Origin of the sequence: Actinomadura sp. NPDC048394, from assembly GCF_040651755.1 — a bacterium.
In the GTDB taxonomy this organism is placed as follows: domain Bacteria; phylum Actinomycetota; class Actinomycetes; order Streptosporangiales; family Streptosporangiaceae; genus Spirillospora; species Spirillospora montaniterrae.
Map to the genome: position 1 here is coordinate 56,242 of NZ_JBEZJL010000016.1, position 57,671 is coordinate 113,912.

The 57,671-nt window shown below is 69.7% G+C and carries 48 protein-coding genes and 2 pseudogenes; 15 read left to right on the forward strand and 35 right to left on the reverse strand.

Annotated features, from left to right (window positions below):
- Positions 1 to 593: 593 nt before the first annotated feature.
- Positions 594 to 1,754, reverse strand: a complete 1,161-nt coding sequence (locus AB0C78_RS13565; RefSeq protein WP_360746518.1) for a steroid 3-ketoacyl-CoA thiolase — start codon at positions 1,752 to 1,754, stop codon at positions 594 to 596.
- Positions 1,755 to 2,385: 631 nt separating this feature from the next.
- On the opposite strand from AB0C78_RS13565, the gene AB0C78_RS13570 reads away from it, so the two are divergent.
- Positions 2,386 to 4,203, forward strand: coding sequence for a phosphoenolpyruvate carboxykinase (GTP) (locus AB0C78_RS13570; protein WP_360746521.1), 1,818 nt, complete (start codon positions 2,386 to 2,388; stop codon positions 4,201 to 4,203).
- A 267-nt stretch (positions 4,204 to 4,470) separates the two neighbouring features.
- On the opposite strand, the pseudogene AB0C78_RS13575 reads toward AB0C78_RS13570, so the two are convergent.
- Positions 4,471 to 4,549 (reverse strand): annotated as a pseudogene (locus AB0C78_RS13575) (IS5/IS1182 family transposase); the annotation flags it as partial.
- A 152-nt stretch (positions 4,550 to 4,701) separates the two neighbouring features.
- Positions 4,702 to 5,328, reverse strand: a complete 627-nt coding sequence (locus AB0C78_RS13580; protein ID WP_360746524.1) for a transposase family protein — start codon at positions 5,326 to 5,328, stop codon at positions 4,702 to 4,704.
- A 515-nt stretch (positions 5,329 to 5,843) separates the two neighbouring features.
- Here AB0C78_RS13580 and AB0C78_RS13585 point away from each other — a divergent pair.
- The 3 genes and pseudogenes from AB0C78_RS13585 to AB0C78_RS13595 all read left to right on the forward strand — a co-directional run bounded on the left by AB0C78_RS13585 (position 5,844) and on the right by AB0C78_RS13595 (position 8,672).
- Positions 5,844 to 6,182 carry an Lsr2 family protein gene (locus AB0C78_RS13585; protein WP_360746527.1) on the forward strand — a complete coding sequence of 113 codons (339 nt, stop codon included), beginning with the start codon at positions 5,844 to 5,846 and terminating at the stop codon, positions 6,180 to 6,182.
- A 420-nt stretch (positions 6,183 to 6,602) separates the two neighbouring features.
- On the forward strand, positions 6,603 to 7,772 hold the full coding sequence (locus AB0C78_RS13590; protein ID WP_360746755.1) for an IS110 family transposase: 1,170 nt from the start codon (positions 6,603 to 6,605) through the stop codon (positions 7,770 to 7,772).
- Positions 7,709 to 8,672 (forward strand): annotated as a pseudogene (locus AB0C78_RS13595) (ADP-ribosylglycohydrolase family protein). Before AB0C78_RS13590 ends, AB0C78_RS13595 begins: the two are co-directional and overlap by 64 nt.
- A gap of 939 nt (positions 8,673 to 9,611) precedes the next feature.
- Here the strand turns inward: AB0C78_RS13595 and AB0C78_RS13600 are convergent.
- The 8 genes from AB0C78_RS13600 to AB0C78_RS13635 all read right to left on the reverse strand — a co-directional run bounded on the left by AB0C78_RS13600 (position 9,612) and on the right by AB0C78_RS13635 (position 19,315).
- A complete protein-coding gene (locus tag AB0C78_RS13600) occupies positions 9,612 to 9,980 on the reverse strand; it encodes a hypothetical protein (protein ID WP_360746530.1) in 369 nt (122 codons plus the stop codon).
- A 415-nt stretch (positions 9,981 to 10,395) separates the two neighbouring features.
- On the reverse strand, positions 10,396 to 10,935 hold the full coding sequence (locus AB0C78_RS13605; protein WP_360746533.1) for a DUF6879 family protein: 540 nt from the start codon (positions 10,933 to 10,935) through the stop codon (positions 10,396 to 10,398).
- 119 nt (positions 10,936 to 11,054) lie between these two features.
- Positions 11,055 to 12,176 carry a hypothetical protein gene (locus tag AB0C78_RS13610; protein ID WP_360746536.1) on the reverse strand — a complete coding sequence of 374 codons (1,122 nt, stop codon included), beginning with the start codon at positions 12,174 to 12,176 and terminating at the stop codon, positions 11,055 to 11,057.
- A gap of 4 nt (positions 12,177 to 12,180) precedes the next feature.
- Positions 12,181 to 14,268: a methyltransferase, FxLD system gene (fxlM, locus tag AB0C78_RS13615; RefSeq protein ID WP_360746539.1), complete on the reverse strand. Its 2,088-nt coding sequence runs from the start codon at positions 14,266 to 14,268 to the stop codon at positions 12,181 to 12,183.
- Positions 14,269 to 14,298: 30 nt separating this feature from the next.
- Positions 14,299 to 15,546, reverse strand: coding sequence for a lanthionine synthetase C family protein (locus AB0C78_RS13620; RefSeq protein WP_360746542.1), 1,248 nt, complete (start codon positions 15,544 to 15,546; stop codon positions 14,299 to 14,301).
- A complete protein-coding gene (locus AB0C78_RS13625) occupies positions 15,543 to 18,689 on the reverse strand; it encodes a lantibiotic dehydratase (RefSeq protein WP_360746545.1) in 3,147 nt (1,048 codons plus the stop codon). The genes AB0C78_RS13620 and AB0C78_RS13625 overlap by 4 nt, the downstream gene beginning before the upstream one ends.
- Positions 18,690 to 18,753: 64 nt before the next feature.
- Entirely contained in the window at positions 18,754 to 18,918 is a 165-nt protein-coding gene (locus AB0C78_RS13630; protein ID WP_360746548.1) for an FxLD family lanthipeptide, read from the reverse strand.
- A 52-nt stretch (positions 18,919 to 18,970) separates the two neighbouring features.
- The gene (locus tag AB0C78_RS13635) at positions 18,971 to 19,315 is read right to left on the reverse strand and encodes a hypothetical protein (RefSeq protein WP_360746551.1); all 345 of its coding nucleotides are present in this window, start codon (positions 19,313 to 19,315) and stop codon (positions 18,971 to 18,973) included.
- Positions 19,316 to 19,518: 203 nt separating this feature from the next.
- Here AB0C78_RS13635 and AB0C78_RS13640 point away from each other — a divergent pair, with 203 nt between their 5' ends.
- Positions 19,519 to 20,856: a helix-turn-helix transcriptional regulator gene (locus AB0C78_RS13640; protein ID WP_360746554.1), complete on the forward strand. Its 1,338-nt coding sequence runs from the start codon at positions 19,519 to 19,521 to the stop codon at positions 20,854 to 20,856.
- A 109-nt stretch (positions 20,857 to 20,965) separates the two neighbouring features.
- Here AB0C78_RS13640 and AB0C78_RS13645 read toward each other — a convergent pair whose 3' ends face one another.
- From AB0C78_RS13645 to AB0C78_RS13720, 16 genes are all read right to left on the reverse strand, one after another.
- Positions 20,966 to 21,796: an alpha/beta fold hydrolase gene (locus tag AB0C78_RS13645; protein WP_360746557.1), complete on the reverse strand. Its 831-nt coding sequence runs from the start codon at positions 21,794 to 21,796 to the stop codon at positions 20,966 to 20,968.
- A 63-nt stretch (positions 21,797 to 21,859) separates the two neighbouring features.
- Positions 21,860 to 24,643: a BTAD domain-containing putative transcriptional regulator gene (locus tag AB0C78_RS13650; RefSeq protein ID WP_360746560.1), complete on the reverse strand. Its 2,784-nt coding sequence runs from the start codon at positions 24,641 to 24,643 to the stop codon at positions 21,860 to 21,862.
- Positions 24,640 to 25,104: a pilus assembly protein TadG-related protein gene (locus AB0C78_RS13655; protein ID WP_360746563.1), complete on the reverse strand. Its 465-nt coding sequence runs from the start codon at positions 25,102 to 25,104 to the stop codon at positions 24,640 to 24,642. Before AB0C78_RS13655 ends, AB0C78_RS13650 begins: the two co-directional genes overlap by 4 nt.
- Positions 25,101 to 25,490, reverse strand: a complete 390-nt coding sequence (locus tag AB0C78_RS13660; RefSeq protein ID WP_360746566.1) for a TadE/TadG family type IV pilus assembly protein — start codon at positions 25,488 to 25,490, stop codon at positions 25,101 to 25,103. Before AB0C78_RS13660 ends, AB0C78_RS13655 begins: the two co-directional genes overlap by 4 nt.
- Positions 25,491 to 25,555: 65 nt before the next feature.
- Complete coding sequence (locus tag AB0C78_RS13665; RefSeq protein WP_360746568.1) at positions 25,556 to 25,951, reverse strand: TadE family protein; 396 nt, start codon at positions 25,949 to 25,951, stop codon at positions 25,556 to 25,558.
- Positions 25,948 to 26,172, reverse strand: coding sequence for a hypothetical protein (locus AB0C78_RS13670; RefSeq protein ID WP_360746571.1), 225 nt, complete (start codon positions 26,170 to 26,172; stop codon positions 25,948 to 25,950). The genes AB0C78_RS13665 and AB0C78_RS13670 overlap by 4 nt, the downstream gene beginning before the upstream one ends.
- 54 nt (positions 26,173 to 26,226) lie before the next feature.
- A complete protein-coding gene (locus AB0C78_RS13675) occupies positions 26,227 to 27,117 on the reverse strand; it encodes a type II secretion system F family protein (RefSeq protein WP_360746574.1) in 891 nt (296 codons plus the stop codon).
- A complete protein-coding gene (locus AB0C78_RS13680) occupies positions 27,114 to 28,001 on the reverse strand; it encodes a type II secretion system F family protein (RefSeq protein ID WP_360746577.1) in 888 nt (295 codons plus the stop codon). The genes AB0C78_RS13675 and AB0C78_RS13680 overlap by 4 nt, the downstream gene beginning before the upstream one ends.
- Positions 27,998 to 29,212: an ATPase, T2SS/T4P/T4SS family gene (locus AB0C78_RS13685; protein WP_360746580.1), complete on the reverse strand. Its 1,215-nt coding sequence runs from the start codon at positions 29,210 to 29,212 to the stop codon at positions 27,998 to 28,000. Before AB0C78_RS13685 ends, AB0C78_RS13680 begins: the two co-directional genes overlap by 4 nt.
- Before the next feature lie 170 nt (positions 29,213 to 29,382).
- Positions 29,383 to 30,159 carry a hypothetical protein gene (locus AB0C78_RS13690; protein WP_360746583.1) on the reverse strand — a complete coding sequence of 259 codons (777 nt, stop codon included), beginning with the start codon at positions 30,157 to 30,159 and terminating at the stop codon, positions 29,383 to 29,385.
- 1 nt (position 30,160) lies between these two features.
- A complete protein-coding gene (locus AB0C78_RS13695) occupies positions 30,161 to 30,745 on the reverse strand; it encodes an SAF domain-containing protein (protein WP_360746586.1) in 585 nt (194 codons plus the stop codon).
- Between the two features lie 116 nt (positions 30,746 to 30,861).
- A complete protein-coding gene (locus tag AB0C78_RS13700) occupies positions 30,862 to 31,641 on the reverse strand; it encodes a hypothetical protein (protein ID WP_360746589.1) in 780 nt (259 codons plus the stop codon).
- Positions 31,635 to 32,183 (reverse strand): hypothetical protein, encoded by a 549-nt coding sequence (locus tag AB0C78_RS13705; protein ID WP_360746592.1) that lies wholly within the window; start codon positions 32,181 to 32,183, stop codon positions 31,635 to 31,637. The genes AB0C78_RS13700 and AB0C78_RS13705 overlap by 7 nt, the downstream gene beginning before the upstream one ends.
- A 229-nt stretch (positions 32,184 to 32,412) precedes the next feature.
- Positions 32,413 to 33,207, reverse strand: a complete 795-nt coding sequence (locus AB0C78_RS13710) for a hypothetical protein (RefSeq protein WP_360746595.1) — start codon at positions 33,205 to 33,207, stop codon at positions 32,413 to 32,415.
- A 617-nt stretch (positions 33,208 to 33,824) separates the two neighbouring features.
- The gene (locus tag AB0C78_RS13715; RefSeq protein ID WP_360746598.1) at positions 33,825 to 34,730 is read right to left on the reverse strand and encodes a phosphotransferase; all 906 of its coding nucleotides are present in this window, start codon (positions 34,728 to 34,730) and stop codon (positions 33,825 to 33,827) included.
- A 19-nt stretch (positions 34,731 to 34,749) separates the two neighbouring features.
- Positions 34,750 to 35,961 (reverse strand): hypothetical protein, encoded by a 1,212-nt coding sequence (locus tag AB0C78_RS13720; RefSeq protein WP_360746601.1) that lies wholly within the window; start codon positions 35,959 to 35,961, stop codon positions 34,750 to 34,752.
- Between the two features lie 313 nt (positions 35,962 to 36,274).
- Here AB0C78_RS13720 and AB0C78_RS13725 point away from each other — a divergent pair, with 313 nt between their 5' ends.
- From AB0C78_RS13725 to AB0C78_RS13760, 8 genes are all read left to right on the forward strand, one after another.
- Positions 36,275 to 36,670, forward strand: coding sequence for an ATP-binding protein (locus AB0C78_RS13725; RefSeq protein WP_360746604.1), 396 nt, complete (start codon positions 36,275 to 36,277; stop codon positions 36,668 to 36,670).
- Between the two features lie 288 nt (positions 36,671 to 36,958).
- Complete coding sequence (locus tag AB0C78_RS13730; protein ID WP_360746758.1) at positions 36,959 to 37,390, forward strand: ATP-binding protein; 432 nt, start codon at positions 36,959 to 36,961, stop codon at positions 37,388 to 37,390.
- 1,037 nt (positions 37,391 to 38,427) lie between these two features.
- Positions 38,428 to 39,234: a hypothetical protein gene (locus AB0C78_RS13735; protein WP_360746607.1), complete on the forward strand. Its 807-nt coding sequence runs from the start codon at positions 38,428 to 38,430 to the stop codon at positions 39,232 to 39,234.
- 98 nt (positions 39,235 to 39,332) lie between these two features.
- Entirely contained in the window at positions 39,333 to 40,637 is a 1,305-nt protein-coding gene (locus AB0C78_RS13740) for an AAA family ATPase (RefSeq protein WP_360746610.1), read from the forward strand.
- 67 nt (positions 40,638 to 40,704) lie between these two features.
- Positions 40,705 to 42,624: a VWA domain-containing protein gene (locus tag AB0C78_RS13745; RefSeq protein WP_360746613.1), complete on the forward strand. Its 1,920-nt coding sequence runs from the start codon at positions 40,705 to 40,707 to the stop codon at positions 42,622 to 42,624.
- 416 nt (positions 42,625 to 43,040) lie between these two features.
- Positions 43,041 to 43,457 carry a helix-turn-helix domain-containing protein gene (locus AB0C78_RS13750; protein ID WP_360746616.1) on the forward strand — a complete coding sequence of 139 codons (417 nt, stop codon included), beginning with the start codon at positions 43,041 to 43,043 and terminating at the stop codon, positions 43,455 to 43,457.
- 107 nt (positions 43,458 to 43,564) lie between these two features.
- Positions 43,565 to 43,834, forward strand: coding sequence for a hypothetical protein (locus tag AB0C78_RS13755; RefSeq protein ID WP_360746619.1), 270 nt, complete (start codon positions 43,565 to 43,567; stop codon positions 43,832 to 43,834).
- A gap of 532 nt (positions 43,835 to 44,366) precedes the next feature.
- Positions 44,367 to 44,783, forward strand: coding sequence for a hypothetical protein (locus tag AB0C78_RS13760; protein ID WP_360746622.1), 417 nt, complete (start codon positions 44,367 to 44,369; stop codon positions 44,781 to 44,783).
- A 68-nt stretch (positions 44,784 to 44,851) separates the two neighbouring features.
- Here AB0C78_RS13760 and AB0C78_RS13765 read toward each other — a convergent pair whose 3' ends face one another.
- The 8 genes from AB0C78_RS13765 to AB0C78_RS13800 form a co-directional block, all read right to left on the reverse strand.
- Positions 44,852 to 45,472: a DUF2637 domain-containing protein gene (locus AB0C78_RS13765; RefSeq protein ID WP_360746625.1), complete on the reverse strand. Its 621-nt coding sequence runs from the start codon at positions 45,470 to 45,472 to the stop codon at positions 44,852 to 44,854.
- A 53-nt stretch (positions 45,473 to 45,525) separates the two neighbouring features.
- Positions 45,526 to 46,482, reverse strand: a complete 957-nt coding sequence (locus tag AB0C78_RS13770) for a bifunctional lytic transglycosylase/C40 family peptidase (protein WP_360746628.1) — start codon at positions 46,480 to 46,482, stop codon at positions 45,526 to 45,528.
- Positions 46,482 to 47,414 carry a replication-relaxation family protein gene (locus AB0C78_RS13775; protein ID WP_360746631.1) on the reverse strand — a complete coding sequence of 311 codons (933 nt, stop codon included), beginning with the start codon at positions 47,412 to 47,414 and terminating at the stop codon, positions 46,482 to 46,484. The genes AB0C78_RS13770 and AB0C78_RS13775 overlap by 1 nt, the downstream gene beginning before the upstream one ends.
- The gene (locus AB0C78_RS13780; RefSeq protein WP_360746634.1) at positions 47,411 to 49,930 is read right to left on the reverse strand and encodes a DUF87 domain-containing protein; all 2,520 of its coding nucleotides are present in this window, start codon (positions 49,928 to 49,930) and stop codon (positions 47,411 to 47,413) included. The genes AB0C78_RS13775 and AB0C78_RS13780 overlap by 4 nt, the downstream gene beginning before the upstream one ends.
- Entirely contained in the window at positions 49,927 to 51,786 is a 1,860-nt protein-coding gene (locus AB0C78_RS13785; protein ID WP_360746637.1) for an ATP-binding protein, read from the reverse strand. The genes AB0C78_RS13780 and AB0C78_RS13785 overlap by 4 nt, the downstream gene beginning before the upstream one ends.
- The gene (locus AB0C78_RS13790) at positions 51,786 to 52,781 is read right to left on the reverse strand and encodes a PrgI family protein (protein WP_360746640.1); all 996 of its coding nucleotides are present in this window, start codon (positions 52,779 to 52,781) and stop codon (positions 51,786 to 51,788) included. The genes AB0C78_RS13785 and AB0C78_RS13790 overlap by 1 nt, the downstream gene beginning before the upstream one ends.
- Positions 52,778 to 54,235, reverse strand: coding sequence for a hypothetical protein (locus tag AB0C78_RS13795; protein ID WP_360746643.1), 1,458 nt, complete (start codon positions 54,233 to 54,235; stop codon positions 52,778 to 52,780). The genes AB0C78_RS13790 and AB0C78_RS13795 overlap by 4 nt, the downstream gene beginning before the upstream one ends.
- A 365-nt stretch (positions 54,236 to 54,600) precedes the next feature.
- Positions 54,601 to 55,065, reverse strand: a complete 465-nt coding sequence (locus AB0C78_RS13800) for a pilin (RefSeq protein ID WP_360746646.1) — start codon at positions 55,063 to 55,065, stop codon at positions 54,601 to 54,603.
- A gap of 539 nt (positions 55,066 to 55,604) precedes the next feature.
- Here AB0C78_RS13800 and AB0C78_RS13805 point away from each other — a divergent pair.
- Together AB0C78_RS13805 and AB0C78_RS13810 are read left to right on the forward strand one after the other, a co-directional pair.
- Positions 55,605 to 56,471 (forward strand): hypothetical protein, encoded by an 867-nt coding sequence (locus AB0C78_RS13805; protein ID WP_360746649.1) that lies wholly within the window; start codon positions 55,605 to 55,607, stop codon positions 56,469 to 56,471.
- Positions 56,468 to 57,352 (forward strand): DNA methyltransferase, encoded by an 885-nt coding sequence (locus AB0C78_RS13810; RefSeq protein WP_360746652.1) that lies wholly within the window; start codon positions 56,468 to 56,470, stop codon positions 57,350 to 57,352. Before AB0C78_RS13805 ends, AB0C78_RS13810 begins: the two co-directional genes overlap by 4 nt.
- Positions 57,353 to 57,671: the final 319 nt, after the last annotated feature.

The window sequence follows — 57,671 nt, forward strand, 5'->3', positions numbered from 1 at the left end:
CGGCCGGCCCGGCACCGTCGAAGTTCCGGCGGACAGCCGGCGGCGGCTGCAGGAAGTTGCGCAACCCACCGGCGATGCCCTCCCCGCGCGTCGGGGAGGGGGGGTCCCATCCGCGCGGAGAGGGCATGCGGTGCCTCAAACGACCAGCGACCTGTAGAAGCGACCCACTGGGCGCGCCTCATGGTGATCACCAGAGCCCCGGCCGCGCTCGTCGGCTCGAACTCGCCGGGGCGGATGTGAAGCGCGTGGTTCGCTCCTCAGAGACACTAGACGTGTGGGCAATTGCTAATATTAGCAAGTTGTTAGCTCTTGTGTCTGGAAGGGATGCCAATGCCTTGGATGCCTGGCAGCCTGCACGGCCTGACCGACGCGACGCCGCTGCTGTGCCTGGGCTGCCGGACCGTGGGCCCGGTGTCCGGGCTGCGCGCTCGGGTGGCCTGTCCGGTGTGCGGCAGCACTCGCTTTCTGCGTCATCGGCGGACCCGCGCGATCTTCAGTGTGATCGACTTGGCCGCTCACCGGTCGGGCAGCCCGAGCCCGAGACGGAGCAACGAGCGAGGCTGACCGCGACCGGCAGGACAGTGCAGCCAGCTTCAGATGCGCTCGATGATGGAGGCCGTCGACAGCGCGCCGCCGCAGCACATCGTGATCAGCGCGGTCTGGGCGTCGCGGCGCTCCAGCTCGTGCAGCGCCGTGGTGATCAGCCGGGCGCCGGTGGCGCCGACCGGGTGGCCGATCGCGATCGCGCCGCCGTTGACGTTGACGGTGTCCATGTCCGGCTCGTGCACCGACGCCCAGGACAGGACCACGGCGGCGAACGCCTCGTTGATTTCGGTGATGTCGATGTCGCCCATCGTCATCCCGGCCCGCGCGAGGACCCGCTCGGTCGACTGGACCGGCCCGTCCAGGTGGTAGTACGGCTCGCCGCCGACCAGCGCCTGCGCCCGGATCCGGGCGCGCGGCCGCAGGCCCAGCTCGAACGCCTTCTCCTCGGACATGACGACCACCGCGGCGGCGCCGTCGGAGATCTGCGACGAGGTGCCGGCGGTGTGCAGCGTCCCCTCGCCGAGCACGGGCCTGAGCTTGCCCAGGCCCTCGGCGGTCGTCTCGCGCAGGCCCTGGTCCCGGGTGACGGTACGGGTCTCGCCGGTCGGGTTGCCGTCGGCGTCCAGCACCGGCGCCTCGATCGGGACGACCTCCCGCTCGAACCGGCCGTCCGCCCACGCCTTGGCGGCCAGCTGCTGCGACCGCGCGCCGAACGCGTCCAGGTCGGCGCGGGTGAGGCCGCGCCGCTGCGCGATCCGCTCGGCCGCCTCGAACTGGTTCGGCAGGTCCAGCGACCAGTCGTCCGGGCGCGGGTTGTGCGGCAGCACGTTGGTGCCGAGGGGCGCGCGGCTCATCACCTCGACGCCGCAGCCGATCGCGACGTCCACGACGCCGGCGGCGACCTGCGAGGCGGCCAGGTGGACGGCCTGCTGCGCCGACCCGCACTGCGCGTCGATCGTGGTGACCCCGGTCTGCCAGGGCAGGCCCGCGTACAGCCAGGCGTAGCGGCCGATGTGCGAGCCCTGCTCGCCGGCCTGCGTCACGCAGCCCGCGAAGACCTGCTCCACCTGCGCGGCGTCGATGCCGGCGCGCTCGACGGCGGCGATCAGCGTGTGGGAGAGGACGGCCATCGGCTTCAGTCCCGCCAGCCAGCCGTTGCGCTTCCCGAGCGGCGTGCGCACCGCCTCAACGATCACCGGATTCGCCATGACACTCCCATCACGTACTCAAACTGTGAAACAAGTTCTATGAACATGACCAAGACAATAAACGAGAACAAGAACATGTTCTAAAGCAGGGTGCCTGGTCGTCGGAGCCGGTCAGTGTGCGGCGGACGCACACCGCAACCATCGCTGGCCAACAGCGAAGCCGCCCGCGCCCGCCCCCGGGCGTACCGGCTCGCGAGCAGTCATCGGCGAACGCTCTCGGCGCACCCTCAACCGCGCATCTGGCGACCGCCCCGCGCCGAGCGAGTTCCTGCCGGCGCGAGGCGGCCGCTTTCCGCCACCGCGACCACCCGGGCCTGCCGTCGCTCGACGAAGAAGAGTCCGGCGACGGCCGGTTTCGGCTCCGGTAGCGGCCTGCCCATCCTCGCCGAAGCGGGACGGGTAGCGGGGTGGCCGCGACCGCACCAGGTCGGACCGCCCGCCCGAGGAATGCGCGCGCCGCACAACCAGGGCGAGAACGCCGACTCGGCGGGGTAGCCACTTTGGCAATTGCTAAGATTAGCAAGTCCCTATGCCTCAGTGCGGCGTGAGAAGTGAGTCCCCAGTCGATCGGGCCGACCACCTTCGGCCTCACCCGTCTCGAGCCTGTGGTCAGCTACGTCCGAGGAGAGCCATGTCCCACTTGATCCCTTCCCGCCACCACGCACCGACCAGCAACTTCGAGCTGGTCAAGTGGGTCCGCGAGATCGCCGAGCTGACCCAGCCCGACCGCGTCGAGTGGTGTGACGGCTCGGACGAGGAGTGGGAGCGCCTGACCGGCCTGCTCGTCGAGCAGGGCACCCTCACACGTCTCGACCCGGCGAAACGGCCGAACAGCTTCCACGCCGCCTCCGACCCGACCGACGTCGCCCGGGTCGAGGACCGGACCTTCATCTGCTCCGAGAAGGAGGAGGACGCCGGCCCGACCAACAACTGGATCGCACCCGGCGAGATGCGCCGCACGCTCGCCGACCTGTTCGCCGGCTGCATGCGCGGCCGCACCATGTACGTCGTCCCGTTCTCCATGGGACCGATCGGCAGCGCAATAGCCCAGCTCGGCGTCCAACTCACCGACTCGGGCTACGTAGCCGCCTCCATGCGCATCATGACCCGCATGGGAAATCCCGCTCTGCGCGAGATCGAACGGCAACGCTCCTTCGTCAAGGCCGTCCACTCGGTGGGCGCGCCGCTGGAGCCGGGGCAGGCCGACGCCGCGTGGCCGTGCAACTCCACCAAGTACATCACCCACTTCCCCGAGACCCGCGAGATCTGGTCCTTCGGGTCCGGCTACGGCGGCAACGCCCTGCTGGGCAAGAAGTGCTACGCGCTGCGCATCGCCTCGACGATGGCGCGCGACGAGGGCTGGATGGCCGAGCACATGCTCGTCCTCAAGCTCACCCCGCCGGAGGGCGAGACCCGCTACGTCGCCGCCGCGTTCCCGTCGGCGTGCGGCAAGACCAACCTCGCCATGCTCGAGCCGACCATCCCGGGCTGGAAGGTCGAGACGATCGGCGACGACATCGCCTGGATGCGGTTCGGTGACGACGGCCGGCTCTACGCCATCAACCCCGAGGCCGGCTTCTTCGGCGTCGCGCCCGGCACCGGCGAGAGCACCAACGCCAACGCGGTGAAGACGCTGTGGGGCAACAGCATCTTCACCAACGTCGCGCTCACCGACGACGGCGACGTCTGGTGGGAGGGCCTCACCGACGAGCCGCCCGCGCACCTGACCGACTGGAAGGGCAACGACTGGACGCCCGCGTCCGACACGCCCGCCGCGCACCCGAACGCCCGCTTCACCACCCCGGCCGGGCAGTGCCCGATCATCGCCGACGAGTGGGAGGACCCGAAGGGCGTGCCGATCTCGGCGATCCTGTTCGGCGGCCGCCGCGCGTCCGCGGTGCCGCTGGTCACCGAGTCCTTCGACTGGCAGCAGGGCGTGTTCCTCGGCGCCAACATCGCGTCCGAGAAGACCGCCGCGGCCGAGGGCACGGTCGGCGAGCTGCGCCGCGACCCGTTCGCGATGCTGCCGTTCTGCGGCTACAACATGGGCGACTACTTCGGCCACTGGCTGGAGATCGGCAAGGCCACCGACGCCGAGAAGCTCCCGCGGATCTACTACGTCAACTGGTTCCGCAAGAACGCCGACGGCAAATTCATCTGGCCCGGCTTCGGCGAGAACAGCCGCGTCCTGAAGTGGATCGTCGAGCGCCTCAACGGCAAAGCCGACGCCACCAAGTCCCCGATCGGGCACCTGCCGACCAAGGAGGCCCTGGACACCGACGGCCTCGACCTCGACGACGCCGACCTGGAGACGCTGCTGTCGGTCGACACCGAGGTGTGGAAGCAGGAGGCCGCCCTCGTGCCGGAGTTCTTCGAGAAGTTCGGCGACCACACGCCGAAGGCCCTGTGGGACGAGTACCACGACCTGGTCCGCCGCCTTAGCCGCTGAGCCTCTCCTGTTTCGCCCTGAGATAGGGCGAGGATGGCTCGGTCGATGGCCGTCAGGCGACTGGGTAAGCAGCAGACTTTGCCCAGGCTCTGCCAGATTTGAGGGTGGCAGCCCCCGCTCGCCGACCGCGCGAACCCGGGCGCGCTACCAATTAAACAGCTAAGTTATTTGTTCGCTGAACATGCGGCCCTTCTTCCACTTGTACGGGCTGCCAGTCGAGCCGTCGGCGCCAGCACAGGGCTCGTACGCGTAGCAGGCGATCGTGCGGCGGATGAGCGCGATCGATGATGCCGTGCCTGCGGGCCGCGGCGAGATCGTGCGTCGAACCGGGAAGCGTTGGCGAAGCCCGATCGGCCGGCTGTGCAGGTCGGTCAGAAAAGCACCGGCCGACCGACGAAGCCCGCGCTTAGCGACGCCAACCGACGGCCAACCACCACCCGGCTTGGCCGACAGGCCAGCAGAACCTCATGCCTCGGTAACAATGAGCTGATTCCAACCTCATCTCGCCTGGTGGTGGAGGGTGAGAATGGCTCGGACGATGTCGCTCAGTCGGCTGGGTGAGCAGCGGGCCTTCCGTAGGATGTGCCAGTTTTTGAGTGTTGCTGCGCCACGTTCGCCCAGGGCGCGGATTCGGGCATGGTGCCGGTTGAACAGCTTCTTGCGTTTGCCCAGCTTGCGCCCCTTCTTGCGCTTGTAAGGGGTGCCGATCGCTCCGCCGGCGCCGACGTAGCTTTTGTCAGCGAAGCAGGCGATCGCTCGGCTGGTCAGGCCGTCGATGATGCCGTGGACGCGGGCAGCGGTCAGATCATGGGTCGAGCCCGGCAACGCCGGTGACGCCCAGATCAGCTCACCATGCGGGTCGGTCATGAACTGCACGTTCACCCCGTGCCGACGGTGCTTTCCCGAGTAGTGCAGCCGGTCGGCCGCCCCCGAGAGCCGGTCGGTCGCGATCAGCGAGCCGTCCAGGATCACAAACGCCTTGCGTGCCGCGCTCCGCAGCGCCTGCCGCCCCTCAGGCACCGAGCGCCACCGCGAACCGATCCGCCGGCGGTGGCGCCGGATGAGACCGGCCACAAAGTCGCGAGTCGGGTGCGACAGATCCAGCGCAGCACGATAGAACAACACAGAAGCTCCTGTGCAGATGGTTGATCTTGGTCGACAACTCATCTACCAGGAGCTTCTCTACGTAACGATCAAGACTGGCGACCCGCAACCGGTTCGTGACCGGCAGCCTCAGGTTGGAATGGGCTCAATTATGGCTTCTCCTCAAGGAGCCGCCGAAAAGCTCACCGGCCGAGCCCCATCTCTCGAAGATATGGCGTTTGACTTCGATGGCTAGAGAATGCTTGGTGGATCGCACGTAATGCCGGTGGGCCTTCTATGAGCTATCGGTCTGAGGAAGCTGTTTACGGGGTTTGCTGTTGATGGCATCGAGAAACACTACGCTCTGTTTTTGCCGCACCAGTTTCACTTGATGGTGTGTCAATCAAACAAAAAGGCAATGCATGGCATCGCCGTCATTTGGCCTGGTTTGATCGCGCGGCTGCGGTCGGTGGTTCGATTCGATATTTTCGGTCGACCGGTTAGCGAGATCGGGTATCGTTGTGGTTGACCGGTAGGGTGACCAGAAGGAGTTCGGTATGGCGCAGAAAGTGCAGATTATTCTGACCGACGACGTTGATGGCGGCGAGGCTGCCGAGACGGTGTCGTTCGCCATCGACGGCGCGGCCTACGAAATCGACCTCAGTGAGGCCAACGCTGCCAAGCTCCGCTCGGCCCTGCACCCGTTCATGGGCGGTGGCCGGCGCCTCAAGGCGGTCAAAAGCGGGAAGGTGACCGGCCGCGGCGGCGCCGGCACTTCCGCCGGCGGGGGTCGGTCAGGCGACATCCGCGCGTGGGCCAGGGAGCAGGGCATCGCGGTCAGCGACCGCGGCCGTATCCCGGCCAACGTGATCGAGAAGTACCAGGCCGCTCACTGAGCAGCCCGCTCCCACTCGCACAGGGTCTCTGTGACCGCGGTCAGGCGGTACGGCGCAAAGCCGCACAGAGACACTTCCCCGCGCAGCCAGCGACAACGGTAAAGCGGGCCTCAGTAGGCTGCACCGATGAAGCGGAGCGAACGGGCGGCCGGCGCAGTCGTCGGCTCAGCGGTCCCTACCGTTGATGCATCCAGCCCGTCGTAGGGTGCGGATGCCCCGGCAGGGGCGGGTGTGGCTTTCAGCGGTCTGCCGTTCACGTGTGGCTTCCTCCGACTCGCCGCCCGCCCCTGCGTGACGGACTCGGCCTCTGATTGAGAGTTGCGAGCGCATCGCTGTGTAGGGACCTGATGGCGAGGTCGTCTGCGGGCTGGATCGAGAACCCTCAGGTGGGAGGCATGGTTGGAACGCGCGTGGGCCGGGATGGACATTGGCCGCCAGCATCACCACGTCGGCGTGGTCGACATCGATGGCCGGCGGCTGCTGTCGCGGCGGGTGGCCAACGACGAGGCGGCGCTGCTGGAGGTGATCGGCCAGGTCATGGACCTGGCCGGGCAGGTGACCTGGGCGATCGACCTGCACAGCAGCGAGTCGGCGCTGCTGCTGACCTTGCTGCTCGATCACGACCAGAAGGTCGTCTACGTGCCCGGGATAACCGTCAACCGGGCGGCCGAGGGCTACAAGGGCGCAGGCAAGTCCGACGCCAAGGACGCTCTGATCATCGCCGACCAGGCCCGGATGCGCCGCGACCTGACCGTCCTGGACGGCGATGACGAGCTGGTCGTCGAGCTGCGGCTGCTGGTCGCCCGCCGCCGTGACCTGGCCGCCGACCGCACCCGCGCGGTCAACCGGCTGCACGACCAGCTGCTGGCCATCTGCCCCGCGCTGGAGCGGGCCCTGGAGCTGACCAACCAGGGGCCGCTGGTGCTGCTGACCGGCTTCCAAACCCCTGCCGCGCTGCGCGAGATCGGCATCGAGGGCCTGACCGACTGGCTACGGGCCCGCAAGGTCCGCAGCGCCGCCGCGCTGGCGGCCACGGCCGTCGCCGCGGCCGCCACTCAGCACACCACACTGCCCGGCCAGCAGATAGCCGCCCGCCTGGTGGCGCAGCTCGCGGAGGGGGTGATCACCCTCAACGAGCAGCTCAAGGACGTCGACCAGCTCATCGAGGACCGGTTTCGCCGCCATCCGTGCGCCGAGGTGATCATCAGCATGCCCGGCATCGGAGTCCTGCTGGGCGCCGAGTTCCTCGCCGCCACCGGCGGCGACATGGACCGGTTCGCCTCGGCCGACCAACTGGCCAGCTTCGCCGGCGTCACCCCCGTGCCCCGCGACTCCGGCCGCGTCCAGGGGAACCTGCACCGGCCCCAGCGCTACAACCGCGCGCTGCAACGCGTCTTCTACACCTCCGCTCTGATCAGCATCCAGTCCTGCCCCGACTCGCGACGCTTCTACGACCGCAAACGCACCGTGGGCAAACGCCACACCCAAGCCGTGCTCGCACTGGCCCGACGACGCGTCAACGTGCTGTGGGCCCTGCTGCGCGACGGACGCGTCTACCAACCCACGCCCCCCTTGCCCGCTGCGGCTTGACAACGTCATTGAAAGTCGGCGACGCGCTGGGCGCCCCCTTCGAGTTCGGCCCGCCAGATGCGTTCTCCGCTCGCTTCCCGCAGCCCGGTGCGGGCGGTGAGATGTGCGGGGGCAGAGGCTGGGACCCGGGTGAGGCGACGGACGACACGCAGATGGCGGTCCTGGTCGCCGACTCCCTGATCGAGCGCGGCGGCCTTGACCTGCCGGACATCTTCGCCCGCTTCCAGCGGTGGGCCGCGTCCGAACCGGAGGACATGGGGCTGCAGACCGCGGACGTGCTCACCAACGGCATGCCATGGGACCTGGCCGCCGCCGTCCACTTCCAAGTCAACCGGCGGGCGGCGGGCAACGGGCTCGCTGATGCGGGCCGCCACCTCGGCGGTCTACTCCGCCCGCGCCGGGCAACAGGCCATCATGGACGCGGCCCGCCGCATCGCCGCCCTCACCCACGGCGACCGCGTGGCCTGGGAGGGCACCGCTGTCTTCCACGAACTCATCCGCCGCGCCCTTGACGACGCCGACCCACTCGCCGCGATCCCCGACATCCTGGCCGCGGTGTCTCCTGGACACCGTGAACGGTACGCAGCCATCCTGGCGCCCGGCTGGCATCCCGACCAGGCCACCGAGGCCAATGGTGCCGTGTGGCCGTGCTTGGGCTCCGCGGTTTGGGCGCTGCGCACCAGGGGCGGCTACGGGGAGGCGGTGCGGGCGGCGATCGACCTCGGCGGTGACACCGACACCGTCGCCGCGGTCACCGGCGGCCTCGCCGGCGCCCGCTACGGCCTGGACGCGATCCCGGCCCGCTGGACCGAACCACTCCACGTCCCCCTGCCGGGCTACGGCGACCGCGCGCTGCGGCTCGCCGAACTCCTTGACCTCGCCCACCGCCTTGTGACCTGACCGGGCCCTGTGGACGGATTCGCGCACAGGTGAACGCTGACCGGTCGCCGGTGAGGCGGTTGGACTGTCACCGGTCCGCGCGGTGTGGAAGGCTGCCGGTTCAAAGCCGGCGGATTGAATCGGATGTGTCGGTTGGCTAGATCATCTGCTGAAGTAGTTGTGGAGGGCGGCGTTGCAGGCGGCTTGGCGGGTGCTGTCATGTGGGAATCGGCGGCGGCATTCGGTGCCGACCCACTTCGGCGTCCGGTGCTTGCGCTTGGGCTGTCGAAGGTGAGTGCGCCGGCCGCTGTGATGGATGGCGTGGGTGGAGGTTTTGTGTGTTCTTGCTGCTCTGGGCCGGTTCGGCGTCCAGGGGTGACGGGATGCGGTATCGGTTCTTGGTGGCTTGACCGCTGGGACGGTGGCGGGCCGACCAGGGGCGTCCTTGCGGGAGAAGCGGTGCTGTTCAGGGATCTTACGATTCGGCGCGCTCGAGGGGCTGGGCGTCGCCGGCTCCGGTGCGGACACCTGAGGTGCCCACGCACGGGCGGCGGCGCTGGTAGGCCGCGCGTTCGCAGTCGACCATCTACCGAGTTCGAACGCTGTCACGGCGCCCGTGGCAATGAACGCGCCCGCGATGGTCGCAGCCATCCACTTGCGGTTGCGGACGGGAGACCGACGGTGCCTGTGGCGGGGCTTGATACGCCATGGCTCGTCGGGCTCGGGCGGGGTGCGCCTGCGGGAGGCCGGTGGCAGGTCGTTCAGCATTCTGCATGGGTACCGAAGCCCCTCGCCCGGATGCGATCGGACAGGCTCCGCCCTGTGCTTTGTTGACTCGATCGGTAGCCACCCGTAGGGGAGTGGCAGGCGGCAGGGTTCCTGTCTCGGGCGCCGAATGTGAGTCGGTGCGTGGACGCTTTGAGTCCGCACTCGCCCCTGGAGGTAATGGTCTGCCCTCTCTCACCCCATCGCGTGGCGCCCGACGTGCCCGTTGGGCAGGGAGCACAGGTGGCCCGAGGTGGATTCGCGGCTGCAATAGCCCGCAGCGAAGATGCGCGTGTGTTCCCCGGCCCAGGCGACCCACAGGGTGAGCTCGCGGCCCTCGGCAGCGAACGCGACGTGTTCGCCGGTGTGCCCGCGTTCGTGACTGCACTGCAAGATCGGTTCGGGGCCGAAGTCGAGCCGGAGCTGACCGTGGCGCCAGGGCAGGCGGACCAACTCGGCGAGATCGGCGTCAGCGAGCTCGATGGACACCTGGCATACGGGCGCTTCGACGTTCGGGACGTTGAGCGGGAACTCATCAGCGGTGAGATCTGCGAAGACCTTCATGGGCGCTGATGATTCCGGTTCTGTGGGCCGCACAGCTTGTCTAGCGGGTCGGCGGCGCGTCTGCCCATAACGTACAAATGCCGTGTCTCGCCCTCGCGCTGTAGCGCGACCTCGAATGCTTCCTGCTAGCGCCAATCGCCGTGTCTAGTGCTCTTGACCATGTTCGAGGTAGCGAGTGGTGCCGTCGTGGTGCGCGGCGTGGGCGTGCGGTCGTGGTCGTCAGGCCCTAATGTCGGCGACGGTGGGGCGCGCTGAGCGCGATCGATCTTGCCGACTTTCCAGCGGTCCCATCCGGCGGCTTCGGTGAGGTAGTCGGTCTTGATCTCGGAGTTCAGACGGATCTCGCGCAAGCGGTCGGCGAGCCGCCTGAACGGCCGGGTACTGGGGTGCTGGCACGGTGATCAGTATCGATCGGCTACTGCGGGCGGTAGTCCTTGTGTGGGGTGGCCCGCTCCCAGACCGCGTCGAATGCGCGACCGCACTGCTCGACCAGCGCCTGGTCGTCGGTCAGCTCCGCGCCCAGGTAGTCCCCGATGCCGGAGAAGTAGCCGAAACGAACGAGGCGGTCGTCCAGGAGCCAGAAGTCGTTGGCGGGCAAGCACAGGCCGGCGGCCTGCCGGCGAGGCAACCAGCGGACCTGTTCGCCGGCCGCCTCGTTGAGCGCGCCGGCGCCGTCGTACTCGAAGCGGATGAACGGGGCCAGCGGTTCGGAGACGACGCGGACGCGGCGCATGGTGACGCTGTGTCCCACTGTCGTCCGGACGATCTGCGCCCACTGGTGTTCGTGCTCGGCGATGTCGGCTGGGGTTACCTGTCCCTTCAGCCAGTGCAGGAAGAGCGGGTCGTCGGGCGTGTAGGCATCTCTGAGTTCGAGGTGAACTGCTGTCCGCTCCACCGTGGCGAACAGTGCGGCGAAGTCTTCTGGATCCAGATCCTCAGGTCGCGGTCTCGTCACGTAGTGCCTCCAAGATGGTCTTCCGCTTCCGGGCCGGGAAACTCACCACGCTCTCGTGAGGGGCGAGCGGACTGTTCTTCCCGGCCTCGACAAGCACCTCTGGATCGGAACACGCCCGGTCAGGACAGGGGCAGCTGGCCAGAGCTTGGTGCCGGGCGCCGGTTCTGGACCAGGACCGATTCGGCTGTGGCGACTGCTGCTCGCAGTCGCGCTTGAAGGTCCTGCGGCATCGATCCCTGGCCGAGACCGGATGCCTCTAGTACTTCGCGGAGCTGTAGCTGTTGCCGTGTCGGGAGGTGGCAGCCATGGCGAAGGATGTCGCGGGCGGCGGAGCCGTCTTCGGCGGCGACGGCCTGCTCGGCAAGGGCGACGGTGATCAAGCGGGTGGTGGAGGTCTCACGGCAGTCGGAGGCATCGATCAGAGCCAGGCCCAGGCGGGTATGGAAGGCGACCAGGTTCGGTGTCGGATGAAGCCGTTGCCAGCGGCGTACCGAATCGGCCGTGCTCGCCGCGAGCGGCTGGCCGGCGTGACGGCGATAGAGAACGGCCAGGCAACCTGTGACCGCTTCTTCGTGCGGGTCGCCTGCTTCTGTTTCCGCGAGGAGCCGGAGGGTTTCCTGGGTGGCGCCTGCTGTGAGGTGGGCTATTACGGCTACTTGGCGGCCGTCGAGCATGCGTTGGCCGACGCCTTTGTGGCGGCGGAGGTGGGCGAGGGCCTGTTGCCAGTTGCCGGTGCTGGTCAGCGCTCGGGTGCCGTCGGCGAGGTGGACGCTCCACAGCCATCGGCGCAGTTCTTGGTGTTCGTCCGGTGATCTGACGAGTACGGATAAGGGGACGGGCAGATCGTCGATGAGGACGTCAGCGTGTTGTTCGACGGCGTGGTGAAGGGCGTTCAGAAGGTCGAACGCGCTGGCGCCGTTGCCCTCCCGGATGCGTAGTCGCGCGAGGTTGATCAGCGGTTCGAGTGCCCGGCGGGCGGCCTTGGCGTCCAGTGGGCAGGCGCGCAAGTACAGGGTGGCGTGGCGGTGGCACAACTCGCGCGCGAGGTCCGGCATGCCGACATCGGATGCTAGGAGGGCGGCCTGGTTGTGGACGGTGGACGCGGCGGCCTGGTCCTCGGCTTGCGCCGCCGATTCGGCCAGGGCACAGAGCGCCGCCACGCGCGCGACGAGCGGTGCGCACGCGGGGCGGGCGCGTGCGACGAGCGGGAACCAGCGCAGTGCCGGTTCTGTGGCGTCCACGGAGTCACTCCCAGATGATCGTGATGGGGTGGTGTGGCCGGTCCAGGACGAAGCGGCCGGCCGCGGGGTCGGCCGGTGCGGGCGCGTCTTCGAGCTCGAAGTGGACAGTGCGGTGGCGGTAGCGGGTATCCCAGGTCCGGATCTCTTCGGCTACCTGGTGGGCCAGGTGGTGGCCGGTCGGGCCGTGGCCGATGACGCCGACCTCGTAGAGCTTGCGGTCGTCTGCGGCGGGCTCGGCGGGGCGGATGGTGAGGTAGGCCAGGTCCTGGTCGCGGACGGTTGCCATGGCGCCCCAGCCGAACATGGGCTCCAAGGTCAGACGCTGCTTGGCGTCGGGGTGGACGTTCATGCGCATCAGCGCGTTGTCCAGGCGCAGGCACAGCCACAGCTCCATCCACTCGAACGGGACGCCGGGCGGGAACAGCACGCCGGTCCAGGTCTCGTGCCGTTGGGTGTGCAGGACGTCGGCCATCGCCGTGGCGTCGACCGTTTGGTCTTTGTGGGTCTGGAGGGTGACGTCGTGTTGGGGGGTGAGGTGGATGTAGCGGCGTGCGTCGTCGCCGATGCCGCGTAGCGGCATGAAGACGGCCAGGCGGCTGTCGCGGCTGCGCCATCTGGTGTCGGCGCGTTCGAAGGTGATGCTGCGGGAGTTGGTGCCGCGTAGCCGCAGCGGGACGATCAGGCGTCCGTCGGGCGCGAGCTGGTCCATCCATGCGGTGGGGACTTCGTAGGCGCCGACGGTGGCGATGATGCGGTCGTAGGGGGCGTTGGCGGGGTGGCCGAGCGCGCCGTCGCCGAGGATGACCTCGACATTGGTGTTGCCGGCGACGGCGAGGTGGTCGCGGGCGCCGGTGACGAGGTCCTCGTCGACGTCGATGGTGGTGACGTGGCCGTCGTCGCCGACGATGGCGGCCATGATGGCGGCGTTGTAGCCGGTGCCGGCGCCGGCTTCCAGAATGCGTTGGCCGGGGTGCGCGTCGAGCTGGTCGAGCATCGCGGCGACCATCCACGGCTCTGAGGCGGCGCTGATGTTCACGCCGTTGTGGTCGGTCTTGGTGTAGACGGGCTGGTCGGCGTACGCCTGTTCGAGGGGGACGCCGGGGAGGAACAGGTGCCGTGGCGTCTGCCGGAAGGCTGCCTCGGTTCGCGCGTTGCACAGCACGTCGCGCTTGCGCAGCCGGTCGGTGAGTGCGTCCCGTAGCCGGTCGGCGGACAGCAGGGAGTTGTCGTCGCTGAGCGTAGTCATCAGGTGGACCTTAGTAGTTGAGGTGGTGGGAGCGAGCGATTCGCTGACGGGGTTGTCGAAGACGACGCCGGCCGCCAGATTCGCGAGGATGCCTTGGTCTGTGGTGGACACGGAGGCTCGGTTCCCGTGGAAGATGACATGGTGGGCGAGGACGGCGCGGAGCCCTCGTGACAGCCGTCCTTGAGAAGCGAGAACGGCCATGTCACGGCCCGCTTGTTCGAAGGCGGTGAACCAGCCGCATTGGTCGGTGAAGGGCTGGTCGCCGGCTGGAAGGCGAAGGCCGCGGGGCTCGGCGGTCATGAGGAGCCGCATGGAGTGCCTGAGCGGGGCGACACGTCCGGGATCGAGTACCGCGGAGTCCACCAGCCGGAGTTCGGCCACCTTCATCCAGACGTCGCCTTGCTCGTAGAAGTCCAGCCCGGCGGCGCGGAACATTGCGCTGCAGAGCAGGACCGTGGTTTCGCGCTGACCCACGGCCGGGTCGGTGCGTCGCGCAGCTCGCGTGAGGATGTGGCGGCTGTCGTGGTGGAAGAGCGTGTGCGCGACGTCCATCGCCGCCTCGCCGCCGAAGGCCCCTGTCTCCGGCTCGTAGATGCCGGATGTCCAGCCGTTGATCCGGCCGAGCGCTGTGAGCTTGGTCAGCAGGTCAGGGATCGGGCCGGGATCGGAGGTGTCGGTCCGGTAGCGCAGCCGCCACGACTTCTTGCGCAGGAACCACCAGTCCCGGAGACGACCGTCGTGTCGGGCTGCCTGCAGCGCCGGGCGCAGATCGTGGGCAGCGACGGTGACGGCTGTCGCGCGGTCGGGGAAGGCGATGTCGAACTGGTGCCAGCCAGGTGCGCGCATTTGGAGTGGTGTCCTCGCGAGTAGGGGTGATCAGGCGATGAGCAGGCATGTGTCCCAGGTCGTTCTGGGGATGGTGGCGGGGTTGGAAAGGACCAGAGCGATACCGGCCGCGCCTTCGAGGAGGGCGGGCTCGAGTTCGGCCTCCTCACCGCTAGGGAGGGCGGCGCAGGTGGAATGGAGGAGACCCGATAGCTGAGCGTGAAAGCGAGGTGCGCAATCCGGGGCGGCGTCGGCGGCGACCCAGGCAGCGATGTGGATGATGCCGACTTGGCCGTGGCACAGCGACGGGTCGCCGTGTTCGGGATGCTGAACGGAGTTGGCTAGGGCTTGCAGCAATGCCTGCTCGGCCATCGTCCGGCGGTCGCCGTCGCCGGTCACCAGGGCGGCGAGTTGCTGGGCGCGGGCCAGGCCCGCGGTGCCGTAGCACCAGCCAGGGCGCTGTGAGCCGGTGACGGCCCGGTGCCCGGCGCGCAGTTGCGGACGGTTGACCCAGTACGGCCAGACCGGGCCGGTCGGGGCGGTAACGCGCCAGCGATCGAGCCAGGCGCAGATCCGGTCCATCGCGTCCTGGTGGCCGTCCACGACGTTGCCGTGTTGAGCGGCCAGCGCGAGCAGGGCGAGGGGGCCGCCGATTCCGTGGGCGAGTCCGGAGTTGGCGTGGCCGTCCCTGAACCGGGCGTCGAGGCGCCCGTCGGGGCCGGTGTCGGTCCACCAGCCTGGCAGCGTCTCGTCGTCGACGGTGATCGGTTCGGTAAGGCGCACCAGGTATTCAAGGATGGCCCGTAGCGGCTTTCCGCATTGATCGCGGCGGAGGAGGTAGGAGCCGATGCCGGTCAGGCCCCTGATGACGTCGAACTCGGCCAGGGTGGGGAGCCGGCTGGCGTCGATGCGGGCATGGGCGGCGTCGACGCGGGCGCGGGCGTCGGCGCTGATCACACTGTCGAGGCGATCGAGGGCTTCCTGGTAAGTGCCGGGACGCTGCTCGGCGGCGCAGTTGAGGGCGTGGGCGACGGCGGGGGCGCCGTAGAACAGATGACTGTCGGCTCCGCTGGTGAGCGGAGCGTGGGTGGCGTAGGCGAGCCAGTCGTGGGCGCGCTGCCACGAGCCGAGTCCGGCAGCGGCACGCTCGATATGCAGTAGCGCGACGCCAGGCGCTCCGTGGGCGAGCGATTGACGCCACCATGGGCGCCGCACAAGGTGGCCCGGGACGGCATCAGGGTGTGCCAGGCGGTCGGCGATGGCGTCGGCGAGTTCGCGGATGGGATAGCGGCTGGTCATCGGCATCCCCCCGTGGTGCGGGCCGTCCACGACAGCGCGGCGGAGCGGGCGAGGTGGAGGCCGACGGCTTCGTCGTCGAAGTCGATGCCGCAGGCCCGTACGAAGGTCACGTGCATGAGGGACCGCAGGACCTCATCGGTCAGGATGCCGCGGGTGTGGGGGCCGGGCAGGTGGGCGCGGTACTCCGCAATGGCCTGGTGGCGCGGCTTCCACGCTTCGGCGATGGCTGCGCCACCGGGTGCGGAGCGCAGGGCGGCCCATTCATCACTGGGGTCGGCGATCCGGACGGCTTGGCTGAACACCGGGCGCGGAACCTTCGCCGGCGCGGCGGCCGGGACGTTGTCGACCAGCCACCGCATGCCCGTGGCGACGTCCCCTGCGAAGGCCACGGCGATCGCGACGATGTGGGCGGCCACCAGGGCTTGTCGGTGCGGTCGCTGCGGCAGGCCGAGTTGGATGAGCAACGCGCGTGAATCGGCGCCGAACACCTTCTGGGCCGCTGCCCACGCTGGGCCGGAGCCCCATCGGCCGGTCTCGGGACGCGAGGTCGGATACGTTACCTCGCGCAGCAACCCCTGAAGGCGGAGTTCGTCCGCCCAGGCGCTGACCACGCCGACGACATCACCGAAGGCGGCCCGGTCGGGCAGTGCGATGCGCAGCCGCAGATGGTGGTCCGGATCGCGGTAGCGGACGAACCACCAGTCCGGTGGTGCTTCGAAGCGCGAGAGCAGATCCGGCAGGTGCTCGGCGAGGATGACGTCTTGACGGTGGACGGCCCCATAGAGGCTGGCAAGGACCACTGGGGACGTGCCCGGCGTCTGGCTCTGGTCGTGTCGGCCGACGATCCGTTCACGCGAAGGCGTCGGCAGCCGCGGCCATCGCGGGGGTGTGTCGGCGACGACGGGCACGATGATCTCGTGCGCTCGGCCATCACACCAGCCGGTGGATTCCGGAGTGGGCGCCTCGGTCAGCAAGGCATGGGAGGTCGTCCTCAGGTGGGTCCGCAGGAGGACGCGGTGCCCGGGTTCGTCCATATCCAAAGGCAGCAGCCGGTCGCCCTCGGACAGATGCACCCGGCGGGGTAGGCGGCGGCCGGTTCGCCAAGCGGACAGGGCCTGGTCCCACACCTCCCACCGTTGCGAGTCGGCTGGAAGGTCGGCCGCTGCAAGCCGCCATCGTGCTGGCGAGAGGATCGTCCGTCCATGGCGGAGGCGAGGAAGGAACGGCAGGCGGGCGGCGGCGCCCCAGTCGAACGTCGTCACCTGAGCACATTGAGCGCGGCTCAACTCGGTCAGGAAACGCGCGAGCGGAGGTGTATGGGTCTTCAGGTTCAGCGCGTGCAGCCCGGACGCTTCCAGCCGCCGGCCTCGTGCCGGGTCTGCCAGGTACAACCTGCGGCCGTCGCAGCCGACCGCCAGGTCGTCGACGGTCAGGGCGGTATCGCCGGCCGGGCGTTGCTCGGCGAGACTGATCATGGTCGAGAGCGTCTGCGGTGTGCGGGTCACGTGCGCGGTCGCCGGATCCAGCGGCGGGAACGACAGTTGCGCCGGGACGGTGTTCTGGTCACTGGCCGGGAGATTCGACAGACCAGCGGTCAAGGCGGTGGCGTCCCCGGGAGTGAGGACGCTCAGAAAGCGGCCGGTCAAGACTCCGGCGGCACGTGACACCGACACCACCTCCAGCGTGAAGGCCCCTCGGCGCAAAGCGCTCTCGTCCACGGCATTCACCCGGACGCCGAGCTCCAAGTGCGGCGGTGGGCGACGCTGGTCAGGCCCCAACTCCAAGGCGGTGATGAGTTCATCGTCCATCGTCACCTCGTCACGGCCGTCGATCGCCGCGTTCTGGGCCAGGGTGAGGAGTAGCTGGTCGCGGTCCGACAGTGCAGGGGGCCGGGCAGGTGTCACCGTGCCCGGATAGCCGTCAGGCCAGCCGATACCGCTGTCGCTCACCACGTCCAAGACCGGTACCAGTGACCCGATACCGAAACGTTCGTAGAACCGCTGGTGGTAGGCACGCCATGTCGGCGAGCCAACGGGGAAGGGACTCACGCGCGTGAGCGCCCAAACGGCGTCTTCGATCTCCCGTGCGACCTCGCGGGGTAGGACCACCGACGCGTCCAGCCGCAGGTCAACCGCTAACGGATGCTTCTCCGACGCGGCCAGGTCGCTCATCCGTTCGGCAGCGGCGCCGCGGAGAGCCGGTCCCGCCTCCTGAGGGCTCCGATTGTGCTTCTGGAGGAGATCGTGGATCTCGGCGAGCCCGAAGACCAGATCGGCAATCGGCGCCACCGAAGAAGCGTCGGCTCCGTGTAGCTGGCCCAGCAGGTAGCCGAGTGCGTCCGGCTCGGTGCTCGGCGCCTGCAAGCTCGTGATCAGGGCCCCGCGCCTCACCAGCTCGGTCAGCATCGCGGTGATCCGCGGCATGCCGGCTGAAGGGAACTCTGCTTGCAGCTTGGCGCTCAGATCGTCGAAGCCGATCGGCGCGTCCGCCCATTGCACTGCGGCCCGTACCGCCGCGCTGTACCGCAGCGACACCTCCGCAGCACCCGTTCCCCGTCCCGTGACGAGGGGCTGGTAGGGGACGATCAATCGGTCACCGCGCACCATCAGCGTCGTGTTGGCGACGACCGGCAGACGGCCGAGGAGCTCCGCGCAGCTCTCCAACCGGACGATGACGCTGACCAACCACTCCGTGCCGGCGCGGACAACGGCCCGATGCCGAGCACCCCAGCGCACGCAAGAATCGTCGCCGAACGACGCGGACGCGACCCCGCCGAAGAACCCGAACGGCATCGCGCGTCCCACCAAGCGTTGCAGGTAACGGGCGACGGAGAGCACGGCTCGTCGAGTCGCCCGAACTCCCGGGTCCTGCGCAGCGCACAGAATGCCCACCTGACGCGCGAGCGCCGGACTGGCGTGCCCCAGTGCCTCGGCGACGTCGTCAATCTCCCAGACGGCCCGAAGCCAGGCGATCCACGCGGGCACGCTCGCGGACGTGGAGACGGTCAAGTCCGGCCAGGGCGGAAGAGCCGGCCCCTCGTAGGCGGCAGCACGGAGAAGCGCAGCATCCGACGCCCGGAAGACGGCCGGACGGGGGGAAGCACGCACGGGAACCTCCGAAGCGACGATGCGGATATCGGCCATGGCGCCGCCGCAAGGAGATCCTTACGGCGGCGCCGGCGCGCTGGCGCGAGTGTTGACGCGCTGGTCAGACGGCGCCGCTCACGCAGGCCCCGCAGGTGCTGGTGCATCCGTCGTCGGTCACGTTGACGAGGCCGGCGGGGTCGGCGATCTCCAGCAGGCGCACGTCCAGGTCGAACGCGCCATCGGCGTCGGCCGTGCGTGTCTCGGTCTCCACGGGCTGGGGGCTCATGCTTCCTCCGTTTTCCTTGCAGGGGTGATGGATCCTGAACTCGCGGGGTGGTTCATGGGTCGGACGGCGCCGCACGAATTGGGTGGTTCCGGCTGCGCAGTGGCTGAGGAGCCTCGCTGCGAGCCCGCATACGGTCGGCAAGCTTGCGTGCGGCCACTCCAGGAACGTCTGTCGGGACCACGGCGACTGGCAGCCCCAGGGCGTCATCGCTCATGAGGACGAAGACGAACCCGCCTTCGACACGCGGGCTGGCCACCACCTCGGCGGAGCGGCTTTGCCGCTGCGGTTCCCACACTCGCAGCGTGACCGGGCGCAGCGCCTCCTCGACTACGCGGGCGCGGAGGCCGAGACGCTCGAGTTCGACGGCCAACGCCAGAAGCAGGCCTCGTGCGCGCACCTGCGGCTCCTCCTGGTCCGTCGAAGCGGGCGAGAAGCTCGTGCTTCTGGGGCGAGCGGGAAACATTGACCGGTCCTCTCACCAAGGTCAGCCGCGCATGTGAACGTGGACGCAACAAACCTCTCTCCCTCCTCGATGTAGGGGGAGAGCCCGTTCGCAGGCCCTTACCTGGCCCCTGGCGGCCTAGACGGAGACCACAGGTCATGAGCATCGCTGCAGAACTTCCGGCGCTCCTGAAACAGCTCCGGGAGCAGGCCGGAATGTCGCAGTCGGATCTCGCCGCACGCCTGTGCGCCATCACCGGCACCGCGACCGTCACCCGAGCCGAGGTGTCCCGATGGGAACGGGGACGGCGCCGACCCGAAGCGTGGCTCGCCGCGCTGGGGGCGGCGCTCGGAGTCGACCGTGCTGTACTGGAGGCCGCGGCCGGACGCGATCGGCGGTGCGCCGTTCCCGATGCGCGAGGCGTGTGGGCTGATCAAGCCGCTGCCGAAGCCCCGACCGCTCCGCGAACCGGATCGGTCGAAACCGATAATGAGTGGACCCAGGTGAGCGAACTGCTACGCCGGACATTTCTCAAGCGCGGTGTCGCTGCGATCGCGCTGCCGACGGTCGGTGTCGGGGAGCTCCAGCACATTGCTGCCGCTCTTGAGGACTCCCGTCGATACGCGGACTCGGCGCTGGTCGAGCACTTTCGTCGCTGCATCGACGAGGCGGCCGGCCTCGACCGCACCGTCGGCGCCGCCGCCGGTATCCCAACCGTCCTCGGCCTGGTCACTGCTATCGACCAAACCGCTCGCGACGCCCGACCCGACGTCCGCCGCGAGCTCCTGCGCACCGCCGCACTCGCCGCCGAACTCCTCGGATGGTTCTACCGCGACCTCGGCGCCGGGCCACCAGCGGGATACTGGCGAGACCGGGCGATGGAGTGGGCCCAGACGGCCGCCGACTCGGCCATGCAAGGCTATGTCCTGCTGAAGAAGGCACAGGCGGCCTGGGACGAACGAGACGCCGCCGAAATGATGACCTTCGTCCAAGCGGTCAAAGAGGGACCGTGGCATCTGCCGCCACACGTGCTGGCAGAAGCCGCACAACAGGCGGCGCGGGCTCACGCCATGCTCGGCCAGGACGTCAACGCCATGGAAACCGAGATCGAGCGAGCTCGCGAGCTTCTCACCGGGGCCGCCTCTCCAGGAGGGATCGGATCCCACTTCAACGAGGCCCTCTTCGAGTTGCAGGTGGCTATCTGTCACACCGAGGCAGGGCAACCGGGCCGTGCCCTCGAACTCTATGAGGCCAACCTGACCAAGGCGGCATTCCCCAAGCGCGACTTCGGGTACTTCCTGTCCCTCAAAGGCGCGGCATACGCCGCCGCCAAGGATCCCGACAACGCCGCCATGTCAGCGCTATCCGCGTTGAAGATCGCAAGGGCGACCAACTCTGCTCGAACTCACCGAGAGGTACTGCGTGTCGTCGGCCAACTTCATGCCTGGCCGCAGCGTCCTGCGGTCCTGGAACTCCGGGAAGCCGTCCTGGCATGACCCGAGTCCGGAAACGCGACGCTGCCGGAGGAGCACCGGTTGAGCCGGTCTTGCTGCCGGGATGAGTGATGACGTCTCGACGTCGATCAAGGCTGATCAGAGCCATTGCTCACAAGCTCGGCGCGGACCGTAGCCAGTCGGCGATGGTGGTGATGCTTTCGGCCTGCCACTTCTGGGTTTGAGGGTCCTGGTACCGGGGGTCATCGTGTACGGCTATCCCGTGCTGGGCTCCCTCGATCTCGCTCAGGCGAGCCTCGCCGCCGAAGCGTCCGACCGCGTCTCGTGATGAATCGATCGAGATGAACGTGTCCGCGGTGCCGTGCAGGATCAGCGTCGGTGCCGTCACCTCACCGAGCACCGCGTAGGGCCGGAGGTAGAACAGCTCGTTCAGGAGCGGTCGGCCCAGCTTGAACGTCGGCGAGTGCGCTAGGACGCCTTGCGTGGCCAACTGCTGAGCCGCCTCGTCGTCGAGGTGGTCGTCGTGCCAGTAGGTCTTCTCGTCGATGAGACGGCGCTTGTGGTGCAGCAGCGGATTGATCAGGACGAGCCTGTTGACGAGGTCGGGGTGATGGGCCGCGAGGAAAGCGGCAAGACCGCCGCTGAAGCTCGCGGCGAGCAGGTTCACGGGCTTCCCGGCGTTGACTTTCTGCGCTTCTTCGACGGCTGCGCGGATGTCGTTCACGACGCCGGAAAGGGTGAGGGACTGCATCTCGCCTTCGCTTTGCCCGTGGGCGCGCAGATCGAACCGGAGCGAAGGCAGCCCCGCCGCTGCCAGCCCTGAGGCCAGTCGGGCGAAGAAGCCGCCCTCCTCACGTGTCACACCGCCGCCGTGGACGAGCACCGTCGCGGCTCCTTGGACGCTGTCGGGCTCGACTAGCGTGCCGGCCAAACGCAGCCCGTCCAGGCTTCGGAAGGTGATGGTGGTGACGTGTTCGGTCATGTAGCGAGCCTCCGTCACACGAACTGCGTGGGTCAACGCGTGGTGGTGTCGGCTGATGGAGGCTCACTCCGATGCGTTGGTCGGACGGCGCGTTGCCAGGGGACCTGGCTGACGGAGGTCGGTCAGGAGCCGGAGGGTCTCTTCGTTGGCTTCCGCGTCGATCTCCTCGAGGCGGAGCGTGAGGAGTTGGTAGGTGCGGTGGACGGCGTCTGGGCGGCCGAGTCGTGCCTGCAGGCGCATGATGTCCTGGTAGAGGGGCTCGGTGTAGAGATCGAGGGTGATGGTCCGTTCGAGCGTGGCGAGAGCCCGCTCGGGATCCTCTTCCTTGATGAGTTGAACGAAGTTCCCCAGAGCGTCGACGACGGTGCGGCGGAGGTGCTCACGGTAGGTGTCGGCCCACGCGAAGTCGAAGTCGTCGGCGAACCCTCCGGTGTAGAGATCGCTGACCCGGGCGAGCGCATTGATCCGGTTGCCGGCGTCGTCGTCGGCTACGGCCCGCTTGGCCTCCGCGAGAGTGGCGGTCAGTTGCCAGAGGTCGACGTCGACCAGGTCGGGATCGATGCGGTACCGGCCGGCGGCGTGGATGAGGTACTTGGGTTCGTTGAGGCCGGTCGCGGTACGGAGGACTCCGCGGATGTTGGTGGTGGCGGTGTTGAACTGGTTGACCGCGGACTGGGGCTTGAGGTCTGGCCAGAGTGCACCGATGGCTTGATCGCGGGTGACGCCCTTGGGGTGCAGGGCGAGGTAGCCGAGCAGGTGCCTCGCGCCTTTCCGTAGGCCGGTGGTGATGGGGCCGTCGGGTGTGTGCAGAAGAACGGGACCGAGTACTTGAAGGCGGGCGGGGGCCTGATGCCCTTCGGGCATGCAGCGGGGCGACGGGACGAGGCCGGTCACGCTGGGCGAGATCGGTTCAGGCGGCGTGTCGGTGCTCGGCTGAGACACCGGGACATCGGGTTCGCTGCCGTTGGCGGTTTGGATGGTCTGCAGCATGCCGGCGGCGTCGTCCGCGGTCAGGTGGAACAGGCGTGCTTGGGTGAACTGGTCGGCGTCGGGGCCGTGGGCTGTGGTGACGGTGCCGTCCGCAGCGAGGTCCAGATTGGTGCCGGATGCCCAGGTGCCGAGGACGAGCGCGCCGATGCAGTAGCGGCGGCCGAGTGCCGCGAGGGCGTGCACGGCACCGTCTCCGTGCGCAGGGACCGTCGTCACCAGCAGCATTGTCGGCAGAGGCTCGCAGGGGTCCTCAATGCGCAGGGCGGGTACGTCAGGCAGCTCGTTCGCCTGGAGCATCCGGCCGCGGCGCAGGAGCTCGGCCTCCAGGTGATCGGTGGCCTCCCTCAGGGACGGCGTGATGATCAGTCCCTCGAGTGCCGTGGACAGGCCGGCGATGTCGGCACCGGGGAAGAGCATCTGTGCGTCGGCCTGCGGAATGATGATCTCGGCGCGGTAGCGGCGGGCCTTGGGCGCGAGCTCGGTGGCGATGGCACGGACCGCGGCGTGGGCGCCGTCTCCGGACAATCCGAGGCTGAGGCCCGGCAGGGGTACGGCGACAGGGCGGTCGTCGCGGGTGCCTATGACGAGGGAGTTGGGCTCGTCGGTCAGCAGCTCTTCAAGGGCGAGTTCGCGGTCGGACGGTAGCGGGGCGTCGCGGTCGGCGTAGGTTGCCATGTGGGCCTGTCGGGCCTTCAGGACCGGAGCGGGAATCGGTGGCTCGGCCGGGCTTCCGTACGAGGTCGGGTCGGTGTTGATCGGGCGTCGGAGCCGTCGGTGCAGGCGGGTGGCGGCTACGGCGGCGCTGAGCGCGACGGCGAGACCGAGGCCGATGCGGGAGCCGGACGGCAGGGTGACCGCCAGCGGCGAATGGTGGTCGTCCTGGTGGCGGGGTGTGGACGGCCTTGGGTTGGCTGGGTTGTCGGCGGGTGGCGCCACGACCGGTGTTGGCACTTGCGATGGAGTCGTCGCTGTTGACGGCGATCGAGACGGCGCTGGCGCTGGGGCGCCGGTCGTCTTGTGCTGTTGGGACGGCGTGGAGTGTGCGGTTGTGCCTGCCGAGGTGGTCCGCGACGGTGAAGACGCACTGTCTGGTTCGCCGAGCCGCGGGAGCCGGACGCGCTGGCCTGGGTAGAGGGTGTCGGGATCGGTCAGGGCGGGGACGCCGTCAGGCTGGTCGACGTGTTGGCTGCTTTCGAAGATCTTGGGGTAGAGGACACCTGAGCCGTAGGTGCGCTGGGCGAGATCCCACAGGGTGTCGCCCTGCTGGACGGTGTGAGACCGCCAGGGATGTTCGGGCCGTGGCGCGGGTGGGGTCTGGTCGGCCAGCAGCGGGGTCCAGTCGGATGTCGTCGGCTGCGGTGCCGGCGCCTTCTTTGAGTGCGTCGGATGGCCCGGGTTGTCGGGCTCTGGATCGGCAGCGGCGTGGACGCCGGTGGCGGCGTGCGTCTGCGCAGCGGCGGACGCCGAGTTGGCGATGGACGCGACGGTGGAGAAGGCCAGCGTCGCCGTGGTGACCAGATCCCGGACCAGTTGCTGCAGCGGACGGATCGGGCCCCGCGGAATCGCCGTGGAGCAGTCGGCCAGGTACCCGATCACTTCGGCAACGCACGTGAGGGCGAACAGGAACCATGTACCCCAGCTGATCAGCTCGATGATGGCGAGGAAGACCCGGTTGTCGTCGTCCGGGCGCATCAGGATGATGCGGATCTCCTCCCAGGACGGAATCCTGCCCGGGATGGGAGATCCGGTCATCTTGTACATCGCGATCGGGAATCCGACGAGCAGGCATAGGAACAACGTCAGAGCGCTGAGCCCGCGCGCGAAGTCGGCGAGGCGACTGGTGCCGGTGTAGGTCACGGCTGGTGGGGTCCTTCCACTCCGGTGGTCAGGTTGGCGGTCGCGTCAGCGTCGGCGTGCAGGGTGGAGATCCCGATCAGGGAGAGGAAGCGTGCGGGCCGGGTGATCGTGACGTGGACGCGGATGGTGTGGGTTCCGGTGGTGGTCGCGGTGCCGGTGTAGCCGTCGGCGCGCAGGTAGGTGCGGGCGGCGCGTAGCGCGGCTTGGCGGTCGACGACGAACCGGCCCCGTTCGTAGGCATGGTCGAGGTCGACGAGTCCGGCACCGGCGCGGGCGGCTTCCTCGGCGGCGGTGCCAGCGTCCTGCCGGGCTTCCAGGACCTGTTCGAAATCGACGATGGCGCCGAAGAACACCAGGACGACCAGGGTAATGATGACGGCGAAGACGCTGACACTTCCGCGATCAGCTTTCGCCAGGTGTCCGAGGGCGCCCGGCGGCGGCGCCGGCGTGCACGTACTCATCGGGCAGCTCGGTACGGGTCGATGGGCGATTGATGTGTCTCGGTCACCGGTCGAGCCCCCGGCATCCAGGTCAGCGTGAGGTCGCTGAGCCGGATCACGCAGGTCACGCGCGCCGACACCGTGGCCGGTTGCCCGACTGGGCGGTGAAAGCCGGACAGGTCGAGCCGGACGGACGGTGTGCAGTGCAGGCCCCGGTCGTGCAGGGTGTGCATAGCGCTGGCGGTCGCGTCGGCGCGGGCTTGTCCGGCGGTGCGGGCGATGGACGCTTGGCGGGCGGCGTCGGCAGCGGCCTGCGCAACCACTGCGCTTCCGTGCATGACCCGCATGGCCACGAGTAGCCCGGCGAGGAGCGCGATGAACAGCGGCGCGAGGATGGCGGTCTCCACCACCGCATTTCCCGCGTCCCCTGCCAAGGCGGCGTCCTGTCTGAATGTGTTCCGACGTCTCGGGGTCATGCCGGTCCGGGAATCGTGAACCGTTCCCGGGCGCCGCGAGCCGTCCTCGACACGGTGAAGTTGACACCCGGCAACAGCGACGGAGCGATGCCGGTCACCCGAACGGAAATGGTGTTCGCGCCCGACACGGTGATGGTCGGTGTTTGCAGGATGGGCTCGTCGCGGGCGAAAGACGCCGCAGCGGCGCGGCCGCCAGCGAAGGTGCCCTGGCGGGCGCGGGCGACGCGCAGGCCTTCTTCGGCGGCCGACTGGGCGACATCGCGGGCCACCGACACCATCGCCGCCTGTGCGAGCGCGAGGAACAGCACCCCTACGGCTGGAAAGGTGATCGCCGCCGCGACGGTCGCCGAACCTTCGTCGCGCTTTCGCCGGCTGGTGTTGCGCGGGTTCACGGGCCGGTGGATCCGGGGATCTTGTTGATCCAGCCGTGCACCTTGCTCGAGACGGCCATGTAGACCACGAACGCCAGCCCGGCGAACCCCGCGACGATGATGATCGTCTCGACCACCCCGGAGCCCCGGTCGCCGCGGTTCCGCAATTCGGCGACGAGTCGTCGTCCTAGTTCTTGGGCGGCGAGCGCGGCGCGCATCACCGCAGCCTTGAGCGTGTTCATCGTCCCCCGATGTGTCGTACGTGCGGAGTTCTGGCGTGCTGGACGCCCGGCACTTCAGCCGGATGCCAGGAGTTTGGAGAAGAACGGGAAGCCGACCAGGATCACGAAGCCGAGCATGAGCAGGCTGGTCGGCACCCACATGGCAGTGGTGCGGGAGTTGGCCTCGGCGCGTGCTGAGGCGGACGCCTCGTGCCGCATCGAGTTGATCTTGGCGACCAGGACGTCGTGCATCTTGGCGCCCTCGTTGCCGGCGATCTCGGCGGTGTGGGCCAGGTCGATCAGGTCGCGGACGCCGATCTCCTCACCTAGCCGCGATAGGGCGCGCCAGGGCTGCTCCTGGCCGTGCCGGGCTCGGGTGAGCGCCTGGTGGACGCGCTGGAACGGCCATCCGCTGCTGATCTTCGCCGGGTCCTCCAATGCGGCGTTCAAGGCGGCGCCGGCTTGGCGTTCGAGGACGACGAGCTGGAGGTAGGAGGAGAAGGCGTAGCGGAAGTCGCGGCGGCGCTGGCGGGCCTGCGAGCGCACGTTCCAGTCCGGAACGAACCACAGGACGGCGGCGAGAACGAGCCCGCTGATGACCGGGAACTTCCATGTCGGCGAGCCTCCGGCCAGCGCGACCAAGCCGCTGAAGATCAGCGGGATGATGAGACCGGCGACGAACAGGACCAGCTTGTCGAGCATGAACCGCTCGACCCGGCGTCCAAGCAGCGCCAGGTCAGTGCGCGGAATGGCGAGCGCACCGGCCGGACGAGCAACACGTCCGGCCAGCCACCGGCCGAGGCGCTCGCCCATGCTCAAGCCGTCGGCCGGTGGCGCGGGGAGCAGCGTGGGCTGGATACGGGCCAAAGCCGCGTCCAAGCGCGGAGGCGGAGGCCACAGCTCGCGGACGAGCATGATGACGCCGACGGTGCCCAAGCCTCCGGCGACAGCAGCAGCCCCGATCATAGGTCCGCTCCCTGCGCGACGGATGGTGGGCGGTCGGTGTGCATGAACCTCGCCCCGGTCGACAGCACGGAAAGCCGCCGCATCCACCAGAGGCCGGCCCCGTAGATGGCCGCGACCACGGCGAGCACTGTCTGCCCGAGCGCGGTGCCATAGGGAGCGGCGAGTGTCTGGGACGAGGCGAACAGCACGCTCAGGGCCATGACCGAGCCCACGATGACGATCAGCGTCGTGCGCAGTCCGGCTCGTTCGGCTTCGACATCCCGGCGGACGAGGACCTCCTGTTCGACGGCGTTGGCCAGCAGCCGCAACGCCTCGCGCGTACCTGGGCCGCGACGCCGGGCGGCCAGCACCAGCGCGCAGGCGATCAGATCGCCGATCGGGTCGTCCAGTTCGTCGGCGAACGCCCGCAGCGCCTGTTCGGTGTTGGCGTGGTTGTTCAGTCTCGTGGCCAGCACGGTGACCGGCCTGCGAATCGCCTCGGGCGCGATCCGGGCACTATCGGCCAGCGCCTGCTCCAGGCCCCGGCTGGCGCCCATCATCTCTGCGAGCCGCCGCGACCATTGCGCCAATGCGTCCAGCCGCGCGATCCGGTGCTGCGGCGCCCGTCCCGACAGCATCGGCGGCACCGCGTACACCCCGGCCGCCACCGCCACCGCGGCGACCGGCCACCAGGACGTGAAGAGCACCAGCAGCCCGGCCGCGAGCGCGGCCAGCAGCCGGTTCCGCCGACCCGGCCATGCCGGTGAGCGGACCAGCAACTGCAGCCGGGACGGCGGCCGGGGCACCGCGCCCGCAGGTTCACCTCTCCGGAACCCGATCACCAGTCCGATGACACCGGCGGCGGCGCACAGACCCGAGAAAGCGGCGGGCAGTATCGCCATCATGACCAGCTCCCGCCCGCGATGACTGCGTCCGACTCCAGCAACGTTGGGTCGAAGCCATGCCGGTTGAGTTCGTCCAGCAGCCCGGTACTGACATGGCCCCCGGACGCCGTGGCGCGGCCGTCGGGTCCCCGGTTGAAGATCAGATTGCGGGTGGGCTCGGCCGAATCGGCGGGCGGGCCGACTTCCATCACCTGGGACACATACCGCTCGTTGCCGGCCGCGTCGCGTTCGAGGTGGACGACGAGGGGCTGCGCGAGCCCGAACATCAGGTGCAGGTCCTCCGCCGCGAGCCCGAGGCCGGCGCGGCGGCCGAGCTGGACGACGCGACTGAACACGTGCTCGGGCCGGTGAACGTGAAGCGTGCACATTGAGCCGCGCGCCCCGGAGTACATCACCTCCAGCATCGGCGCCAGCTCCCCATGGCGCGCCTCGCCCACGATCACGCGGTCGGGATTGAGCCGCAGGCAGGCCGGGACGAGGTCCTGCAGGCGCACCTCACCGGCGCCTTCGGCGTTGGCCTGGCGTGCCTCCATCGCGACGACATCGTGGTGCCGGTGCGCCAGGCGCGGGTCATCCAGGAACAACTCGAAGTCGCTCTCCAACGTGATGACCCGCTCCTCAGGCGGGATCTCGTTGGCCAGCGCCCGCACCAGGGTGGTCTTGCCGGTGTTGACCTCGCCGCACACGATGATGTTCCGCCGCGCCCGGATCGCCGCCCGTAGAAAACGCTCCAGCGGCTCGGTCAGCGTGCCGAGACGCGTGAGTTGCGGGAGCGTGACGTCTACGAGACGGTGCACGCGGATCGCCAGATGCGGACGCCGCGACACCCAGCCCACCACCGCGAGCCGGACCCCATCCGCCAGCGCGACGTCCAGCAGCGGCGAAGCATGGGAGAACTCCCGACCGGTGTTGCCGCGCCGCGCCAGCAACTGCACCCATTCGAGGAGGTCATCGTCGCTCTCGGCGACCTGCGGACCGGGCTTCTTCGAGCCGTCGGTGAAGGTGATCCAGGTCTGATGGCAGCCGTTGACGACGATGTTCTCCACATCGGAACGCTCCAGGTAGGGCTGTAGCGGCCCGAGACCGAAACGCCGGTCGAACACCGCACGCGCTATCTGCCTCTGCTCCTCTGCGGACACGACGCGACCGGACTGCACTTGCTCGTCCGCCCACGCCTGCACCTGGGAGTCGATGAGCTGGCGTGCTCGCACGCGGTCCACACTGTCCCCGAGGACGTCCGCCAACTGCGCCGACACACGCCGTACCGCCGCCCAGAGGGCGGCCCCGCTCTCAGTCGTCCACGTCTGGGGTGCACTGCCTGCGGAGACCGATGAGCCGTCCCGGACTCTCCGTAGATTCGCGGACGGCCAGCCGGGCGCGGTCACAGGGCGGCTCCCTCAAGCGCCGGGACGGCGTCCGAGCGCATGGCCGCGGTCGACTTGATCTTTCGGCCCAGACTGCCGAGTGATTGCATCAGCATCGAGGTCCGGAAGGTCACGCGGCGGCGGGCGCCATCGGACAGCACCCGCGCTTCGGATGGCGCGTACGGCAGTTCGCGCAGCACCGGTACACCGAGGACCCTTTCCACCTCCGCCGGACCGTAGGAACCGTCCGCGATCAGGCACAATCCCACGGGCGCTCGATCGCCGAGCAGTTCCTCCAGCGCTTCCAGGCGGGGCCGGGCCGCGTCGACCTGCTGCAGCGTGGGCTTCAGCACCATGACGACCGCGTGAGCGGCCCGCAGCAGTTCGGTCGGTGTGTCGCTGCCGCCTACCCTTCCCAGGTCTGCGATCACATCGCCGTCTCGAGCCACTGCCGCTGCGGCCAGTCCGTGCCACAAGTGCTTCAGCAGGGATCCGTGCCGTGGGTCACGCAAGCCGTGCAGGAGTTCGACGCGGTCGTCGTCCGTGATCGGCACGACGTACTCCTCCAACGGGACAGGCGAGTTCGCCCTGGTGTCGGCTGCCATCGCCAGCCCGAGCAGCCCAGGGCCGGCGGATTCGTTCATCCGATTGGCCATGAATCCGGGCAGGACACGGCGTCCCGCCGGATCGCATTCGGCCAGCAGGACGCTGCCAGGCCACGTCAGAGCCAGGCCCAGCGCCGTGGTGGTCGCCCCCGGCGACCCACCCGGCGAGATCACGCAGTACAGCGCCATGTCAAGCTGGCCTCTCCGTCACTACGAGCACCACCAGCCCGGCCGCCGCTTCGCGGGCCACGGTCGAACTGTCCGAGTCGGCCACCACCAGCGACACCGTCATCGCACCCTCCGCGTCGGGTCCGTTGACCTCGTCGACCACCGCGGGCACGTCTCGCAGGCCAGCGTTCTGGCGGCTCGGCGCGCCGGCGTCCGACTGATCCTGGTTGCCGGAGGTGAACACGACCCGCACTTTCCAGCCCGATGTCAGCCCCGGCGGCGTCGAGCTCGACTTCAGTGGGACGGTCACCAGTGCTTCGCCTCGCTGCGGGCTCGGCTGCTCCGTCAGCTGCCCTGCGGCCAGAAGTGATCCCTTTCGCAGGCCGACCGCCGTCCTGCGGCCGACGACGGCTCGGAGTTGCCGTCCCGGAACGGTCGCGACGGCGGGATCGACCGCCACCCGCGTCACCCGAAGGTCGGCTGGGGCGAGCTTGTGTCCCATCGGGACATCGCCTGCCAGCAGCACGACGGGAACGCGGTTCCCGGAAGCCTGGACCATCTGCACGTTCGCGATCACAGCGATCAGCACCAGGACCGCCGCAGCCACGATCCGCAACGGTCGGCGTTGCCGCGGCAGCCGCGGCAACCGTCCCGGCGCTCCCGGCTCCCGGCCACGGACTCCCTTCGACAGAAGTGGTCTGCGCAGTGTGCTCGTGGTCGATTTCATGACCTTCCTCGTCCGTACAGGCTCTGCGCCTCGGCCACCCGCAGGCGAAACATGGTCGAACGCGTCAGCGGGGGCAAGGCGCCGCCTGATCCGTCCGAACCTCGCCAGGTGCCGCCCCACGTCGCCGACACCCGCACGCGATACGCATGACCGGGTTCGTGAAGAGACGACTCCTGGAAGGTGTAGGAGCAGTTGGTGTGCTGTGCCGCGGCTGGCCGCGACTTGTCATACGCGGCGCCGGGGCCGGGGCATCGGACGACCGGCCGCCCGTAGCCCGGATCGATGGTCGTGGTCTGCAGGCGGGCGGTCACCTCCACCCAGACGCCGCGAGCTGCGACACGTCCGTTCCGTGTATTCCCGTTGGTCACCCAGAACCATTCCGGCAGACCCACCAGCCCGTCCGAGCCGCGTGGTGGAGCCGTCCGCACCACCGGCGCGGGAATCGGCATCCGCGCCCACTTCTCCAGCGCCAGCTCGCCGGGCGAGACCTTGCGCGCCTTACCGCCTTTGTGTGCCGGCTCGCAGACCTGGACGTCGTCACTCAACGTCCGGCAATCGTGCGCTCCCATCTCGTCCGGTTCCTCGGCCGCATGAGCAGCGGACTTCGGAGCCGCCGGCGAAGAGGCCGACGGGTTCCCGTCGTCGCCCGCCCCGAACTTGTAGTTGTAGATGTTGGTCGTCGGCGGAATCGGATCACGAGGTGGCGGAGCCATGAGGGAGGTAGTGGAGGCGATGACGCCCATGAATATGGGAACCAGCGTCTCCAAAGTCAGCACCCCTCCCCGAGCGTGATACTTTTGCTGACCCGCCACTTCCCATCACGCCCCTTTATCAGCAGGGCTTTGGTGTTGTCCTCTGTGACGCCCCGGTTGACCTTCTTCTGCTTGGCCGAATTGAAGAGACCGGCATTTCGGGTGTCCTGGCAATCGAGTATCGTGGCGCCGTTCGCGGTGAGTTGAAGGCTCGTCACATGCACGATGACATTGCCGTAGGTCGTGAGATGTTGCTTCTTCATCACGGCGATGCGTTTCAGCACTCGCGAGAGTTGAGGTTCGGCCATGACGGCGGCGAGTTGCTGCCTCCGGGAATCGGCGGGCAGAGAGTCCGCCCGGTCCAGCATCCCGACGAAGCTCCGGTAAGCCAGTTCGGCTGCCTTCGCGTCGGCCGCTGATGAGGAGCCCAGAGACGTCCTGGAATCGGTCGGCGATGGCAGGGCCACAGCCTGTTGCCTGCCGCTGCAACCCGACAATGCCAAGACGATGCCCGCCGCACCGAGCAGGCAGACGAAAGGTACCGGACGCCGACCGATCCCAGGCAAGTCTCCACCTCCACGTTTCTGATCATTGACGTGCGCTCTCACGTGCTACCGGGGCGGGATCGTGATTGCGACGTCGAGCGATCGTAGGCGTACGGGACGGCACTTTCCTTCATGTCACGCCGTCATGAGGGTAAATCCCCGTACATCTGAGTCCAGCCGCATCGACTTGCATGGCAATATCGCCCTATATGCCGTTGATGTGAAGCGATCTTCGTGGCTATCCGAGAGGTCACATTTCCGAACCGGGGAAGATGCCCTCCGCGGAGATGCGGCCGTCGCGGATCGCGGCGGCGAGCTTGGCTTCGGCGGCCCGCCGGCCTGTGTACAACCGCCACGCGGCCACGGCCCAGGCCTGCGCGATGTCCTGAACGGACCGGCCGTCCAGCCGCGTAGCGATGATCAGTTCCGCTTCCTGCGAGCTGATGATGTCCTGGTGCGCTGCGTCCCGTACGAGGACGGCCAGGTCGGCGTCCGCTGCGGGCCTGTGTTCGCCCAAGTCGCAGGGATCGATGGGCAGCTCGCGGGTCGCGCGGCAACGCGCACGGAAGGCGCCCTTGCGCGCCCACCGCATCAACCGTGCGGCGATGTACGGATTGTGGAGGTTGATGCGGGCGAGCTGCGCGACGAACTCGGTGAGCATCTCCGACACGATGTCGTCGATGAGCCCGTGCGGGCTGGTGCGGATGACCTGGGCGGCCGTGGCCTTCAAGCCCGGCATCGCGACTCCGACGCATCCGACGACCCACGCCGGGTCGCCCATGCGCGCACGGATGACGAGAGCGCGCCAGGCTGCATCCTTCAGCGCGTCGGATGCGGTCTCGGCCAGCAGCAGCGTCCGCAGCTCGCCCAAGTCCACAGACCGGGCGGGCAGGCCGTGTCCGATGGCACGTCCGTCCATGGCCAGCGGATGCGGGTCCGTGGTCAGGAGCTGGAAGGAACGCTCGGCGACGTTCAGCGCGCGGCCGGTGTTGGTGTCTGCGGCCGTACCGGCGAGGTGCTGGTCCTGGTTCTTGTGGTTGGTCATGACGCCCCCGAAGGTCGTGACGATTCGATGGCGTCAGGTGTCTGATGAGGCACATGCACTTCATGAGCACTTCGTGAGCAGCACGGGCTGCTCACGAAGTGCTCACGATCTGCTTAGAATCGCTCTGACCTGCACGGACACGGCCGAGTGGCTCGTGCTTACGTGCCGTCGGTAAAGTCGCGTCCGTGCTTAAAAGGTCGCCTACCTGGGCGTTCACCACCCGCAGGATTCCTCGGTAAAGGATCAGCAGCGGCCCTGGCCTGTGCCCGGCCAGCCGGCGGCGTGACCGTCACCTCAGGCCGGCGGCGACCAGTTCGGGTCGCGACCTAGGAGCGCGGCGAGATTGGCGCTCACGGGTCGGGCGGTGTCCTCGTCGACCACCCTGTCCGCAGCGCGACCGGCTACACGAGATCGTCGAGCCCGGCGCCGGGTACTGGCGTATAGGGAGCCATCGCCCAAGCCGAACCGGCTGGCCGAACTGGCGCGTGCCGTCCAGATTCTCGGCTTCCCCGGGCCTTCCGTGCCCTCCGCGCCAGTTCGGCGAACACGCAGGCCATTGTGAGCGACGGATGATCAGAGCTCGCCGGGGCGGGTGTCAGCGGAACGAGCCCGTTACTTCATGCGGAGCGACCTGCCGGTGTATTCCATAGGGCTCTGGAGTCACCGCTTTGCAGGGTGGCGAGCCGGTGGGCAACTTCTCTCCAGGCCCAGTCCTGGTCCGTGGCCTTGCGAAGGTAGGGGCTCAGTCCGCTGATCTCACGGACGTGTATGAGCGTCTCGGAGCCGGACCAAGTGCTGACGTCCCAGCCGTAGGCGTCGGCGAAGTCCCTTAGTTCTCTCGCGCTGTGCCGACCGAATCGGCGACGCATGTAGTAGGGCTGGATGAGATCCCATTCGCGAGGACCATGGGCGACATGGTCCCAGTCGCTCAGGACGACGTCACCGTCGAGTACACGGATGAGGTTGTTGGAATGGGCATCTCCGTGAATCAAGCCGGGCTCCAGGGCGGTCGGCAGCGCAGTCCAGGCTGCGCGCAACTCGCCGATACGGGTGAGCAGCCACGACCGATCTCGGTCTGTCATCGCGCTCGGATGTCCATCAACGGCCGAGGCGACGCTCGCGAGCGGATCAATGAGTCGCGGGAGTTCCATCGGCGGGTCTGGACGGTTGTGGAGGTCGCGCAGTAGCCCACCGAGTTCGGGGCCGGTACCGGGTGGCTCGCTGACGGTCTCGAGGAGCCGCCACACTGAGACGGCATGGCCCTTCACACTGAACGGTTCCATGTCGGCAGGTTCGGTGCAGCGGAAGCCGTCGGTCGAGAGCCATCGCGTCACTTCGACGGACTTCTTGATGCGGTTGAGCGCGTCCGGGTTACCCGAGATCCGGATGAGCAGGTGCGCCGTCGGCAATGCCACGGCGGTGTTGCTGTGCTGATGGACCAGGCGCGCATCGTCCACTGGGACGCGGCACTGGTCGGCGACCGCGTCAACCGCCTCGGCGACGTCATCGGGTAGTGCCCGCATGGGCTTGCTTTTCCCGGTCTTAACGAGCGCAATCGGCCAGCACCGGCTGCGCGGCTTCTTGCAGTTCGGCGACGGCCGGGTGGTCTTGGTGGACGGCGAGCGCGGCGAGCATCTCGGTGACCCGGACGCAGATGCGGCGCGAGGAGATCTGTGCGGCGAGCGCGAGCATCTCGTGGCCGCGGACGCAGGCCTGTTCGACGTCCAGTGTCTGGGCGTGGGCGATCGAGAGGATGCCGAGGCTGAAGGCGCGTGGACGCGGGTCCGTGCGTACCGTCAGGCTTTCCTCGGCTGAGCGGGCGGCGTCTCGCCCCATGCCGAGGTTCACATAGCAGCGAGCCTCTTCGTGCCGAAGGTGTCCCCAGCCATAGGCGCCCATCCAGCTGGGTTCCTCAGCGGTACCAGCCTGTTGGTAGGCGTCCCAGACGCTGCCGAGAATTCGTTGGGTACGCGCCCGGTCTCCGGTCAGCGACGACGCGAGGGCGGACTTGGTCGTCAGGAACGCCCGCCCGAGCGGGGGCGTGGTCCGGGCGACGCCGACCGCGCCATCGGTGTAGGCCAGGGCCTGTTGCACATGGTCGGCCCGCTGCACGGGCCTCGTGGCGAGCGCGGCCCTATGCATCTCGTGCTCGCCTCGGCGCGCCAGCACCCAGGCCGTCAACGACGCGTCACCGGACTCGTTGGCCATGCTCGCGGCTCGACCGAGCAGCATCAGGGACGCGTCCAGCCGATCGGTGTCGAGGTTCATCGCCGAGACGCGCATGGCGAACTCGGTGGAGACGGCGAACAGCCGGCGGCGTAGCGAATCGGGTGCGTGCCCGCGCAACCGGGGCTCGATGACATCGGTCAGGTAGTCGGCGGCCTGGCGGCGGATCCGGGCGCCGCCGAACTGCCGGTCGGAGGTCATGAGCGCGGTGAGCATGCCGCGGATCGCCTCCACGTCGCCCGCACTGGGCTTGCGGTTGGCCGGCTCCTCGGGGCCGTCCTGGAAGAGCTCGTCCTCGTCCATGTTCAGTGCCCTGGCGTACAGGATGCGGTAGCGCTCGGTGATCCGGACGACATCGCCTTCCTCCCACCGCTCGATGTAGCGGCGAAGGCTTCGGACGCTCGGCATCTTGTGCGGGTAGTCGGCAGCGTTTCGGAGTTCTTCCGCCATGCGCGGGATATCCCAGCCCAGTGCGCGGCGCTCGCGGCGCATCCGGGCACGCACTCGTGGAGTCGTCTCATAAGCCATGAGCGTGCACCTCGCCGCCTACCAGCCGTCCCGCGAACGTGGAGATGTCGCAAGCTGTCGAACATTGTCGGCTAGAGCCGCACCCTCCGCCACGGCTTCACTAACAGTGACCTAATCGTCACCAGTGCAGGGAGCTGGTCGCGGTGCCCGAACCACAAGCAGGACGTGGGGCCGATGCGATGGTCGACATCGGCCTCTCCGCGCCGGCCGCCATGTCTTGAGCCCGAGGCGAGACCCGTGCTGCTCGAGCCAGGTACCGCCGCCCGGTCCACAGCAGCCGAGCCCTGCGTGCTCCTCCCAACTCCGGATCCTGATGAAGGCCGTGATCATGCTCAGCGAAACCCGGGATGCGCTCGTCCTGGACCCGACCCCACATGCTCCCGAGACCGCCCGCCAATTCGTGTCCACGCGTTTTGCCCAGTGGGGCCTGGACGACTTCGACGGCCAACTCGTGGTCTCGGAGCTGGTCACCAACGCGCTTCTGCATGGTGTCGGCGCGATCGTGGTGCGTGTTCTACAAGACGAGCACAGCCGCTTGCCGAAGGTCGAAGTGACGGACCAGGGCGCGGGACGCCCCGTCCTGCGTCCGCCAAACTATGCGGTCGATTCAGGGCGCGGTCTTTCGATCGTCGCAGCACTCGCATCCGACTGGGGTGTGCGCTCGCTCCCGGACGGCGGCAAGGCCGTCTGGGCGCTGCTGCCCGCCTGATCTCCGCCTGCCGCCGGTCTCCTCTTCGCCTCCCAGGGTGATCTGTCGTGCCCGAGCGCGAATGGTCGCGTTTTCCACCTCCGTCTCCGCGCTGGCGCTGAGACCCGATACCAAGCGGCGCTCGACTTGACGGACAGTAGCGAGACGAGCACTAATACGTTTCCGCCTGGGCTGCCCTGTGGCCAGACGGGCCGGGCGGACAACATCCGAAAGAAGAGGGGGATGGAAATGGCACCGAAAGGCTGGAGCCTGTGCTCCGCGAGCGAATGGCTCTGGGGATCGGAACCGATGCGGTGGCGTCGGGTTTTCCCGGGCCGCGCAGACCAGGTGACCATGGCCCGGCAGCTGGCGGCGTCGCTGTTCGCCGGAACCAGCCGGGAAGAGGAGGTGGCGATGGTGGTGGCCGAGTTGGCGAGCAACGCCGTTCTGCACACTCGGTCGGGCTACCAGGGAGGTTGGTTCGGGCTCGAGGTCACGCTGCAGGACGTCGCCTACATCGCGGTGACCGACCTGGGCGGCGGGTGCATTCCGACGATCCGCTCCGAGCAGCCTGGGTGCGAGCCGCGGGTGAACGGACGCGGGCTGCTCATGGTGTCCAAGCTCGCGCTGTCGGTCGGAATCCACGGCAGCCCGGACGCCGGTCACACGGTCTGGGCCGACGTCGACCTGCGCAGCAGGACGGCGACAGCACCGGCGGAGGAGACGCCGCTGGCGTCATGAGGGAAGAGGGCCCAGCCTGGGACTAGCAGGCTGGCCCCTCAGGGGACAGGGTAGAACCCAGCTCCCCTTGAGGTCGAGGCTCCGTCCTGCCTCTGGTGCATCACCGGGGTGCGGGCGGAGCCTGTCCCTGTTTGCGGCAATTTCTTTGCTTGTGCCCGCATTAGGTGGCGGGCAGCGCTCGTTGCGTCTTATCGGGGTTCTGTTCGGTCTTCTTTTCGGTCTTCTTTTCGGGGTTCTGTTTATGACCAGAAGCCCCTGGTGGCCCTGTTAGTGCAGGTCGGCGCGCTGTTGCATCTTCTGTTCGTGTGCCCGACTCGTCACCAGGACGACTCCTGGTAATAGCCCGCGTGTGTGGTCGATGGCTTTGATGTGGGCCTCCTTGTCGGTCGTTTCCTGCTGTGCCCCCTGCCTCCCCCCAATCCCCTAACCATGACCGCCGGCGCCGTCAGGTGCCAGCGGTCGCCCGTCGCGGCACGCCCGGTGACCGGCAGGCCGTGCCGGACGCGCGAGTCGTACGAGGTGAGGCGTCCGCCGGGGCGCGGTGCCGTTTTGGCGCCTTTGATGAGCCGTATTCGGTGAAAGGCGTCGGGGGTGGGTGCGTGTTCGGTGGCGTGCGCGGTTTCGGTGTATGGAATCGGTGTTTGCGTTTGCTTGGGTTTAGGGGCGTGCGGGTTTGAATGGTGACATCGTTCAGCCGTTGAGGTGATTAAAAATGTGGCCGCAGGTGCTTGCCTATCGTTGCGGTGTCGAGAAATGGTCGTAGTCCCGGTGAACGGGAATGGCGCCGAATCGCGGTCGCCGGAACGAATGGAATGGGAGTCGAAATGGCCACGAAGAACACCGCCGCTATCGCCGCCGTTACTGGTGCGGACGGGAACGGCGTCATTGACGCGGAGGGGCACGTTGGCGGTGCCGCCGGTGTGTCGGGCGGGGCGCGTCCGGCAGGGGCGGCTGGCGCGGTGTGGGACGCGCTGACGGGCAACCCGGGTGCGACGGTAGCGGGGATCGCGGCGGCGGCGGGTGTCAGCCGTGCGACGGTGTCCCGAACGCTGACCGCGCTGGAGGGTGACGGGCGTGCGGTCCGGACGTCCGGCGGGCGGGACGGGGGAAAGCGCCTGCCCGACACCTGGCACGCCACCACCGACACCGCTACCGCCGCCCCCGACACCGCTACCGGTGAGGCGACGACCGGCGGCACCGTGACCGCGACCACGGGCGCCGGTGAGGCCGGTACGGCGCCGACCGGCCCCGCGCCGGACGCGCCCGCCGCCGGGCCGGAGGAAGCCCTGCCTGGCCCGGTGACCGGTGCCGACGGCACCGACGCCGAGGAGGCGGACACTACGGCCACGGACGCCATCGGCACCGGGGACGCGGACGGTGAGGGGGAGGCGGGGTTGGATCCGGCGGCGGTGGCCGAGGCGCGGGACGCGCTGACGGCGTTGCGGGACGGGGTCGCGGCGGCGCTGGCGGCGTTGGAAGCCGGGGACGGCGAGGCGGCGTTGGCGGCGGCTGAGGGCGCCTACAGCGGGTCGGGGTCGGTGCGGCGGTTGGTGCGTGCGGCGGCGCGGGGCCCGGTGCGGACGGTGTCGGGCCGGGTGCGGTCGCAGCCGGGGGCGATGCGCGCGAAGGTCGCCGCGCACCTGACCGCGCACCCGGGCGCGGCGTTCACCCCGCATGAGGTGGCGAAGGTGATCGGTCATTCGGCGGGCGCGGTGTCCAACGCCCTGGACCGGCTCGCCGAGTCCGGTGACGCCGAGCTGGTGTGCGAACGCCCCCGCCGATTCACCACCACCCACCGCGCCATCGCGCGCGCCGCCAACGCCACCGTGCCCGCCGCGCACTGACCGCGCGCCCGGACCACACCGACCGCCATCGGGGGCGGGCACCCTACCGCCCGCCCCCGGCACCGCCGACCACCGACACCACCGCCTGGAGGCACGTGATGACCACCGCTCCCACCACCGCGACCGGCACGGGCGCGCCGCCCACCGGCCCCGCACCGACCCCCGGCCCCGCACCGACCCCCGGTGCCGCACCCGCCACCGCCGTGCCTGCGCCCGCCGTCCCGGTGCCGGGGCGGCGCCTGGGGCAGGGTGAGCTGCGGCGCCGGATCGCGACCGTGCTGGCCGACCGTCCGGGGAACCTGTTCAGCCCAGGTGAGATCGCGAAAGAGCTCGGCCGGTCGGCGGGCGCGGTCGCCAACGCCCTGGCCACCCTGACCGACCGAGGGCAGGCCGAACAGGTGTCGGGCCGCCCGCGACGCTACCGCGCCACCGCCACCACCCTCGACGCCACCAAGGGCGGTGGGGCGGGCGCCGCCCGGGCCGCGCGCCGCAACGCGCCAGCGCCCGCCGCCCCGCCCACCGGCACCACCACCCCGGCTCCCGCGCCCGCCACCGGACCGGTGGGCGCGGGGGCGGCGGGTGCCGGGAAGGCGGCGGGGAAGGGCGCGGGTGGGCCGGTGGTGCGGCCGAATGGTCAGGCCTACCACCCGCGCGCGCTGGCGGATCTGCCGGACGTTGCGGCACTGCGACGGTTGCGGGAGGCGTCGATCGCGGCGCTGCTGTACGGGCCGCCCGGCACCGGGAAGACGTCGCTGGTCGAGGCGGCGTTCCCGGACCTGATCACGGTCGCCGGGGACGGTGACACCGCCGTCGCCGATTTCGTCGGCGAGTACACCCAGGCGCCGGGTGGCGGCTATGAGTTCGTCTACGGGCCGCTGGTGACGGCGATGACCGAGGGCCGGTGCCTGTTCATCGATGACGCGACGCTGATCTCGCCGAAGGTGCTGGCGGTGGTGTATCCGGCGATGGACGGTCGCCGTCAGATCACCGTGAAGGCCCACCGGGGCGAGACGATCACTGCCGCCGAGGGGTTCTATGTCGTCGCCGGTCACAACCCCGGTGTGCACGGCGCCGTCCTGACCGAGGCCCTCGCCTCAAGGTTCGCCGCGCAGATCCAGGTGTCCACCGACTATGACCTCGCCACCACACTGAAGATCGACCCGCGCGCGATCCGCATCGCCCGCAACCTCGCCCGCCGTCAGGCCTCCGGCGAGATCGGGTGGGCGCCGCAGCTGCGCGAGCTGATCGCCTTCCAGAAGGTGACCAAGGTCCTCGGGTCCGGTGCGGCCATCGCCAACCTTCTCGGCATCGCCCCCGAAGAAGACCGTGACGCCGTCGCCGAAGTCATCAGCTCGGTCTACGGACACACCGTCACCCCGCTGGCCCTCGGCCGACAGCTCTGACCCACCACGCCCTCACACACCGGCGCCCGGCGCACCCGCCCGGCACCCACCACCCATCGGGGGAACCATGACCGCGCACATCGTCACAACCGCACCGACCGGCCCCGCCACGCCCGCCACCCGCACCGCGCCCGCAATGGGCGCCGCATTGGGCGGGGCGTGGCTGCCGCTGTCGGCGGCGTTCACCGACGCCGCCGCCGACCTCACCGACCGCCAGGACCTCACCGTGCGGTGCGCGCCCGGTCTGGGGCAGGGCGCGCCGGGATGTTTCGTGCCCGCGCTGGCCACCATCGAACTCGACGGCACCCACCTCGGCCACCGGCCCGACACCTGCGACCCCACCCGCCCCGCCGACAGGCACCGCTACCCGATCCTGTGGGGCGTGCTGGTCCACGAGGCCGCGCACGCCACCCACACCCGCTGGTCACCGCCCACCGGCGCGCCCGCCGCCGCCATGGACGCGGCCCTCGCCTTGGAGGAGTCGCGGATCGAGGCGGCGCAGGTGCGGCGCCGCCCCGCCGACCGGCCCTGGCTGCGTGCCGCCGCCAGCAGCCTCATCCTCGCCGACTTCTTCACGCCCACCACCGCGACAGGTCCGACCAGCGCCCCCACCACCGCCCCGCCCGGCACCCCCGGCGCGCCCGCCACACCGCCGACCGCGCCCGGCAGCAGCGCCGGTGCCAGCGTGCCCGGTGGTGGCGCGTCCGGCGGCGGGGCGGGTGCGGCGGTCACCACACCCGGCGCGGCGATGACGCCGTGGAACGCCGGACGCGCCGCCGCGCTGCTGCTGGCCCGCACCACCGCCGGAATCCTCACCCCCGCCGAAACCGCACCGCTGCGCGAGGTCGTGGTCGGGGTCCTCGGCGAATCCCGGTTGAGCGCGCTGGCGGCGCTGTGGCACATCGCCCACACCACCGAAGACACCGACGGCGAGGCGATGCTCGAACTCGGGCGGCGCTGGTGCCGGATCATCGGCGCCCGCCCCGACCACCCCGCACCCGTCCCGCCGACCGGCACACCCGGCGCCTCCGGCGACCCCTCACCTCTCGTCAAGGCGGTCGGCGAGACCCTGGTCGCCGTCCACGCCTCACCCGACACTCCCGCCACCGCACCCGGCACACCCGGAGGCCCGACCTCCCAGCGAGAAGAACGCCGGCAAGAGAAGCAGGCACGCGACCAGGCGCAGCGGGCGGCGCGGCGGGTGTTCGCGCCCGGCACCAGCCCCACCACCCGGCGGGGTTTCACCGCGATCACCGGCACCCGCGCCCCAGAACCGGCCGAGCAGGCCGCCGCCCGGCGCCTCGCGCGGCAGTTGCGCGCCGCCGCGCACCGCGACCGCGTCACCACCCGCACCACCTCGGCCACCCCGCCCGGACGCCTCAGCATGCGCGGCGCCCTGGCCGCCGACGCCCAGCGCGCCGCCGGGACCACCCCCACCGCCGAACCGTTCACCCAAACCGTCCGCCGCCACGTGCCCGCGCCGCCGCTGCGCATCGGCATCGCCTGCGACGTCTCCGGATCCATGAACGAGTTCGCCCGGCCCGTCGCCTCGGCCGCGTGGATCATCGCCCGCGCCGCCGGACACCTCTCCAACGCCGTCTCCGCCTCGGTCATCTTCGGCGCCCGGGTGCGACCCCTCACCCGCCCCGGACAAACACCCGCCCAGGTCCCCGTGTTCGCCGCCAACGACCCGACCGAGGACTTCACCACCGCCGTCGACGCCCTCGACGCCGCCCTCGACCTCACCCGCCCCGGCGCCGCCCGCCTCCTCGTGATCGTCTCCGACGGCCGGTTCAAAGACCCCCACCCCACCCTCGGGCAACAACGTCTCGACCGCCTCACCGCATCGGGGTGCGCGGTGCTGTGGCTGGCACCCCACCGGCACGCCACCGTCCTGAACGGCGCCCACCCCATCACCCTGACCGACCCCGCCCAAACCGCCGACACCATCGGCGCCGCCGCCATCCACGCCCTCCGCAACGCCTGACCCGGCGCCGCCCGGTCCGTTCCGAATGGATCGGACCGGGCGGGGCGCCGGGGCCAGGCGGACCGCACCTCTTCAGCATCCCGACCAGAACGAAGGCGCCGGTGCAGACGAGACGTTCGCCCCTCCAACCGGCCCGCAGACACCGGCGCGGACCGCACACGGCGAATAGCCCGGCCGAAGGCAGGGGCGGGTCTCCCCTCCAACGCGCGCACGGCGCCGACTTGACCGCTGGCCATGAGACGAGCGGTGATACCGCCCCGCCACCGGATCCGGGTCGGGTTCGGTGCGGCAGTAGCCAAGGCCCAGAACACAACGGAAGGGATCAGAACCGAGGTGGGCCCGCCATGAACCGGGCCGCCCATCCCGTCGCGCCAGCGGCGATCGACGGGAGCGAGTCGACCTGTGAAGGAGTACCAATGTTCCAAGTCATCCGCATCGACGATGAAGTCGAGGCCTTCCTCCAAGCACATCGAAGGTACAGAGGCGAACCCTTCAACCAAGTGATTCGCCGCCTCATGAACCCCGACCCCGACCAGTCGCCTTCCCCGACCGTGCCACCCGAGGCGCTCCTCACCAGGGCTCAGTGGGCAGCCTTCAATGCGTTGTGCACCGTCGAGATGCGGACCGTCGCGCAAGTCGCCGCAGCGGCCGGTATCGGTGACTCGACGGCCGGAAAGGCCCTCACCGACCTCGAACGCAAGGGCCTGGCCATCCGACACAACGTGCCCGGCGGTGCCAGCCGCCGCTGGCACTGCGAATGGCGCCGGACCGACCCGCCCCCTCCTCCTCCCGAACCCGGTGCCTCGCGCACCGCCTTCCGGGAGATGTTCTGACCGCGCCGACGGGTATTGAGCCGTGCTGCGCATCGCGGGCCTCTGCGTCGCCAGGGGGATTCTTCAGCTCCCCGATCCAGGGATACCGACCGAGAGGAGGGCTGGACGTGATTGCGAAGGAACCGTTCACACCGATGACACCCGAGCAACTCGACTACTGGCTCCGTGAGATCCGGCCCCTCCTGGTCCGGATGCGAGAGCAGTCCGAGAAGCGGGCCCGGCAGCAGGCGCTCGCACTGATCCGCCAGCCGTTACGGAACCGCCCGACCGGCCCCGACGCGAAGCGGGTGCCCGACGGCACCGTGATGGTGCCTCGTGACGGCGGCAGGACGTCAAACAAGGTCGAAGAGGAGGACGAGGACGATGGCCGCGCGTGAGTTCTGACGCCACCGGCGCCGCCAATCACTCCCTCCGCAGCCAACCCGGACTCTCCCGGTTCGTACGAGGTTGCCTGGCCTGCCCGACGTGAGCGGGCGGGCCAGGTGGACCACGCAGCGAGCAGACCGGTCCGCGCACTTCGGATCACGCCTGAAGGCGGGCACCTTGCCGGCAATACGTCCTTCCACGCTCGGCTTCAGGCCCGGCTCATCTCAGATGCCCAGGGGTGAGCCGGACCATGGTCCTGCCGCGCGCAACCGCCGTTCCGGCCGTACGACCTCGCCACCACTGAGACGCCCGGCCGATCGCCACGGGAACAGCGCGAGCCAACGCTGTGCGGACCGGGACCGGCGAGGTCCGGAGGCGACCGAAGGGCGTGGCACGCGGGTTCCGGGCCACGTCCCGCACTGTCCAGCGGACAACTGCCAAAGTCTCGCCGGGGGTGCGCTCTTCGAGGTCGCTCATCTCTTCTCCGCAGAAGATCACCGATGCCCGGGGCGTGTCGACCGCCCGTACCGAAAGGACCGATCCGTGAACCGCAATGCGCATGCCGTACCCGCCGAGCCCGCAGCGGCCTGGCTGATCCAGGAGTTGTGCGGCCTCATCGACATCACCGCTGAACTGGACGCGAATCCCTGGGACCGCTACGCGGTCACCCAGAAGCTGATCGCGGCCGCCTACCGAGTGGCTGCCGCGACCGGCCCCGTCCTGGATCGGGACGCCGCGCTCATCACCGCCCTGCGCGAGGCCGCCACCGCCCGCCCTGCCGCATCGGACGCCTGCGCTGACTGCCACACCGTCGAGTGGTGCGGTCGCCACGCCGTCGGCCTGGACGTCGCCGACACCTACAACGACCTCGGCCGAGCCCTCTACGGCCCCGTCTACGACCAGGAACTCCACTCCACCCAGAGCATTGAGGAAAGCGCTCAAAGGGCTCACCGCCCATGACTCGATGGCAGCACGACAAGCAGCGGGCCTGAGGCCTGCCGGACGGCAAGGTCAGTCAGAGGTCAAGGTCAGTTGGAGTGCGGCTGGCCCTCGGCGCTGATGATCTGCTTGACCTTGCGGCGGTCGAGGCCGTGTTTGTCGGCCAGGTACCGCTGCGACAGCGGGCGGCCGGGCCCGTTGAGGCTCGCGCGGTACTCGGCCAGCACCGCCTGCTCCACGGTCTGCTCCAGCTCGGCGCACGCGGAGTCCGGCCGCACCAGAGTGGTGCACTGGTGAGGCTCAGCACCGGTCCGGGGCTGCATCGCGTTGCGGACGAGGGTCATCAGCAACTCGAAGGAGCCGATGAGGGCGAGAGCGGGCCAGGCGCTGACCAGGGCGCCGATGACGCCGTGGGCGGCGCCGTGCGCCACGTTGGCGCCTATCGTCGCGATAATGCCCGCTGCCAGGCTCCAACTGGCCAGCGCCGGTACCGGACGGCTGCGGCGCCCGGCGTCCAGGACGACCATCGACGCGGCCCAGATCAGGCCGTCCACGGTGACGGGGACCAGCCGTGCCGTCAGGCCGTCCTCGCCGTGGGAGCGGGCGAGTTCAAGGATGTGCGCATAGGAGATGGTCGCGGCGACGCCGGCCACGACGATCACGGCGAGGGCGGTGGTGGCCTGGGCGAGACGGCCAGGCCATGCGGCCACCCCCGGAGTCTCCCCGGCTCGGTGGAGCCGGCCGTTCCGCGGGTTCTGTCCGCTCATGCGCGGGCCGCCGCGGGTCGGGTGAAGCCGAGGAGGCTGGGCCGGGCGTAGGACTGGATCTGCACGACGGTGCCGGTGTGGGGCGCGGCGATCATCTTTCCGCCGCCGATGACCAGGCCGACGTGTCCGGGGTTGGTGGTGGAGGTGCCGGGCCCGGAGTTGAAGAACACCAAGTCACCGGGCTGCTCGCGGCCTTGGGTGATGTGGTGGCCTTGGCGCCATTGGTCTCCGGTGACGCGCGGGATCGAGACTCCGGCGGCCTTGTAGGCGGCATAGACCAGGCCGGAGCAGTCGAAGGAGTGGGGTCCTTCGGCGCCCCAGACGTAGGGTCTGCCGAGTTGCGCGCGGGCGAACGCGAGCGCGGCGGCGACCGCTTTCCCCGGAGGCACGGTGGCGAAGGCCCCGGTGTCGGTGCAGTCGCCGTCTGCTGAGTCGCCTTCGGACGCTGCGTAGGCGCGGGCTTGGCGCAGGACGAGGTCGACGTATTGGCCGGAGTGGTTGTATTGGAAGAGGGCAGTGCGGACCTTGCGTGGTGCGCCGTTGTGTTTGAGGTAGCGGGCAGCGGCGGGGATCGCATCGGCGGGATCGTAGATGTTCTTGTGCCCGTCATGGTCTCCGTCGACGCCGAACGCCTTCCAGGTTGCGGCGAGGAATTGCATAGGGCCGGCGGCGCCGGCGGAGTTGGTGCCGGCTCGGATGCCCGAGCCGGGGCCGCGCCCGTGGTCGGACTCGATCTTCCCGACAGCGGCCAGCACGTTCCACGCGATCCCGTACTCGACTCCGGCCTTTCGGTAGAGCGCCAGATACGCAGGCGGGATCTCGGTACTGGACCTACTTGCCGCGGGCTGGCAGGCGGCCTCCCCGGTAGAGCCGGGCATGATGGCGCTGATCACCGCGACGAGCACGGCCATCAGTGCCACGACGCCGACGACCGCTCCGATGACGAGCGGCATCAGGGGTCCACCGAATCATCTGCGTTCTCTCGGTCGTGATCGTGCCGGGGCATGGTCGCCCAGAGCTGCGCGAGGTCGCTGAGGCTGTGGCGGGGTCCGGTGGCGCCGGCGGGCTGCCAGACGGGTCCGGCCGGGCCGTCGGGTGAGGTGGCGGGTGTGTGGACGGCGGTGGCGACCGGTATCTCGGGGGTGCCGAGGAGGCGGCGCAGGTTGGCTTCTCGCTTGGCGGACGGCAGCCAGAACAGGACGGGGGTAGTGGTGCCGGTTGCTTCGGCGAGGTCGGCATAGCCGCCGAGTTTTGCGATGACGCGGGCGAGGGTTTCGGTGCCGGTGTCATGTTCGAGGAAGAAGTCGAGCGTGCTGGATGAGCCGTCGGGACGGCGCTTTGTCCAGCGGCCGAAGGCGTCCGGGTGGGCGAGATCACCCCACAGAGCCGCACAGCGATACTCCGGCCACCACTGCTCCACGGCGCCGCCTTGGCGTCGGGCGCAAACGTGCAGAGCGACGAAGAACTCGTTCACGCCGACCTGGTGCGCGAGCCGGGGCGAGACTGCGATCGCCGTGGCGGTGTCCTGCCGGTAGCCGAACTCGGTGATGCTCCGGCCCTGCTCGACGGCCAGGACGTGCGCGCCGGCCGGGCCGAGGACCCAGTGCCACGGTTTGGAGCCGACGGGCGTCCACGGACGGAACCGTAAGAGAGCGTGATGACGGTGCAGATGGTTGAGTCGTTGCCGGGCCCGCTCCGGGGTGGGAAAGAACAGCCGGGTGAGTTGCCCGGTGGTCAGGACGCGGTGTTCCCAAACCAGCGCGAGTAGATCCCGGTCGCGGACGGTCAGTCGATAGACCAGGTCCGCGATCACGTCGGCGGACAGGCGCGGCGCGCGGGCCTGTGATCCGCGCAGCCGAGTATCGGTCGTGTGCCGCCGAGTCATCGCCGCTCCTCTACTTCGGGCGTCACCGCATCGCTGGTCAACGCGGCGGATTCGTCAGGCTCGGTACCGGGCTTGGAGGGTGCGGGTGACTGGGCGTCCAGGTCCCGAAGACCGACCTCGGGAATCGACCGTGCGAGACGTTGAGGCGCGAACCGTTCGCGTGATGCGTTGCGGACTGCGGTTGCTCGTCCGGGGATGGGGTCGGGGAGTGGGCGGGTGCGGAAGGTGAAGGGTGGTGTGGCGGTGTTGCCGTCCATGAGGCGGGCTGCGGCTTGGTAGGCGCCCAGGTGGGACAGGTCGTGCGGGGACAGCAGGGGTGCGGTGTGGCGGGCGAGGTCGGTGGCGTCTTCGGGTGAGGCGGCGAAGTAGATCTTGTTTCGGGCGTCGGCGGAGATGGCTTCGCGGAGGTCTTTGGGGAGCTGGGAGAGGTGTTGGTGGGCGAGGGTGAGGCTGAAGCGGTAGGCGCGGGCTTCGGCGAGGATGTCGCTGATCGAGCCGGGCAGGTTGAGGAAGTTGTGGGCTTCGTCGATGTAGGCGGCGGCGTCCGGGCGGTCATGTTCGGTTTGGGTGGCGCGGGGGGTGATGGCCTGCCAGGTGTGGGCGAGTAGCAGTGATCCGAACAGCCGTACCGCGTCCTCACCGAGCACCCCCTTGGGCAGGCGGGCGAGGATGAGGCCGCCGGTGGCGAGGGTGCCGGCGAGGTCGACGGTGGAGGCGCCGCCGGACAGGGTGTCGCGGACGAAGGGGCGGAGCAGGACGGCGCGGAGTTTGTTCATGACCGGGCTGATCATGGAGGCGCGGGCGGCGGGGGTGAGTTCGTCGTAGGCCGCCCAGAAGCCGCGCAGGAGTTCGTCGGTGAGGCGTGCGGTGACGCGGGCCCGATACGGGGTGTCGGTCAGGAGGTTCGGGACGTCGCCGAGGGTGGCGCGGGTGCCGTTGACGCGGGTGAGGGTGAGGCAGGCGGAGCGGAGCAGGTCGTCCAGGCGTGGGCCCCAGGCGGAGGTGAAGCAGCGGCGGAAGGTGGTGACGACCGACTCGGCCGCGAACGCCGGGTCGTGTCCGGCGAGGACGTTCAGCGATGGTGGCCGGCCGGGTGCGGCTGGGTCGAACAGCACCGTCTGGCCGATGGCGCGTTCGGGGAGGCGGTGGAGGATGTCGGCGATCAGGTCGCCTTTGGGGTCGATGACCAGGGCGCCGCGTCCGGCGGTGGCGTCGGAGAGGATGAGGTTGGCCAGGAAGGTGGATTTGCCGACGCCGGTCTGGCCGAGGACGTGCAGGTGCTGGCGTGCGCCGGCGACCGTCAACCCGACCGGTCGGGGTGCGCCGGCGTCGGAGTCGCCCAGGATCCGGACGTCGGTTCCGCCGGTGGGGATGGCGGGTGAGGGGGCGACGGGGCGGGCGCCGGCGCGGGTGACGCCGGGTGCGGCCAGGTCGTAGGGCAGGTGCGCGATCGCTGCGAGCTCGTCGACCGACAGCAGGTAGCCGCGGTGCAGCCGGCGTTCGGCGAGCCGTGCGGCGGGGCGGTGGAGTCGGCGGCGGTCCAGGTATTGGTGGCCGGAGGTGAACAGGGCGAACGTGGATGCGGTCTCGTGGGCGTGCGCGCGCAGCCATCCGGCCTGGACTTGGGTGTGGTGGCGGCTGGCGACGCCGTAGTGGATCTGGACCTCGAAGCGGGGTTGGGCGGCTTTGCGGAGGATGGCGCGGACTTGCTCGGTGTGTTCGGGGTGCTGGCGGGTGAGTTCGGTGGGGTTGGGGTGGCCGGACATTGCGGGGGTGAGCAGGTCGAACAGGTGGTGCTGGGGTGCGGTGGACCGGCCCCCGCGCAGCACGGACGCGGCCCGGTGAGCGCGTCCGAGGCGGCGGCCGGTGGCGGGGCGGGCGAGGATCTGCACGGCGAGGTGTTCCCCTTCGGCGAGCCCGGACGCGGCGCCGAGCAGTCCTCGCAGCGGGTCGGCGTCGTGGTCGCTGGCGAGCGGGTAGTGCTCGGGTCGGGCCAGTACCAGCCGTCCGCCGGCCGTCTTGTACTCCGGGTCGGACGGGAGTGGTGGGGTTGCGGGGTGGGTGGTGAGGGTGGCGCCGGGCCAGGACGCCCGGATGGTCTTCTCGACTATTCCGGGTGGGATGGTGCCGGGGACCCAGATGTGGAAGCGGACGCCGTTGTGGTCGGCGAGGTACTCGAACGCCAGGTGCGGCTGCCCGAAGACGAGGCGCTTCCAGCGGGGATAGGTGAGGCCGATGAGGCGGGCCCACCACGCGGCGGCGCTGGCCGGCTCCACCTTCGGCGGCACCGCCACCTCGATCACCCGGGCGCCGGGCTCGAGGCGGTGGTTGCGCCAGTCCCACAGCACCCAGCCGAAGGCCGTCCAGCCGGCGGCGGCGCCCACTATCCCTGCCGCAAGGGCAGGTCCGTATCCGGTGGCCAGGTCGAAGAGCCGGCACGGGGCGTGCCCGAGGTCGGAGAGGAGCCCGTACAGACCTGTCCCGGTGGTGTCGCCGATGGAGGCCATGGGGTTCATCGCGGGTCGTTCTCCCTGTCGGCGGTGTCGTGATCTTGGGTGTGGGTGGCGAGTTCGGCGGGGTCGGTGGTCACCAGCCGGTGCTCGTGCGGGCTGGCGATGGCGCTGAAGGCGGCACGGTCGGAACCGGCACCGGTGCCGCAGAGCAGTCCCTGGCCCCTGTCGGCGGTTAGTAGCAGGGCCTTCTCCCCGTCGGTGAGGTCGAAGGCGTCGGTGATGTGGTCGATGGCCTGGGGTGCTTGGCGGAGCAGTATCTGGGTTGCGGAGTTGGCGATCACCGACCGTCCGAGGTCGGTGGAGAGCAGGTCGCCGGCGTCCTGGGTGACGACGGCGAGTCCGGCCCAGTGTTTGCGGGCGGACTTGGCGAGCCGGTAGAGGAACCGGGCGCCCTCGTCTTCGCGCATGAGTGTCCAGGCTTCGTCGACCACGACCAGGCGGCGTCGCCGGTCATCGGGGTTGGCGACGGTCCGCCAGATCGCATCCAAGGCGAGGAGCATTCCGACGGTGCGGACCTCGTCGGGTAGGTCGCGCAGTGAGTAGACGACGAGGTGTCCGGTGGGTCGGGTGGTGGTCGGTCCGGCGAACAGGCTCCGGTAAGAGCCGGTGGTGTAAGGGGCGAGCCGCGCCGACAGGTCGGCCGCGGTGTCCGCCTCGGTGGCCTCGGACTGGGCGATGCTGTCGAGTTGTTTGGTGAGGTCGGCGAGGACTGGGGCGGGGCGCGCCCAAGTGCGTGGGTCGGAGTTGATGCCGCGGGCCCGGTAGGCGGCCAGCACGGCGCGGTCCAGTACTGCCCGCGCCGCGGGTGTGCGTGGTTCGCCGAGCATCGTGCCGATGAGGGTCTGCAGGAACAGTGCCCGCCGGATGAGGGTGTCCTCGCCCTGCCCTTGCGCGAGGTCGAAGGGGTTGAAACAGGTGCCGGGTGCGCCGAGAGGGATGTGGGTTCCGGCGACGTGGTCGCACAGCCGCTGGTATTCGTCTTCGGGGTCGATGACGGCGACGTGGACGTCTTGGTAGAGCAGGCGGAGGGTTTCGAGTTTGGTGAAGTAAGACTTGCCGGCGCCGGAGCGAGCGAGCGTGACGGAGTTGTAGTTGTCCTGGGCGAACCGGTCCCACACGACCACCCCGGCCGAGTAGGCGTTCAACCCGTACAGCACCGGCGTGTCACCCAGCACCGGCTGCAGATCCGGTGAGGTGAAGGGGAAGGACGCGGCGAGCGCGGCGGTGTCGAACACCCGCCGCGTCCCGATCGAATCGGAGGCGAGCGGCAGGGAGGAAGTCCAGCCTTGCAGGGCGCGGAAGGTGGTGGGCTGGGCATCCAGGAGCAGGGAGGCGGCCAGCGCCCGCACCCGCTGTACTTCGCCTTCCAGCACATCCGCGTCGGGGGCGTGGACGGTGAGGTACAGGCCGGCGCGGAAGAGGCGGCCGTGGCCGCGGGCGAGGGAGGCGGCGAGTTCGGCGGCGTCGTCGGCTGCGGCTTCGGCGGCGAAGTCGGCCAGTCGGCCGTGCTGCGCGTTGGCGCGTGATGCCGATTCCAGGCGGGCGAGTTGGCGGCGGAGCCGCTGCGCGGCGATCAGCGGCGGGATCGGGTCGATGTGCAGGGACACGTCCAGGCGCCCTGGGTAGGTCAGCAGCGGCTCCAGCCAGCCCGCTCCGACCTCGCGCGGGTATCCGGTGATGGCGAATGAGGAGCACGCCCCGCCTGGCAGCTCCAGCGATCGGGCGTTGACGCGTAGCGCCGACGGCCCCAGTCGCAGCAGGTCCGGGCTCTCTTCGTGGCCGTCTTCTGTGACGCCATCGGCGGGAGTGTGGGCGGCGAAGCCGAGCATGCGGGCGAGCGCGCCGAGTGGAGATCGCATCAGCCTTCCTCCCGGTGGGTGATCACGTCGTCTGGTGCGAGGTTGTCCACAAGTGGGGGTTCGCCTGGGGATAGCGACTCGGCGAGGACGGCGGTGGCGTTGTCGGCGTCCAGGACCTCGGCCGGAACGGCGAGCGCGGCCAGGCTCTGCACGGCTTCGGTGGCTCGGCGCAGGGCGACCGCGGCGGCTGAGTCGCGCCCCACCCGGCGCCGTTCGTGCCGCCGCCACGGCAGGACCGAGGCGGGGGTCGAGGCGTGGATGTGGCCGGTGATGACGATGAGGACCTGCCGGATGAGCAGGTCGTGTTCGATCCCGAGGTCGGTGAGGAATGCGGCGTGCGCGCAGGCGGCCTGTTCCAGTTCCGGGTCGGGCAGCGCGGGGGCGTGCCGGGTGATGTGGTCGGCCAGTCCGGTCAGGTCGACCGGGCGGGCCTGGACCAGGATCTGCACGGGGGCGTCCAGGGAGTTGAGCCACCGGCCGAACACCGCCACCAGCCCCGCCTGCTCACCGGCCGTCCGCAGCCCGAAGGACAGGGTGCCGGCGCGGACGATGATGGCGACACCGCCCCCGGCCAACTCCAGCGCCCCGTCCTGGCGGACTGCGCGGACCGGGAGCCGCAACGGCTCGGGCAGCCGCCCGCGCATCCGGCACCAGACCGGCGGCGCCTGCACCGGCTCACCGGTGGTGACGCGTTGTTTGGAGGCGCGCAGGTGGCGGAGGGCGGCGAGGGTGTAGCGGTCGAGGTTCATGCCGTCGTGGCGGGCGACCGCCAGCACGATCCCGGCCGCCGCGATCGGCACCAGCACCGCGGCGAGCACCGGGAAAGGCACAAGCGGCCGGAAGGTGAGCAGCATCCACAGGCAGCCGGCGGCGGTGCCGCCCAAGATCGCGATTTGCCGGGCGGTGAGGCCGTAGAGGATCTTGTCGGGCTGGTCGACGTCGGCGGGGATCTTCACGCTCATCGGCGCCTCGGCGTGCTGGCGGCGGCTGCTCATCGGCCTCTCCGGGTCCGGTTCTTGGGCGGGTCGGTCCACAGGGTCAGCTGCCGGCGCGGGACGGGCCGTTTGGGCATGCCGGGCAGCATCAGCTGCCGCGACCGCACCCGCGCCCGCCCACTCGCAATCGCTGCACCGTCCGGCGCGGGCGGTCGGGGTACGCGGTTCGCCGGGATCGGCAACGCCAGCTGCGTCGGCCGACGCCCTGTGGCCTTTCCGCCAGCGGTCTTGCCGGCGGGGATGGGGAGTGTGAGCTGCATCGGGTGCCGGGCTCGTTGCCCATCGTGGCCGGGTTCTGGTGGTGGGCCTGGCGGCATGGGGATCGCTCCAGAAGGCATCGGGATCGCACCTGCGGGCAGCGCGGGCGGTGGATCGGAAGGGCCGGGCAACTCCGGTGGGGTGCGTGGGGCGTTGGGCGCTTCGAGGGCGGGGCGGGACGGGACGGGCAGCCCCGGCGGCTGCTGGAAGTACCGCCGAGGCGGTGGCGGAGCGGGCGGGGGCGGGGGCGGGTTCCAGAAGTTGCGTGGGGCGGGGACGCGGCGGCGCGTCAGGGCGCCGAGGCCGCGGTAGAGGATGAGGCTTTTGACCAGGCCGGTCAGGGCGCTGGGCTGGGCGGCGCGCCAGATGGTGCGGGCCACCCAGGACGGGACGCGGACCATGATCCACAGCAGGCACAGCGCCAGCAGCAGATCGCTCCCGGTCCCCGACGCGATCCCCGGGAAATGGTTACCGGAGTCACCGCCGGGGTGGTGGATGTCGGAGAACAGCAGCCGGAATGCGGTCGCCAGGATCAGCGCCTGGCACACCCCGATGGCCAGCACGCCGCTGATGCTGCGCCACCACATTCGGGCCAGCCCGTCGGTGATCGGCAGGGCGTGGAACATCAACGCCACCGGCGCCGCCGCGATCAACACCATCGTCAGCGCGATCCTGATGATGTAGATGAACGCCACGCACAGCGCCAGCACCACCACACCCAGCCCGATGAAGATCGTGAACGGCTGATTGGGGACCAGGCTGGCGACCAGGTAGGCGGCGATCGACTTGGCGACCCGGCTCGGATCGATCGCCTCCGCCCCGGCATCGAGGAACGCCCCCGACAGTCCGTTGGCGAAGGTGATCGCATATCCGATCAGGATGAGGCTGAGGTTGGAGGCCGCGAACGCGCCCAGCAGCCGCGCCACCAACTGCCCGGGCGTCAACTCCCCGCCGGGCAGGGAGTGCCCGGCCATCAGCAGCGCCCCGCCGACGGTGATCAGCAGCACGTAGCAGGTGTTGGCGATCGTCTGGGACACGCCCCACAGGTCCCGGGCCCGCGCCATGTCCGCCGAGTTCACCGGCGGGGTGCCCAGCACGGTCTGGCTCAGCAGATGGAAGATCGGCTTGGCCGTACTGGTCACCAGATCGGCGAACCAGCCGTTCACCGCCTGCTTGGCCATGCACCCCATGTCCATGAACCCACACCCCGACCCGCCCTCGCCGCCGCCGTCGGCCGGGTCCTGGCCGGCTGGCGACGCCGGAGCGGGTGACAGACCCGGTGCCGGGGAAGGCGCCTGGCCGGCAGGAGCTGGCGGCGGCGAAGACGAGGGCGCCGCGGGCGTGCTCGGAGAGGCGGCAGGCGCTGGAGGCTGGGGTGCCGGAGTAGTCGGTGCGTTTGGAGACGGGTTTCCTGTCGGTCGCGGTACCGGGTCGGCGGCGCCCAGAGCCGGCCCAGCGCCCGCGCAGACGACCGCGCCCGCCACCAGCACGGTCAGCAGTGCCGCCGCGGCGAAGAACGCCGTCGACCTGCGCGCGCCTCCGGGCGGTAGCTCGGTGCTGGTCACGCGGGCGCACCCACGATGCCTTGCAGCATCTTCACCAGGAGCGGTGCCAGTACCGCGACCGAGTACCCGATCGCGGCGTACCGCAGCGTCTTCTTGGCCGCCTCTACCTCGCCCGGATCGCCCCCGGCGAGCATGTAGCGGACCCCGCCGATCGTGGCGAACAACGTCGCCAACCCCACCAGCAACCCCACGATCACATTCCGCAGATTGGTGATCACCTCACCCAGCGACGCCGCCGCCGCGAGATGGGTGCTGGCACCGGCGACACCCGGCACCAGCAGCGCCGTCACCACACACCCAGCCGTCCACACCAGCGACGCGGCCACCAGCCTTCGCCGGGACGGTGTGAGTCTCTGTCCGGTGTCGCCGGCGGGGATGGCCGACCGGATGGTGGGCCGGCGCGGCCGGGCGCGGCAGCGTGGGTGGTGAGCGATCGGCTTCGGATTCTTGCTGGTGCGCATGGCAGCGTCTCCGGACTGGTCGGGAACGGATATCGGCTGCCAGCCGGGCGATCGGAGGGAACGGTGCGGCCCTCAGGCTGCGGGTGTCCTCCTTGACGGGACATGTGAGACGGATGATTGCGGCGGGGACCGGGCTTCTGGCCGTCCGCCCGAGGGCCGCACCGTTCACCGGCGATCTCGACTGGCACCCATGAAGCACCGCCGAACGGGCCCGAATTCAGAGCTCGGCCACCATCTTGATCAAGACTTGAGACGCCCAGCGGACGATTCCCGCATCCGAGAGACACATCAAGCCCGCAGCCGATAAGCGTTCTCGCCTTCCCGATGTCAGTGCTGGTGAGAACGCCGGCCCATGAGCTGGTCAGCGCTTCTTGGCCGGATGGTGGTGCGGATGGTCGTGAAAACCGGGGCGCTCGACGGTGCTTCATCGGTGCACGGGGATCGGGTGGCCGTCTCGGGTCACCCAGCACATGAACCACATACCGTCCAACCCGAACCACTCGCCCACCGGCAAAAGCGGCCGAGCCGAACAGCGGGGGATGGTCCCACTGACCGTCTGGCTGTGCTCGGACACCACCGCCGCGAAGCCGGCCACACCAGCCAAGAAGCGCGACAACCGTCCGGAGTCCGCCGGGATCTGCGTCCAGCACCGCCAGGCAGTCGGCCGTCAGCTGGCCCAGCACCTGATCAGCACCTGCACCCGCGAAGGCGACCTGGTCGCCGAGGGCTTCACCACCAGCGACGCCGTCCTGGTCGCCGCCGCTCAACTCGACCGCCGCGCCATCGCGCTGGTCCCGCACTTCCCACTCGCCCAGCACATCGGCACCCGGCTGCGCGCCACCCTGGACCAGCAGCAACTCACCCGCGTGCAGATGCGCCCCGCCCGACCCGACCAGATGGCCAGAGGACTGGCCGACAACCTCGGTGACGTCGCCCTGGTCATCGCCGCGCCACCATGGCACGAGGTCGGCGGGCGTCCGCGTGGACACCGCACCGAGCGTGGGTGCGCTGCATGCAGGGCCGAGCTGTGGATGCTGTCCAGTCAGCAGCTCGGCCTGTTCCTCGCTGCGGCATGGCGGGTACTGCGGCCCGGCGGCGTCCTGGCCGTCACCACCACCGCCCACCACCACGCGGGGCGCCTGGTCGATCCGGCGCCGCGCATCATCCGCCACGCCCAGAGCCTGGGGTTCCGCTACGCCCAGCACGTCATCGCGCTGCGCGTCCCGGTCGAGGGCGACGCCCTGGTCGTACAGGCCGGCCCCACTGACCTCGCCCACCTGCGCGACACCCGCTCCAGCGCCCTACCACCCACGGTCGGAGTCCACGCGACGGTGTCGCTGTTCACCAAACCTCCAGCACCTGCGAGTTCGGCCGCCGACGGCTCACCCAGCGGGAGAGTCCGATGAACCACGATGTCCTTTCCCGCCGCGAATTTCTGACGTCGGTACTGGCGACCGGGCAGCGGCCGTCCCGGCTGCAGCGCCACGGCCGCTACACGCCCGAGTCGATGCGGCACCCGGGCAAGATGTTGCCGGCCATCGCCGCCACCGTCATCGACGCCTTCACCCGGCCCGGCGACCTGGTGATCGATCCGATGTGCGGGATCGGCACCACCCTGGTCGAAGCGATCCACCTTGGCCGCGACGCCGCCGGAGTCGAGTACGAACCCGCCTTCGTCCACCTCACCCTGAATAACCTGCGCCACGCCTGTGTCCAAGGCGCCACCGGCACACCCCAGATCGCCTGCGGCGACGCCCGCAACATCGCCACCATCTACCGCAACCTTCGCGGCAAGGCGGCGCTGGTCCTGACCTCACCGCCCTACGGCTCCCACACCCACGGGCACATCCGCTCCGGTCGAGACAACGGCGGCGGCAAGATCCACAAGAGCCACCACCGCTATTCCAGCGACCGCGCCAACCTCGCCCACCAGCCCCTACCAGGTCTGCTGGAGGGGTTCGGGCGCATCCTGGCCGGCAGCGCCACGCTCCTGCGTCCGGGCGGCGTCATCGCCGTCACCGTCCGCCCCATCCGCGTAAAGGGTGAACTGCTCGACTTGCCGGGGCTGGTCATCGACACCGCGCAGCGGCACGGCCTGACCCTGGCCGGCCGGTACGTTGCGCTGCTGGCCGGACTCCGCAACGGTGCGCTGGTCAACCGCGCCTCCTTCTTCCAGATGCTCGAGACCCGCCGCGCCCGCGAACGTGGCATCCCCGCCTGCGCCACCGCCCACGAAGACCTCTTGGTCCTCCAGCGCACCGGGGGCCTGAAGGAAGGCCGCCAATGAGCCGCACTCGCCACCACAGTCGCAGCCACGACCGGGTTTTGGGCGTGCTGTCTTTGCTGCAGCTGACCATGTGCGGGCGATGCGGGCGAGCCCGCTACGCCACCCGCCGGGACGCCCGGCACGCCGCCCGGGTCGCTGCACCCGGTGCCCGGCTGCGCGCCTACCGATGCGGCGATGCCTGGCACCTGACCACCCCGCCCGACGGGCCGCAGCTCATCGCCCCGCCGATCACCCTCGTGCAGCACCCCGTCGCGCCTGGGCGGCGGGGGCTTGACCGCCGACACGGAGACGAGCGTGCATACCGGCGCTCCGGATTGGA

Bases quoted from the DNA above. Each gene is read 5' to 3' on its own strand.
- AB0C78_RS13565 (WP_360746518.1), bottom strand. From the start codon at position 1,754: ATGGCGAATCCGGTGATCGTTGAGGCGGTGCGCACGCCGCTCGGGAAG.
- AB0C78_RS13570 (WP_360746521.1), top strand. From the start codon at position 2,386: ATGTCCCACTTGATCCCTTCCCGCCACCACGCACCGACCAGCAACTTC.
- AB0C78_RS13585 (WP_360746527.1), top strand. From the start codon at position 5,844: ATGGCGCAGAAAGTGCAGATTATTCTGACCGACGACGTTGATGGCGGC.
- AB0C78_RS13590 (WP_360746755.1), top strand. From the start codon at position 6,603: ATGGACATTGGCCGCCAGCATCACCACGTCGGCGTGGTCGACATCGAT.
- AB0C78_RS13600 (WP_360746530.1), bottom strand. From the start codon at position 9,980: ATGAAGGTCTTCGCAGATCTCACCGCTGATGAGTTCCCGCTCAACGTC.
- fxlM (WP_360746539.1), bottom strand. From the start codon at position 14,268: ATGCGCGCACCTGGCTGGCACCAGTTCGACATCGCCTTCCCCGACCGC.
- AB0C78_RS13620 (WP_360746542.1), bottom strand. From the start codon at position 15,546: ATGACCAGCCGCTATCCCATCCGCGAACTCGCCGACGCCATCGCCGAC.
- AB0C78_RS13625 (WP_360746545.1), bottom strand. From the start codon at position 18,689: ATGGCCGATATCCGCATCGTCGCTTCGGAGGTTCCCGTGCGTGCTTCC.
- AB0C78_RS13630 (WP_360746548.1), bottom strand. From the start codon at position 18,918: ATGAGCCCCCAGCCCGTGGAGACCGAGACACGCACGGCCGACGCCGAT.
- AB0C78_RS13640 (WP_360746554.1), top strand. From the start codon at position 19,519: ATGAGCATCGCTGCAGAACTTCCGGCGCTCCTGAAACAGCTCCGGGAG.
- AB0C78_RS13645 (WP_360746557.1), bottom strand. From the start codon at position 21,796: ATGACCGAACACGTCACCACCATCACCTTCCGAAGCCTGGACGGGCTG.
- AB0C78_RS13655 (WP_360746563.1), bottom strand. From the start codon at position 25,104: ATGAGTACGTGCACGCCGGCGCCGCCGCCGGGCGCCCTCGGACACCTG.
- AB0C78_RS13670 (WP_360746571.1), bottom strand. From the start codon at position 26,172: ATGAACACGCTCAAGGCTGCGGTGATGCGCGCCGCGCTCGCCGCCCAA.
- AB0C78_RS13675 (WP_360746574.1), bottom strand. From the start codon at position 27,117: ATGATCGGGGCTGCTGCTGTCGCCGGAGGCTTGGGCACCGTCGGCGTC.
- AB0C78_RS13680 (WP_360746577.1), bottom strand. From the start codon at position 28,001: ATGATGGCGATACTGCCCGCCGCTTTCTCGGGTCTGTGCGCCGCCGCC.
- AB0C78_RS13690 (WP_360746583.1), bottom strand. From the start codon at position 30,159: ATGGCGCTGTACTGCGTGATCTCGCCGGGTGGGTCGCCGGGGGCGACC.
- AB0C78_RS13710 (WP_360746595.1), bottom strand. From the start codon at position 33,207: ATGACCAACCACAAGAACCAGGACCAGCACCTCGCCGGTACGGCCGCA.
- AB0C78_RS13715 (WP_360746598.1), bottom strand. From the start codon at position 34,730: ATGCGGGCACTACCCGATGACGTCGCCGAGGCGGTTGACGCGGTCGCC.
- AB0C78_RS13720 (WP_360746601.1), bottom strand. From the start codon at position 35,961: ATGGCTTATGAGACGACTCCACGAGTGCGTGCCCGGATGCGCCGCGAG.
- AB0C78_RS13725 (WP_360746604.1), top strand. From the start codon at position 36,275: ATGAAGGCCGTGATCATGCTCAGCGAAACCCGGGATGCGCTCGTCCTG.
- AB0C78_RS13730 (WP_360746758.1), top strand. From the start codon at position 36,959: ATGCGGTGGCGTCGGGTTTTCCCGGGCCGCGCAGACCAGGTGACCATG.
- AB0C78_RS13740 (WP_360746610.1), top strand. From the start codon at position 39,333: ATGACCACCGCTCCCACCACCGCGACCGGCACGGGCGCGCCGCCCACC.
- AB0C78_RS13745 (WP_360746613.1), top strand. From the start codon at position 40,705: ATGACCGCGCACATCGTCACAACCGCACCGACCGGCCCCGCCACGCCC.
- AB0C78_RS13750 (WP_360746616.1), top strand. From the start codon at position 43,041: ATGTTCCAAGTCATCCGCATCGACGATGAAGTCGAGGCCTTCCTCCAA.
- AB0C78_RS13770 (WP_360746628.1), bottom strand. From the start codon at position 46,482: ATGCCGCTCGTCATCGGAGCGGTCGTCGGCGTCGTGGCACTGATGGCC.
- AB0C78_RS13775 (WP_360746631.1), bottom strand. From the start codon at position 47,414: ATGACTCGGCGGCACACGACCGATACTCGGCTGCGCGGATCACAGGCC.
- AB0C78_RS13780 (WP_360746634.1), bottom strand. From the start codon at position 49,930: ATGAACCCCATGGCCTCCATCGGCGACACCACCGGGACAGGTCTGTAC.
- AB0C78_RS13785 (WP_360746637.1), bottom strand. From the start codon at position 51,786: ATGCGATCTCCACTCGGCGCGCTCGCCCGCATGCTCGGCTTCGCCGCC.
- AB0C78_RS13790 (WP_360746640.1), bottom strand. From the start codon at position 52,781: ATGAGCAGCCGCCGCCAGCACGCCGAGGCGCCGATGAGCGTGAAGATC.
- AB0C78_RS13795 (WP_360746643.1), bottom strand. From the start codon at position 54,235: ATGGACATGGGGTGCATGGCCAAGCAGGCGGTGAACGGCTGGTTCGCC.
- AB0C78_RS13800 (WP_360746646.1), bottom strand. From the start codon at position 55,065: ATGCGCACCAGCAAGAATCCGAAGCCGATCGCTCACCACCCACGCTGC.
- AB0C78_RS13805 (WP_360746649.1), top strand. From the start codon at position 55,605: ATGGTCCCACTGACCGTCTGGCTGTGCTCGGACACCACCGCCGCGAAG.
- AB0C78_RS13810 (WP_360746652.1), top strand. From the start codon at position 56,468: ATGAACCACGATGTCCTTTCCCGCCGCGAATTTCTGACGTCGGTACTG.